Annotated in this window: 31 protein-coding genes and 2 pseudogenes; 21 read left to right on the forward strand and 12 right to left on the reverse strand. The window is 69.0% G+C overall.

Annotated features, from left to right (window positions below):
• The first annotated feature begins 222 nt into the window (after positions 1 to 222).
• From pgi to ACFXOM_RS05585, 3 genes are read left to right on the forward strand one after another with little or no spacing between them, the layout of a single operon-like run.
• The gene (gene pgi, locus ACFXOM_RS05575; protein ID WP_384935876.1) at positions 223 to 1,875 is read left to right on the forward strand and encodes a glucose-6-phosphate isomerase; all 1,653 of its coding nucleotides are present in this window, start codon (positions 223 to 225) and stop codon (positions 1,873 to 1,875) included.
• A gap of 4 nt (positions 1,876 to 1,879) precedes the next feature.
• Positions 1,880 to 2,380 (forward strand): PH domain-containing protein, encoded by a 501-nt coding sequence (locus tag ACFXOM_RS05580; protein WP_384935767.1) that lies wholly within the window; start codon positions 1,880 to 1,882, stop codon positions 2,378 to 2,380.
• On the forward strand, positions 2,377 to 3,915 hold the full coding sequence (locus ACFXOM_RS05585) for a PH domain-containing protein (protein WP_385037027.1): 1,539 nt from the start codon (positions 2,377 to 2,379) through the stop codon (positions 3,913 to 3,915). Before ACFXOM_RS05580 ends, ACFXOM_RS05585 begins: the two co-directional genes overlap by 4 nt.
• Positions 3,916 to 4,094: 179 nt before the next feature.
• Here ACFXOM_RS05585 and pgl read toward each other — a convergent pair whose 3' ends face one another.
• From pgl to tkt, 5 genes are read right to left on the reverse strand one after another with little or no spacing between them, the layout of a single operon-like run.
• Positions 4,095 to 4,877: a 6-phosphogluconolactonase gene (gene pgl, locus ACFXOM_RS05590; RefSeq protein ID WP_384935761.1), complete on the reverse strand. Its 783-nt coding sequence runs from the start codon at positions 4,875 to 4,877 to the stop codon at positions 4,095 to 4,097.
• Positions 4,874 to 5,884 carry a glucose-6-phosphate dehydrogenase assembly protein OpcA gene (gene opcA / locus ACFXOM_RS05595; RefSeq protein WP_384935759.1) on the reverse strand — a complete coding sequence of 337 codons (1,011 nt, stop codon included), beginning with the start codon at positions 5,882 to 5,884 and terminating at the stop codon, positions 4,874 to 4,876. Before opcA ends, pgl begins: the two co-directional genes overlap by 4 nt.
• Positions 5,881 to 7,413: a glucose-6-phosphate dehydrogenase gene (gene zwf / locus ACFXOM_RS05600; RefSeq protein ID WP_384935757.1), complete on the reverse strand. Its 1,533-nt coding sequence runs from the start codon at positions 7,411 to 7,413 to the stop codon at positions 5,881 to 5,883. Before zwf ends, opcA begins: the two co-directional genes overlap by 4 nt.
• A 5-nt stretch (positions 7,414 to 7,418) precedes the next feature.
• Positions 7,419 to 8,537 (reverse strand): transaldolase, encoded by a 1,119-nt coding sequence (tal, locus tag ACFXOM_RS05605; protein WP_384935754.1) that lies wholly within the window; start codon positions 8,535 to 8,537, stop codon positions 7,419 to 7,421.
• Positions 8,538 to 8,571: 34 nt separating this feature from the next.
• Positions 8,572 to 10,659 carry a transketolase gene (tkt, locus tag ACFXOM_RS05610; protein ID WP_384935751.1) on the reverse strand — a complete coding sequence of 696 codons (2,088 nt, stop codon included), beginning with the start codon at positions 10,657 to 10,659 and terminating at the stop codon, positions 8,572 to 8,574.
• Between the two features lie 390 nt (positions 10,660 to 11,049).
• Here tkt and ACFXOM_RS05615 point away from each other — a divergent pair, with 390 nt between their 5' ends.
• The 3 genes from ACFXOM_RS05615 to ACFXOM_RS05625 all read left to right on the forward strand — a co-directional run bounded on the left by ACFXOM_RS05615 (position 11,050) and on the right by ACFXOM_RS05625 (position 13,651).
• The gene (locus tag ACFXOM_RS05615; RefSeq protein ID WP_384935748.1) at positions 11,050 to 11,997 is read left to right on the forward strand and encodes a heme o synthase; all 948 of its coding nucleotides are present in this window, start codon (positions 11,050 to 11,052) and stop codon (positions 11,995 to 11,997) included.
• 24 nt (positions 11,998 to 12,021) lie between these two features.
• Positions 12,022 to 12,375, forward strand: a complete 354-nt coding sequence (locus tag ACFXOM_RS05620; RefSeq protein WP_385037030.1) for a hypothetical protein — start codon at positions 12,022 to 12,024, stop codon at positions 12,373 to 12,375.
• Between the two features lie 184 nt (positions 12,376 to 12,559).
• Positions 12,560 to 13,651 carry an amidohydrolase family protein gene (locus ACFXOM_RS05625; RefSeq protein ID WP_384935742.1) on the forward strand — a complete coding sequence of 364 codons (1,092 nt, stop codon included), beginning with the start codon at positions 12,560 to 12,562 and terminating at the stop codon, positions 13,649 to 13,651.
• Here the strand turns inward: ACFXOM_RS05625 and ACFXOM_RS05630 are convergent.
• From ACFXOM_RS05630 to ACFXOM_RS05640, 3 genes are all read right to left on the reverse strand, one after another.
• Positions 13,648 to 14,616 carry a heme A synthase gene (locus ACFXOM_RS05630; protein ID WP_385037033.1) on the reverse strand — a complete coding sequence of 323 codons (969 nt, stop codon included), beginning with the start codon at positions 14,614 to 14,616 and terminating at the stop codon, positions 13,648 to 13,650. The two genes, ACFXOM_RS05625 and ACFXOM_RS05630, sit on opposite strands and share 4 nt — an antisense overlap.
• A gap of 215 nt (positions 14,617 to 14,831) precedes the next feature.
• Positions 14,832 to 15,629: an ABC transporter permease gene (locus tag ACFXOM_RS05635; RefSeq protein ID WP_384935736.1), complete on the reverse strand. Its 798-nt coding sequence runs from the start codon at positions 15,627 to 15,629 to the stop codon at positions 14,832 to 14,834.
• Positions 15,626 to 16,552 carry an ABC transporter ATP-binding protein gene (locus ACFXOM_RS05640; RefSeq protein ID WP_384935733.1) on the reverse strand — a complete coding sequence of 309 codons (927 nt, stop codon included), beginning with the start codon at positions 16,550 to 16,552 and terminating at the stop codon, positions 15,626 to 15,628. The genes ACFXOM_RS05635 and ACFXOM_RS05640 overlap by 4 nt, the downstream gene beginning before the upstream one ends.
• A gap of 150 nt (positions 16,553 to 16,702) precedes the next feature.
• Here ACFXOM_RS05640 and ACFXOM_RS05645 point away from each other — a divergent pair, with 150 nt between their 5' ends.
• From ACFXOM_RS05645 to ACFXOM_RS05710, 14 genes are all read left to right on the forward strand, one after another.
• The gene (locus ACFXOM_RS05645) at positions 16,703 to 17,467 is read left to right on the forward strand and encodes a DUF72 domain-containing protein (protein WP_384935731.1); all 765 of its coding nucleotides are present in this window, start codon (positions 16,703 to 16,705) and stop codon (positions 17,465 to 17,467) included.
• 134 nt (positions 17,468 to 17,601) lie between these two features.
• The gene (locus ACFXOM_RS05650; protein ID WP_384935728.1) at positions 17,602 to 17,979 is read left to right on the forward strand and encodes a YidB family protein; all 378 of its coding nucleotides are present in this window, start codon (positions 17,602 to 17,604) and stop codon (positions 17,977 to 17,979) included.
• A 194-nt stretch (positions 17,980 to 18,173) separates the two neighbouring features.
• Entirely contained in the window at positions 18,174 to 19,025 is an 852-nt protein-coding gene (locus ACFXOM_RS05655) for a helix-turn-helix transcriptional regulator (protein WP_384935725.1), read from the forward strand.
• Positions 19,022 to 20,443, forward strand: coding sequence for a Fe-S cluster assembly protein SufB (gene sufB, locus ACFXOM_RS05660; protein WP_384935722.1), 1,422 nt, complete (start codon positions 19,022 to 19,024; stop codon positions 20,441 to 20,443). The genes ACFXOM_RS05655 and sufB overlap by 4 nt, the downstream gene beginning before the upstream one ends.
• Positions 20,444 to 20,507: 64 nt before the next feature.
• Entirely contained in the window at positions 20,508 to 21,704 is a 1,197-nt protein-coding gene (sufD, locus tag ACFXOM_RS05665; RefSeq protein WP_384944755.1) for a Fe-S cluster assembly protein SufD, read from the forward strand.
• Positions 21,704 to 22,021, forward strand: coding sequence for a bifunctional 3-phenylpropionate/cinnamic acid dioxygenase ferredoxin subunit (locus ACFXOM_RS05670; protein ID WP_384935716.1), 318 nt, complete (start codon positions 21,704 to 21,706; stop codon positions 22,019 to 22,021). The genes sufD and ACFXOM_RS05670 overlap by 1 nt, the downstream gene beginning before the upstream one ends.
• Positions 22,022 to 22,028: 7 nt before the next feature.
• A complete protein-coding gene (gene sufC, locus ACFXOM_RS05675) occupies positions 22,029 to 22,793 on the forward strand; it encodes a Fe-S cluster assembly ATPase SufC (protein WP_384935714.1) in 765 nt (254 codons plus the stop codon).
• Positions 22,790 to 24,058, forward strand: a complete 1,269-nt coding sequence (locus ACFXOM_RS05680; RefSeq protein WP_384935711.1) for a cysteine desulfurase — start codon at positions 22,790 to 22,792, stop codon at positions 24,056 to 24,058. The genes sufC and ACFXOM_RS05680 overlap by 4 nt, the downstream gene beginning before the upstream one ends.
• An 11-nt stretch (positions 24,059 to 24,069) precedes the next feature.
• Positions 24,070 to 24,525 carry a Fe-S cluster assembly sulfur transfer protein SufU gene (gene sufU / locus ACFXOM_RS05685; protein ID WP_384935708.1) on the forward strand — a complete coding sequence of 152 codons (456 nt, stop codon included), beginning with the start codon at positions 24,070 to 24,072 and terminating at the stop codon, positions 24,523 to 24,525.
• A gap of 119 nt (positions 24,526 to 24,644) precedes the next feature.
• Positions 24,645 to 24,935 (forward strand): metal-sulfur cluster assembly factor, encoded by a 291-nt coding sequence (locus ACFXOM_RS05690; RefSeq protein WP_384935873.1) that lies wholly within the window; start codon positions 24,645 to 24,647, stop codon positions 24,933 to 24,935.
• A 606-nt stretch (positions 24,936 to 25,541) separates the two neighbouring features.
• Positions 25,542 to 27,032, forward strand: a complete 1,491-nt coding sequence (locus ACFXOM_RS05695; RefSeq protein ID WP_384944753.1) for an FG-GAP repeat domain-containing protein — start codon at positions 25,542 to 25,544, stop codon at positions 27,030 to 27,032.
• A gap of 52 nt (positions 27,033 to 27,084) precedes the next feature.
• Entirely contained in the window at positions 27,085 to 30,732 is a 3,648-nt protein-coding gene (locus tag ACFXOM_RS05700; protein ID WP_385037036.1) for a LamG domain-containing protein, read from the forward strand.
• 108 nt (positions 30,733 to 30,840) lie between these two features.
• Positions 30,841 to 37,776 (forward strand): polymorphic toxin-type HINT domain-containing protein, encoded by a 6,936-nt coding sequence (locus tag ACFXOM_RS05705; RefSeq protein ID WP_385037039.1) that lies wholly within the window; start codon positions 30,841 to 30,843, stop codon positions 37,774 to 37,776.
• A gap of 39 nt (positions 37,777 to 37,815) precedes the next feature.
• On the forward strand, positions 37,816 to 38,316 hold the full coding sequence (locus ACFXOM_RS05710; protein WP_385037042.1) for an SUKH-4 family immunity protein: 501 nt from the start codon (positions 37,816 to 37,818) through the stop codon (positions 38,314 to 38,316).
• A 122-nt stretch (positions 38,317 to 38,438) separates the two neighbouring features.
• Here the strand turns inward: ACFXOM_RS05710 and ACFXOM_RS05715 are convergent.
• From ACFXOM_RS05715 to ACFXOM_RS05730, 4 genes and pseudogenes are all read right to left on the reverse strand, one after another.
• A pseudogene (locus tag ACFXOM_RS05715) lies at positions 38,439 to 39,736 on the reverse strand (tyrosine-type recombinase/integrase).
• A complete protein-coding gene (locus tag ACFXOM_RS05720; RefSeq protein WP_385037045.1) occupies positions 39,736 to 39,885 on the reverse strand; it encodes a helix-turn-helix domain-containing protein in 150 nt (49 codons plus the stop codon). The pseudogene ACFXOM_RS05715 and the gene ACFXOM_RS05720 overlap by 1 nt, the downstream one beginning before the upstream one ends.
• A gap of 23 nt (positions 39,886 to 39,908) precedes the next feature.
• Positions 39,909 to 40,513: pseudogene (locus tag ACFXOM_RS05725) on the reverse strand (replication initiator); the annotation flags it as partial.
• A 103-nt stretch (positions 40,514 to 40,616) separates the two neighbouring features.
• The gene (locus ACFXOM_RS05730) at positions 40,617 to 41,957 is read right to left on the reverse strand and encodes a tol-pal system YbgF family protein (protein ID WP_385037048.1); all 1,341 of its coding nucleotides are present in this window, start codon (positions 41,955 to 41,957) and stop codon (positions 40,617 to 40,619) included.
• 149 nt (positions 41,958 to 42,106) lie between these two features.
• Between ACFXOM_RS05730 and ACFXOM_RS05735 the strand changes: the two genes are divergently transcribed.
• The gene (locus ACFXOM_RS05735) at positions 42,107 to 42,334 is read left to right on the forward strand and encodes a hypothetical protein (protein WP_385037051.1); all 228 of its coding nucleotides are present in this window, start codon (positions 42,107 to 42,109) and stop codon (positions 42,332 to 42,334) included.
• The last annotated feature ends 528 nt before the right edge of the window (positions 42,335 to 42,862 follow it).

Below are 42,862 nucleotides of genomic sequence, written 5' to 3' on the forward strand. Positions count from 1 at the left end.
GTGGACCTGGATGGGCCTTGTTCTTCCCGCGTGGCCTCCTCTCCCTCCTCCCTCCCTCCCTTGGGCCCGCTGCGTCGCCCTCCCGCTTCGCGCTTCCCCCCTGCGGCCGACCGCCGGCGCACCGGCCCGCAGCGCCTCGCCTCGCACACCCGCCAGATCAATTAGGTTGGGAGAGCAGCGGGGACGCAGGCAGGCACGAGAAGAAGTGGGCTGATGTCCGAGATGAACGCAGAAGGACGCACCAGGCTCAACCGCATGCCCGAATGGGCTGCCCTGGGCAAGCACCGGGAGCAGATGGCGGACACAAACCTGCGGGAGCTGTTCGCGGATGATCCCGGTCGCGGCAGCAGGTACTCCCTCCAGGTCGGCGACCTCCACCTCGACTACTCCAAGAACCTGGTGACCGACGAGACGCTGGCACTGCTGCGTCAACTCGCTGAGGCCACCGACGTCGCAGGGCTGCGGGAGGCCATGTTCCGCGGTGAGAAGATCAACATCACCGAGAAGCGGGCCGTCCTGCACACCGCGCTCCGCGCTCCGCGCGGGGCCGTCGTCGAGGTGGACGGCGAGAACGTCGTCCCCGCGGTGCACGGGGTGCTCGACAAGATGAGCGCGTTCTCCGAGCAGGTGCGCTCCGGGGACTGGAGCGGCCACACCGGAAAGCCCATCAAGAACGTCGTCAACATCGGCATCGGAGGCTCCGACCTCGGACCGGCGATGGCGTACGAGGCGCTGCGCTCCTACACCGCACGGGACCTGACGTTCCATTTCGTCTCCAACGTGGACGGCGCGGACCTGCACGAGACGGTCAGGGCGCTCGACGCCGCGGAGACGCTGTTCATCATCGCCTCCAAGACGTTCACCACCGTCGAGACCATCACGAACGCCACCTCGGCCCGGGACTGGCTGCTGAGCCAGCTGAACGCCGGTCAGGAAGCCGTCGCCAAGCACTTCGTGGCCCTGTCGACGAACGCCGAGAAGGTCGACGAGTTCGGCATCGACACGGCGAACATGTTCGAGTTCTGGGACTGGGTCGGCGGGCGCTACTCCTACGACTCGGCCATCGGCCTCTCGTTGATGATCGCCATCGGCCCGGAACGCTTCCGCGAGATGCTCGACGGTTTCCACCTCGTCGACGAACACTTCCGCACGGCGCCCCCCACCGAGAACGTCCCGCTGCTCCTCGGGCTGCTCGGCGTCTGGTACGGGGGCTTCTTCGACGCCCAGTCCCACGCGGTGCTGCCGTACTCCCACTACCTGAGCAAGTTCACCGCCTACCTGCAGCAGTTGGACATGGAGTCCAACGGCAAGTCCGTCGACCGCGACGGCAACCGCGTCGACTGGCAGACCGGTCCGGTCGTCTGGGGCACGCCGGGCACCAACGGGCAGCACGCGTACTACCAGCTGCTGCACCAGGGGACCAAGTTCATCCCGGCCGACTTCATCGGTTTCGCCAACCCCGTCCCGGACCTGACACCCGGCCCCGCCGCCCAGCACGACCTCCTGATGGCGAACTTCTTCGCCCAGACGCAGGCGCTCGCCTTCGGCAAGACCCCTGACGAGGTGCGCGCGGAGGGCGTGGCGGAGGCACTGGTGCCGCACAAGACGTTCGTGGGCAACCACCCGACGACGACGATCCTCGCCCCCGTGCTGTCCCCGTCGGTACTCGGCCAACTGGTCGCGCTGTACGAGCACAAGGTGTTCGTTCAGGGAGCCGTCTGGAACATCGACTCCTTCGACCAGTGGGGCGTCGAACTCGGCAAGGTACTCGCCAAGCGGATCGAGCCGGTCCTGACCGAGGGGCGCGGTGGGGAGGACCTCGACGCCTCGACCGCCGCGCTGGTGGCCGCCTACCGCACCTTGCGCGGGAGGTGAGCCGGTGAGGGGGGAGGGAACCGTACGGCTGCGGCCGCCGACCAACACGCCGAACGAACGGGCCGTCCCGTGGTGGCGGCTGCAGTGCCTGCTGGGCACGCTGGTGCCGGTCCTGGCACTCGCCGTCGTCGGCGCGTTCGTCGGATCCGCCCGCGTCTGGCTGTTGTCCGCAGCCGGCGCCGTCACGATCCTCGGACTCGGCGGTACGGCCTTCCTCCCCGCCTGGTGGTACCGGATCCACCGCTGGGAAGTCACCGACGCGGCGGTGTACGTGCGTTCCGGCGCCTTCCGGCAGCAATGGCGGATCGCGCCGATGTCCCGGATCCAGACCGTGGACACCGAGCGCGGCCCGCTGGAGCAGGCCTTCCGGCTCGCCACGGTCATCGTCACCACCGCCTCTTCCAGGGGCGCGATCCGGATCGGCGGCCTCGACCACGAGCTCGCCGCGGAACTGGCCGAGCGGCTGACCCGGATCACCCAGGCCACGCCCGGGGACGCGACGTGAGCGTGCCGGGCGCTCCGGCGGAGGACTGGCGACAGCTCGACCGGCGCAGCGTGCTCGTCACGGCCGTCGTCATGGGGGCGATGGCGGGCGGGTCCGTACTGCCCGCCACCGCCGGTCTGCTCGCCAGGACGTCCTGGGCGCAGGTGGTCGGCGGGGTGCTCGCCGGAATCCTGGCACTCGGCGTGGCCGGCGCGATCGCGGACTTCGTCCGCTGGCGGCGCACCCGGTACCGCGTCGGGCCGGAGCGGGTGGAACTGCACACGGGGTTGCTGACGGTGAAGCGCCGCTCCCTGGCCCGGGAACGCATACGCAGCGTCGATCTGACGGCCGGTCCGCTGCTCCGCGTCCTCGGACTCGTCACGGTGCGGATCGGCACGGGCGAGCACACCGGCGGCGGCGAATCCACGCTGGAGCTCGACTCGGTCAGCAAGGCCGAGGGCGAGCGGCTGCGTTGGGAGCTGCTGGCCGGTAAGGCTGTGGGGGCCGACAGCAGTCACCGGGAGGACGAGATCGCCGTCCTCGACCTGCGCTGGATGCGGTACGCCCCCGCGTCGTTCGTCGCCCCGCTGCTCGCGGCAGCGGCCTTCGGTTCGGTGATGAAGATCAGCGAATGGCTGGGTGTGCAGGGCGAGGTGCTCACATGGGCCGAGGGCCGGTTCCGTGACGCACCGCTGTTCTGGGGCGTCGTCGTGCTCGGTCTCGCCGCCCTGGTCGTCGGCGTGACGGGATCCCTCGGACTCTGGGTCGAAGGGTGGTCCAACTACCGGCTGGAGCGTGAACCGGGCGGCACCCTCCAGGTCCGCCGGGGACTCCTCACGATCCGTTCGGTCACCATCGAGGAGCAGCGGCTGCGGGGGGTGGAGCTCGTCGAGCCCCTCGGGGTACGGCTGTGCGGCGCGGCGCGCGTGGACGCGATCGCCACCGGTCTGGTGAAGGGTGCCGAGGACGAGCACGTCGACCACAAGACGCTGCTGCCGGCCGTGCCGCGGGTCGTCGCGGTCGGGGTGGCCGCACAGGTACTCCGTGAGACGGGTGTGTCACCCACGAGTGTGTCCTTGACCCCGCATCCGCGCGCGGCCCGCACCCGGCGGCTGCGCTGGGCACTGGCCGCGGCGCTGGTGCCACCGGTCACCCTGACCGTGGCGGGTGTGCTGCTGACCGAGGCGCTCGTGAGCCGCGTGCTGCTCTGGGCCTCGGCGGCCTCGGCGGCCGTGCTGCTCCCCCTCGCCGTGCTGCTGGCGCTTGATGCGTACCGGGGTCTCGGCCACGGTGTCCAAGGGGGATATCTGGTGGCCCGCTCGGGGACCGTGCGCCGCGGAACGGTCGCACTGCAGCGCGCCGGCGTCATCGGTTGGACGTTGCAGCAGAGCTGGTTCCAACGCCGAGCCGGTCTGCTCACGCTGACCGCGACGACGGCCGCCGGGAACGGGGCGTACTCGGTGTACGACGCCGATGAGGAGGAAGGCCTGGACTTCGCCTCGCGCGCGGTGCCGGGGCTGCTGGAACCGTTCCTCGATCGCGCACCGCATCCGTGACGGCCCGGTGGGCGCCGCCCTGGGCGGCCGGGTGACCGCAACAGCGGGTCTGCGCCGGCCCCCGCGACCTCGACGGGACTCGCCGTGTGGGCCGAGAGGCCGGGCCCGACCCGGAATCCGGATCGGGCCCGGAAGGGACCGCAGACCGCACGGACCAGAAGCCCGCTACGTCTCCTCGCTCAGGGCGACGCCGGCGGGTACAGGTTCCGGGGCAGCTGGGACGCCGCCGCCGAGTCCAGCAACCACAGCGTCCGTGACCGGCCGTAGGCACCTGCCGCCGGAGCCTGGATCTCTCCCGCGCCCGAGAGGGCGATCCGCGCCGCGTTCGCCTTGTCCTCACCCGCTGCCAGCAGCCACACCTCACGTGCCGCCCGGATCGCCGGGAGCGTCAACGAGATGCGCGTCGGCGGAGGCTTCGGCGAGCCGTGGACACCCACGACGGTGCGCTCGGTCTCGCGTACCGCCGGATGCTCGGGGAACAGGGACGCGACGTGGGTGTCGGGGCCGACCCCCAGCATCAGCACGTCGAACGTCGGTACGTCGCCGTGATCCTCGGGACCCGCCGCGGCGGCCAGCTCCTCCGCGTACGCCGCTGCGGCCGCGTCCGCGTCGTTGCCGTACGGTCCGTCCGACGCGGGCATCGGATGCACCCGGGAAGCAGTCAGCGGCACCGAGGCCAGCAGCGCCTCCCTCGCCTGGGTGTCGTTGCGCTCCGGGTCGCCCTCGGGGACGAAGCGCTCGTCACCCCACCAGAGGTCCAGCCGCGACCAGTCGATGGCGTCCCGGGCGGGTGCGGCGGCGAGCGCGGCCATCAGCCCGTTGCCGTTGCGCCCACCGGTGAGGACCACCGACGCGGAGCCGCGCGCGGCTTGGGCGTCAACGATCTTCGTGATCAGCCGGGCCGCGGCGGCGCGCGCCATCAGCTCCTTGTCGCGGTGGACGACGAGCTGCGGGGCGCTCATTTCGCACTCGCCTTCCTGGCCGGGGCCTTCGCCGCTACCTTCTTCTGCGCGCCTGGTGCGGCCTCCGCGGCCGCCGACACGTCGTTCAGCCGGTCCACTCCGAACCGCAGCGCCGCGGCGAATATGTCGTCCGGGTCCAGTCGCCGCAGCTCCTCCGCGATCAGCTCGGGCGTGTCACGCCGCTTCAGGGCCACCCCGCGGTCCGGCTGACCCTGGATGGAGAGCGTCGCCAGTGACCCGTCGGCCCGGTCCAGCACGATCGGGCCCTGCTTCGTCTCCAGCCGTACGGCCGTGAGCCCCGGGCCCGCCGACACCGAGCGCTTGACCGGCACGTCGAGCCGGTCGGCCAGCCACATGGCGAGCAGTTCACAGCTCGGGTTGAACTCCTCGCCCTCCACCTCGGCCGCCGTGACCTGCCAGGGAGCCTGGTCCAGCGCCGCCGCCAGCATCGAGCGCCACGGGGTGATCCGGGTCCAGGCCAGATCCGTGTCGCCCGGCGTGTAGGCCTCGGCGCGGGCCGCGAGCTCGGCGATCGGCCGCTCACAGGCGTACGTGTCGGTGACCCGGCGTTGGGCCAGTGCGCCCAGCGGGTCGGAGGCCGGGTCCACCGGCGCGTGCACCGGCCACCACGCCACGACGGGAGCGTCCGGCAGCAGCAGCGGCAGCACCACCGACTGGGCGTGGTCGGCGACCTCGCCGTACAGCCGCAGCACGACCGTCTCGCCGGTGCTGCCGGCGTCCGCGCCGACCCGGACCTCGGCGTCGAGGCGTGCCTTGGCCTTGTCGCGCGGTGAGCGCGAGACGCGCTTGATGACCACGAGTGTGCGCGAAGGGTGCTCGCGGGAGGCGTCGTTGGCGGCCTTCAGCGCGTCGTAGGCGTTCTCCTCGTCCGTGACGATGACGAGCGTGAGGACCATACCGACGGCAGGGGTGCCGATCGCCCGCCGCCCCTGGACCAGAGCCTTGTTGATCTTTCCGGACGTGGTGTCCGTAAGGTCGATCTTCATGGCCGACGCCAGCTCCGTCCGTCTCGTGCGAGCATTTCGTCCGCCTCGGCAGGACCCCATGTTCCGGCCGGGTACTGCGCGGGCCTGCCGTGCTTGTCCCAGAACTCCTCGATCGGGTCGAGGATCCTCCAGGACAGCTCGACCTCCTCGACGCGCGGGAAGAGGTTGGAGTCACCGAGCAGGACGTCGAGGATGAGCCGCTCGTACGCCTCGGGACTGGACTCCGTGAAGGACTCGCCGTAGGCGAAGTCCATGGAGACGTCGCGGACCTCCATCGAGGTGCCCGGTACCTTCGAACCGAACCGCAGGGTCACGCCCTCGTCCGGCTGTACCCGGATCACCAGGGCGTTCTGCCCCAGCTCCTGGGTGGCCGTGCGGTCGAAGGGGGAGTGCGGGGCGCGCTGGAAGACGACCGCGATCTCGGTGACGCGGCGGCCGAGCCGCTTGCCGGTGCGCAGGTAGAACGGGACGCCCGCCCAGCGGCGGTTGTCGATCTCCAGCTTTATCGCCGCGTAGGTGTCGGTCTTGGACTTGGGGTTGGTGCCCTCCTCCTCGAGGTACCCGACGACCTTCTCGCCGCCCTGCCAGCCGGCGGTGTACTGCGCGCGGACCGTGCCGGCGGCCAGGTTCCTGGGCAGCTTCACGGCGCCCAACACCTTGGTCTTCTCCGCGGCCAGCGCGTCCGCGTCGAAGGAGGCGGGCTCCTCCATGGCGGTCAGCGCGAGCAGTTGCAGGAGGTGGTTCTGGATCACGTCGCGTGCGGCGCCGATGCCGTCGTAGTAGCCGGCCCGGCCGCCGATGCCGATGTCCTCGGCCATGGTGATCTGCACGTGATCGACGTACGACCGGTTCCAGAGCGGCTCGAACAGCGTGTTCGCGAAGCGCAGCGCCAGGATGTTCTGGACGGTCTCCTTGCCGAGGTAGTGGTCGATCCGGAACACCTGGTCCGGGTCGAACACCTCGTGGACGATCGAGTTGAGCTCCTGGGCCGAGGCCAGGTCGTGACCGAAGGGCTTCTCGATGACGGCGCGCCGCCAGGAGCCGTCCTTCTGTTCGGCCAGGCCGTGCTTCTTGAGCTGCTGGACGACCTTGGGGAAGAACTTCGGTGGCACCGACAGGTAGAAGGCGAAGTTCCCTCCGGTGCCCTGTACCTGGTCGAGGTCGGCGATGGTCTTCTTCAGGGTTTCGAACGCGTCGTCGTCGTCGAAGTCGCCCGAAACGAAGCGCATCCCCTGGATGAGCTGCTGCCAGACCTCCTCGCGGAAGGGTGTGCGCGCGTGCTGCTTGACGGCGTCGTGCACCACCTGGGTGAAGTCCTCGTCCTGCCACTCGCGGCGGGCGAAGCCCACGAGCGAGAAGCCCGGCGGCAACAGCCCCCGGTTGGCGAGGTCGTAAACGGCAGGCATCAGCTTCTTGCGTGACAAATCGCCCGTGACGCCGAAGATCACCAGGCCCGACGGCCCCGCGATGCGCGGGAGCCGTCGGTCCGCGGCGTCACGGAGCGGATTCGCTCCGTGTGCGGGAGTCAAAGTGGTCAGCCCTCCGAGGGAGCGAGGCGCTCGAGCTCCGCCTCCGTCGACTTGAGCAGGTCGTTCCAGGACGCTTCGAACTTCTCGACGCCCTCGTCCTCCAGCAGCTGCACCACGTCGTCGTAGGCGATCCCGAGCTTCTCCACGGCGGCGAGCTCGGCACGTGCCTGCTCGTAGGTTCCGCGCACGGTGTCGCCGGTGATCCGCCCGTGGTCGGCCACCGCGTTGAGCGTGGCTTCCGGCATGGTGTTCACGGTGCCCGGGGCGACCAGGTCGTCCACGTACAGCGTGTCCTTGTACGCCGGGTCCTTCACGCCCGTCGAGGCCCACAACGGGCGCTGCTTGTTGGCCTGGGCCTTGTCCAGCGCGGCCCAGCGCTCCGAGCCGAAGACCTCTTCGTAGGCCTCGTAGGCGAGGCGTGCGTTGGCGAGGGCCGCCTTGCCGCGCAGGCCCTTCGCCTCGTCCGTGCCGAGCGCGTCCAGCCGCTTGTCGATCTCGGTGTCCACGCGGGACACGAAGAACGACGCCACCGAACGAATCTTCGACAGGTCGAGGCCCGCGGCCTTCGCCTTCTCCAGACCTGCCAGGTACGCGTCCATGACCTCGCGGTAGCGCTCCAGCGAGAAGATCAGCGTGACGTTGACGCTGATACCGAGGCCGATGACCTCGGTGATCGCCGGGAGGCCCGCCTTGGTGGCCGGGATCTTGATGAAGGTGTTCGGCCGGTCCACCAGCCAGGCGAGCTGCTTGGCCTCGGCGATGGTCGCGGCGGTGTGGTGGGCCAGGCGCGGGTCGACCTCGATCGACACCCGGCCGTCCTGACCGCCGGTGCGGTCGTAGACCGGACGCAGCACGTCGGCGGCGTCTCGGACGTCCGCCGTAGTGATCATGCGCAGGGCTTCCTCGACGGTCACCTTGCGCGCGGCGAGGTCGGTGAGCTGCTGCTCGTAGCCGTCACCGCCCGAGATGGCCTTCTGGAAGATCGACGGGTTGGTGGTGACGCCCACGACGTGCTGCTGGTCGATCAGCTCGGCGAGGTTGCCGGACGTGATCCGCTTGCGGGACAGGTCGTCGAGCCAGATCGCGACGCCTTCGTCGGAGAGGCGCTTGAGTGCGTCTGTCATGAGAGTTGCATCTCCTACTAGTCGTATACCGGCGTCAGCGCGCGGCGGCTTCGATCGATTCCCGGGCGGCGGCGGCCACGGCCTCGGCGGTGAAGCCGAACTCGCGGAACAGCACCTTGCCGTCGGCCGAGGCACCGAAGTGCTCCAGCGAGACGATGCGGCCCGCCTCGCCCACGAAGCGGTGCCACGTCAGGGCGATGCCGGCCTCGACCGCCACGCGTGCCCTCACCGACGGCGGGAGCACCGTGTCCCGGTACCCCTGGTCCTGTTCCATGAACCACTCCACGGACGGCATCGACACGACCCGCGTGGGAATGCCGTCGGCCTGGAGCTGCTCGCGCGCCTCCACGGCCAGGTGCACCTCCGAGCCGGTACCGATGAGCACGACCTGGGCTTCGCCGCCCTCGGCCTCGAAGAGCACGTAACCGCCCTTCGCCGCGTTCTCGTCGGGCTCGTACGTCGGCACGCCCTGGCGGGTCAGTGCCAGACCGTGAGGGGTGCCCACACCGAACTTCTTCGTGTAGCGCTTGAGGATCTCTGCCCAGGCGATCGCGGTCTCGTTGGCGTCGGCCGGGCGGACGATGGTCAGTCCCGGGATGGCGCGCAGCGAGGCCAGGTGCTCCACCGGCTGGTGGGTCGGGCCGTCCTCGCCGAGACCGATCGAGTCGTGCGTCCACACGTACGTCACCGGCAGGTGCATCAGCGCGGAGAGGCGGACGGCGTTGCGCATGTAGTCGGAGAACACGAGGAACGTGCCTCCGTAGATACGGGTGTTGCCGTGCAGCGCGATGCCGTTCATCACCGCGGCCATCGCGTGCTCGCGGATGCCGTAGTGGATCGTGCGGCCGTACGGGTCGGCCTCCGGCAGCGGATTGCCCTCGGGCAGGAACGAAGACGACTTGTCGATCGTGGTGTTGTTCGAGCCCGCCAGGTCGGCGGAGCCGCCCCACAGCTCGGGGACGACCGCGCCCAGCGCCTGCAGGACCTTTCCGGATGCGGCGCGGGTGGCGACGCTCTTGCCGACCTCGAACTCGGGCAGCTTCTCTTCCCAGCCCGCCGGCAGTTCGGCGGCGCGGATGCGGTCGAACTCGGCCGCGCGCTCGGGGTTGGCGGTGCGCCAGGCGGCGAAGCCCTTCTCCCACTCGGCCCGGGCGTCGCGACCGCGGTCGAGGGCGCCGCGGGTGTGCGCGATGACCTCGTCGGAGACCTCGAAGTGCTTCTCCGGGTCGAAGCCGAGGACGCGCTTGGTCGCCGCGACCTCCTCCTCGCCGAGCGCCGAGCCGTGGGACGCCTCGGTGTTCTGCGCGTTCGGCGCCGGCCAGGCGATGATCGAGCGGGCCGCGATGAAGGAGGGGCGCTCGGTCTCCTCCCGGGCCGCCTTCAGTGCGTCGTACAGGCCGACCGGGTCGAGGTCGCCGCTCGGCAGCTGCTCGACGCGCTGCACGTGCCAACCGTAGGACTCGTAGCGCTTCAGCGTGTCCTCGGAGACGGCGGTCTCGGTGTCGCCCTCGATGGAGATGTGGTTGTCGTCCCACAGCAGCACGAGGTTGCCGAGCTTCTGGTGGCCGGCCAGCGAGGACGCCTCGTGCGAGATGCCCTCCTGCAGGCAGCCGTCGCCCGCGATCGCGTAGACGGTGTGGTCGAACGGTGAGGTGCCGGGCGCCGCGTCCGGGTCGAACAGGCCGCGTTCGTAGCGGGCTGCCATGGCCATGCCCACCGCGTTGGCGACGCCCTGGCCGAGTGGGCCGGTGGTGGTCTCGACGCCCACGGTGTGGCCGTACTCCGGGTGGCCCGGGGTCTTGGACCCCCAGGTGCGGAAGGCCTTCAGGTCGTCCAGCTCCAGGCCGTAGCCGGCGAGGTAGAGCTGGATGTAGAGGGTCAGGCTGGAGTGCCCGGCGGAGAGGACGAACCGGTCGCGACCGGTCCAGTCCGCGTCGGCGGGGTCGTGCCGCATCAGCTTCTGGAAGAGGACGTATGCGGCGGGGGCCAGGCTCATGGCCGTACCCGGATGGCCGTTGCCGACCTTCTGTACGGCGTCAGCGGCGAGGACGCGGACGGTGTCCACGGCCCTCTGGTCCAATGCGGTCCACTCGAGGTCTGTGGTGGTCGGCTTGGTGCTCACCCTGGGTCAGGGCTCCTCTCCACATGTTCGGGTCCCGGTGACGTACGGATGTACCGGGCGTTGTCGAGCCTACCCTCGCAGGAACGTGCGTCCTTTCGGCTGTCCGTCTCTGCCACCGGACACATCAACAAGCGTGCAGGCGCCCGCTCGACTGTGCCCGTCGTCAGTGCTCCAACGGGGGTTCTCGTCGGTGTTCCTGCCGGTGATTACGCACGGCGTCGCGGCACCGCTCAACACGACCCCACCCCCGCGAAGATCGGCCTGCGGCCAACGTCTAGAGTGGCGTGGTACGCGCAAGCCCTCATCGGGGATTCTTCACGCCTTCGCAGCCCTTCCGGCATGGGAGGCGCCCCTAAGGAGCTTGCTGGGATTTCTCTGTCAGGGGTGTGCGTGACGGCCGTCGAGTCCCGACCCGCAGGGGTCGTCTTGACTCCCAGCCCAGGGGGCCATCGGCCATTCGGGGCCCGCGTCAAGGCATTCGTGGCGCTCACGAAGCCGCGGATCATCGAGCTGCTGCTGATCACCACGGTACCCGTGATGTTCCTCGCGGCGCAGGGCGTGCCCGACCTGTGGCTGGTCGTCGCCACCTGCATCGGCGGCTACCTCTCCGCGGGAGGTGCCAACGCCCTCAACATGTACATCGACCGGGACATCGACGCGCTCATGGACCGCACCTCCCAGCGCCCCCTGGTCACCGGCGTACTCACACCGCGTGAGGGCCTGGTCTTCGGTCTCACCCTGGCCGCGGTCTCCACGCTGTGGTTCGGACTGCTCGTCAACTGGCTGTCCGCCGCCCTCTCCCTCGGCGCACTGCTGTTCTACGTCGTCGTCTACACGATGCTGCTGAAGCGGCGTACGGCGCAGAACATCGTCTGGGGCGGGATCGCCGGTTGCATGCCGGTGCTCATCGGCTGGTCAGCGGTCACCAACTCGATGTCCTGGGCCGCCGTCATCCTCTTCCTCGTCATCTTCTTCTGGACTCCGCCGCACTACTGGCCGCTGTCGATGAAGGTGAAGGAGGACTACGCGCGCGTCGGCGTCCCGATGCTCCCGGTCGTCGCGTCGAACAAGGTCGTCGCGCGCCAGATCGTCGTCTACAGCTGGGTGATGGTCGCCGTCTCCCTGCTGCTGACGCCGCTCGGCTACACCGGCTGGTTCTACACGGCGGTCGCGCTGGTGACCGGTGGCTGGTGGCTCTGGGAGGCGCACGCACTGCAGGGTCGGGCCAAGGCCGGTGTCACGGGCGGCAGGCTCAAGGAAATGCGGCTGTTCCACTGGTCCATCACCTACGTCTCGCTGCTCTTCGTCGCAGTGGCCGTGGACCCCTTCCTCCGATAACTACCGGCGAGTAGCATTCCGGGTATGGCAGATACCCAGCAGGTCGACGAGACCCAGCCCCAGCACGACGTCCGCGCCGAGCGGAAGGCGGCGAAGCTCGCCAAGCAGATCGGCGCCTTCGCCAAGGCGCACGGCGGCGCCGAGGGCCAGCTCGCGTACATCGGGCAGATGGGCACGCGCATCGTGCTCGTCGGGGAGGACGGCGGCTGGGGCGACCTCGTCGCGCCGACCCACGCGATCGCCGTCAGCGCCGCGGAGAAGTCCGGTCTCACGATGCACGAGGCGTTCGACGGGGACTTCGCCCTGAAGGTGCGCACCGGCCCCTACGAGTGGACCCGCATGGCCGGCATCCAGGTCGGCGGTCCGTCGAACGGCTGAGAGCGGCGCGCACCGGCACGGTGCGTCGAGCACCTTCCGCCGGTGGAGCGGCTCTCGCACGCCCACGTGCGCCCGCCGCGGCGCTGGGCGTCCGGCGTCTTGCCTGTGCCGTACCGGGCAACACCTTGCACGGGGCTCACCCGTTAGGACGGGTGGAACCACGTCCAGCGCTGGGAGCCCCGGGATGATCGATACGCCGTTCTTGGTGGATCAGTACTGCCACGGCGTCCTCCGCACGGAGCTGGGCCTCGGCACCTTCGAGAGCCACCTGGGCAGGACGTCCGGCCCGCCCGCGCCCGGTACCACCTTCTTCGACACCCAGACGGGTTTCGCCGTACGGCGCTGGTGCCCCCCTCTGCTCGGCCTGGAACCGCACTGCCCGCCCGCCCGCTACCTGGCCCGGCGCAGGGAACTGGGCGTACTGGAATCCGGCCGGCGGCTACTCAGGGCCACCGGCATCTCCACCTACCTGGTGGACACCGGGCTCCCCGGCGACCTCACGGGAGTACCGGAGATCGCCGCGGCGGGCGCGGCCGACGCACACGAGATCGTCCGGCTCGAACTACTCGCCCAGCAGGTCGCCGACACCTCGGGAACGGTGGACGGCTTCCTCGCCAATCTCGCCGAAGCCGTCCACGGCGCGGCCGGATCAGCCGTTGCCTTCACCTCGGTCGCCGGCGTGCGGCACGGCACCGCGCTCGTGCCCGAACCGCCCGGCCCCGGCGAGGTGCGGGGCGCCACGGGGCGGTGGCTGGCCGACCGTCAGGTCGGCGGCCGGCTCGACGACCCCGTCCTGCTGAGGCACCTGCTCTGGATCGCCGTCGCCTCGGGCCGTCCGCTGCAGCTCCACGTCGGGGTCGGCGACCCGCTGCTGCTCACCGACTTCGCCGCGGCGACAACGGGCCTCGGCACCGATCTCGTCCTGCTGCACGGCTACCCGTACCACCGGCACGCCGCCCATCTGGCGAGTGTCTTCCCGCACGTGTACGCGGACGTCGGCCCGGCGCTCGCCCACACCGGAGCCGGGGCCGCCTCCGTCCTCGCCGAGGTGCTGGAAATCGCGCCGTTCGGCAAGCTGCTCTTTTCCAGTGGCGCGCGGGGCCTGCCGGAACTGCACGTCGTCGGTGCGCGGATCTTCCGGGAAGCACTCGGTCGCGTCGTCGGCGGCTGGGTGGCCGATGGCGCCTGGTGCCGTTCCGATGCCCAGCGGGTCGCCGGAATGATCGCTTCGGGCAACGCGCACCGCGTGTACGGTCTCGCCGGTCCCGCCGGTTAGACCGCCTGGAGCTCCGGATCCGACGACTCGCGCGCGCCGGCGGGCGCGAGCGGCCGCTCCCGCAGGCTGAGCGCCACCCGCAGCACCGCGATCCACATCAACGAGGAGCCGAGCATGTGGGCGGCGACCAGCACCTCGGGAACACCGGCGAAGAACTGCACGTATCCGAGGGCGCCCTGGGCGAGCAGCACGACCAGCAGTTCACGGGCCCGGGCCCTGGTGTCGTCGGGGGCGTCCACCACCCGCAGCGCCAGCCACACCGCCACGGCGAGCGCACACACCAACCACGCCAAGGCCGCGTGCACGTGTGCCGCGTTCACCCAGTCGAACGGCATCCGCGGTACGTCGCTGCTGTCCCCCGCGTGCTTGCCGGAGCCCGTCACCGTCGTGCCCGCGGCGACGAGCAGCGCCGCGGCGACCGTGAGGACCCAGGAGAGCTTCCGTACCGGACGGGGCACCCGGGGCCGCTGCTCGCCGTCGCCCTCGCCCGACCGGATCCACGTGATCGTGGCCACGGTCAGCAGCGCGTTGGCGGCCAGGAAGTGCCCCGCGACGGTCCACGGGTTGAGGCCCGCCCACACCGTGATGCCGCCGATGACGGCATTGTTCATCACGACCCAGAACTGGGCCCAGCCGAGTCGGGTCAGCCCGCGCCGCCACGGTTTGGTCGACCGTGCGGCGATGATCGCCCAGCCCACTGCGGCCGACAGGACGTACGTCAGCATCCGGTTGCCGAACTCGATGGCACCGTGGATGCCCTGCTCGGGCGTGGCGAAGAGGCTGTCGTCCGTGCACTTGGGCCAGGTGTCGCAGCCGAGACCGGAGCCGGTCAGTCGTACCGCGCCACCGGTGACGATGATGACCACGCTCATCACGACGGCGGAGAGCGCGGCGCGCCGGACCGTCCGAGGGGACGGCGTCCAACGCTGGGCGATGAAGGCGAGGGGGGTCAGCACGGCGACCATCGTAGGCGCCCGCTTGTGCAAGCTTTCACGAGGGGGGCGAGAGGGGCGAGCCGGGCGGGGCGGACCACCCCCGTGGACTCCCTCACACGGGCCGCTCGCAGCCCTCCCGGGCACCCGCCCCCGGGCCCAGAGCCTGCCCGGAAGCGACGCCTCCGGTGGGGCGGCAGGGGCGGCGCCGCGGTCGGCGTGCCCGCCGCGCCCCCGGCCGGGGCCCGTCACTCCCAGCGGAAGAACCTCGCCGCCGCTCCCAGCCCGAGAACCGCCCATCCGGCCAGGATCCCGACGTCGCCCCAGGGCATCGCCGCGCCGTGCCGGAGCACCTCCCGCAGTCCGTCGGAGAGTGCCGAGATCGGCAGCAGGCCGAGCACCGACTGGGCCGTGTCCGGGAACTTGTCCAGCGGGACGACGACCCCGCCGCCCACCAGCAGGAGCAGGAAGACCAGATTGGCCGCGGCGAGCGTCGCCTCGGCCCGCAGCGTCCCCGCCATCAGCAGGCCCAGCCCGGAGAAGGCGGCCGTGCCGAGGACGAGGAGCACGAGGACCGGGAACGGCCCGCCCCGGGGCGACCAGCCCAGACCGAAGGCGATCAGCGTCAGCAGGGCGATCTGCAGTACTTCGGTGGCGAGCACGGAGAGCGTCTTGGCCGTCATCAACGCCCAGCGCGGCAGCGGCGAGGCGCCGAGCCGCTTCAGCACGCCGTAGCGGCGCTCGAAGCCGGTCGCGATGGCCTGGCCGGTGAAGGCGGTCGACATCACAGCGAGGGCCAGGACACCGGGCGTCAGGAAGTCGACCGCGCGACCGGCACCCGTGTCGACGATGTCGACCGTCGAGAAGAGCGCGAGCAGCAGCGAAGGGATGATCACGGTCAGCAGCAACTGCTCTCCGTTGCGGAGCAGCATCTTCGTCTCCAGCGACGCCTGCGCCGCGATCATCCGGCCGACGGGCGCGGCACCCGGCCGCGGCCCGTACGCCCCCGACCCCGTCGCGATGTCCGTGGTTACTTCCGCGGTCATGCCCGCAGCTCCTTCCCCGTCAGCTCCAGGAAGACGTCCTCCAGGGTGTGGCGCTCGACCGAGATGCCGTCCGGCATCACGCCGTGCTGCGCACACCAGGAGGTGACGGTGGCGAGCAGCTGCGGGTCGACCGTGCCGGTGATCCGGTACGCCCCCGGCGTCAGCTCCGCGGCGGCCGTGCCGTCCGGCAGCGCCTTCAGCAGGGAGCCGAGATCGAGGCCGGGGCGGCCCGTGAAGCGCAGGGTGTTCTCGGCGCCGCCGCGGCAGAGTCGCTCGGGGCTGCCCTGGGCGACGACACGACCCGCGTCGATGATGGCGACGTCGTCGGAGAGCTCCTCCGCCTCGTCCATGAAGTGGGTGGTGAGCACGACGGTCACACCGTCCGCGCGCAGCTCGCGCACCAGGTCCCAGGTCGACCTGCGGGCCTGCGGGTCGAGCCCGGCGGTCGGCTCGTCGAGGAAGACCAGCTCCGGTCGGCCGACGACGGCCATCGCGAGGGCGAGCCGCTGCTGCTGTCCGCCGGACAGCCGCCGAAAGGGCGTACGGCCGCAGGAGCCGAGGCCGAGGCGCTCGATCAGGGCGTCCACGCCGAGTGGGTGGGCGTGCAGCTTGGCCATGTGACGGAGCATCTCGTCGGCGCGGGCGCCCGAGTAGACACCGCCGGACTGGAGCATCACGCCCATCCGGGGCCGCAGTCGTGCGGCGTCGGCGACCGGATCGAGGCCCAGGACCCGGACGGTGCCGGCATCGGCCCGGCGATACCCCTCGCACGTCTCGACGGTGGTGGTCTTCCCGGCGCCGTTCGGGCCGAGGACGGCGGTCACCGTACCGGCGCGGACGTCGAGGTCGAGCCCGTCCACCGCGGTCTTGGCTCCGTACCGCTTGACCAGGCCCCGTACCCGGACGACGGACTCGTTGTTCATGCGGGGAAGTCTAAGGAGCCGCGGAGGGGTCCCGGGCGGCCGGGTCCGGAACTCGCCACGACCGGGGACGGCGGTCGGGGGTGCGCGGGGGCTCACGCGTACGCCTCCGCCGGACGGGTGAGCCCCGGGGCCACGGGGAAGGACCACTCCATGCCCGTGCTCATCGGCACCTCCGGGTGGCAGTACCGGGAGTGGCGCGGCGTGCTCTATCCCGTAGGGCTGCCGCAGCGACTCTGGCTGGAGGAGTACGGACGGAGCTTCGCCACCGTCGAGAGCAACAACGCCTTCTACCGGCTTCCCGAGAAGAGGACCTTCTCCGACTGGCGCGACCGGACCCCGGAGGGGTTCGTCATGGCGGTGAAGGCGAGCCGCTACCTCACGCACATCAAGCGGTTGCACGACCCGCAGGAGCCGGTCCGCCGGCTGATGGAGCACGCCGAGGGCCTCGGGGAGCGGCTGGGGCCGGTGCTCCTGCAGCTGCCGCCCACCCTCCGCTGCGCCCCGGGAGACCTGGACACCGCGCTCGGCTGCTTCCCGCCCGGGGTGCGGGTGGCCGTCGAGCCCCGGCACGCGTCCTGGTGGACCGAGGAGGTCCGGGACGTGCTGGAACGCCACCGCGCGGCCTTGTGCTGGGCGGACCGGCGGTCGCGGCCGCTGACGCCGTTGTGGCGCACAGCCGACTGGGGTTACGTGCGGTTCCACGAGGGGCGTGCTCAGCCGTGGCCGGCGTACGGACGCAAGGCGCTCGCCTCCTGGGCGGGACGCATCGCCGAGGCGTGGCCGGACCGGGCGGACGTCTTCGCCTTCTTCAACAACGATCCGGGCGGGGCCGCCGTCCGGGACGCCACCGCCTTCGCGCGCCTCGCGCACTCCCGCGGGCGGACCGTGACCCGCACCCCCGGGGAGCGGTCCTGATGCCAGGTGCCCGGCCACGTGTGGGTGAACCGTGCGGTCCGGCGGACCGTACCACCGTGCCCGGGGTAGTCCTTGGGGCACGCCGGGCGGACGGCCCGCACGGCGGTGGGAACCCTCCGGGAAGGGCGGTAGCCATGGCGGACAACGACCTCGAACGCCGGCTCGGCGGACTGCTGGGCGGCGCGGAGCCCGGGGCGGTCACCATGCTCGCCACTCTGTTCGGCGAGGTCGGGGACAGCGGGCAGGGCGGTGGCAACGAGCTCCAAGGGCTGGTGAACGAGCTGACCGAGGGGGGTCTGGCCGACGCGGTGCGATCGTGGATCGGGACGGGGGAGAACGCGTCCGTCAGCGGTCCGCAGATCGCGCAGGCGCTGCCCTACCAGGTCCTCGACCGGGTCGCCCAGCAGGCCGGGGTCTCCCCGGAGCAGGCGGCCGACCGGCTCGCCGCCGCCCTCCCCCGGGTGGTCGACGAGCTGACTCCGCAGGGCGAGGTCCCCGAGGGGCTGCTGTAGCCGTCCGGCGACACGCGGTCCGCCGGCCGTGACCTTCGCTCCGCGAGGTCTTCGGTCGGCCCCGCGGGCACACACAAAGCGCCGGTCACAGGCTCGCGGGACCGTGGGCGAACCCCCGGTGGCCGCCGCGGGGTCATTGCGCATCGATCCCGTGAACGATCATTTCCGCAGGTCAGGTTAGGTTTCCCTAAGTGATGCACGGCACCGTTCGGTCGCCAGGGTGCGGCTTGTCACTCTCTCGGGAATTACGCAACAATGGCGTTGTGAAAAACGGCGAGGGTAGGCGGGAGACGCCTCAGGAGGACGCCGCGACCGGGGAGCGTTCGACGCGCAACCGGGTCGCGCGATCCATCCTGGACCACGGGCCCTCGACCGTCGCCGACCTCGCCGGCCGCCTCGGGCTCACACAGGCGGCCGTCCGTCGTCACCTCGACGCCCTCGTTTCCGACGACGTCGTCGTCGCCCGCGAACAGCGGGTGTACGGAGCACGCACCCGTGGTCGGCCCGCCAAGGTGTTCGCCCTGACCGACTGCGGGCGGGACGCCTTCGACCAGTCGTACGACGTCCTCGCGGTGGACGCCCTCCGCTGGATCGAGGAGCACGCCGGCGGGGAAGCCGCCGTCGCGGCGTTCGCCCGGAACCGGATCGAGGCCCAGGCCGGGGCGTACCGCGAGGCCGTGGAGGCCGCGGACCCCGAGGAGCGCACCGAGGCCCTGGCCAAGGCGTTGACCGCCGACGGGTACGCTGCCACGGCGCGTAATGCACCGGTCGGCGAGCAGCTGTGCCAGCACCACTGCCCCGTCGCCCACGTGGCCGAGCGGTACCCGCAGCTGTGCGAGGCGGAGACCGAGTTCTTCTCCCGCCTGCTCGGGACCCACGTGCAGCGCCTGGCCACGATCGCCCACGGCGACGGGGTGTGCACGACCTTCATCCCGAAGGGCGGCCACCGGCCCGGCGACGTGGCCCGCGAGACCAGCACCATCCAGAAGTCCGAACAGACCAGTTCACCAGCATCTGCAAGCAAGGCCGGGAGGAACCCCGCATGACTCTCCCCACGGAGACTGCCCACCCTGAACTCGAGGGTCTGGGCAAGTACGAATACGGCTGGGCCGACTCCGACGCCGCGGGCGCCTCCGCCAAGCGCGGTCTCTCGGAGGACGTCGTCCGCGACATCTCCGCGAAGAAGTCCGAGCCCGAGTGGATGCTGAAGCTGCGTCTGAAGGGCCTGAAGCTGTTCGACAGGAAGCCCATGCCGAACTGGGGCTCCGACCTGTCCGGCATCGACTTCGACAACATCAAGTACTTCGTGCGGTCCACCGAGAGGCAGGCGGAGTCCTGGGAGGACCTGCCGGAGGACATCAAGAACACGTACGACAAGCTCGGCATCCCGGAGGCGGAGAAGCAGCGCCTGGTCGCCGGTGTCGCCGCCCAGTACGAGTCCGAGGTCGTCTACCACCAGATCCGCGAGGACCTGGAGGCCCAGGGCGTCATCTTCCTCGACACCGACACCGCGCTGAAGGAGCACCCGGAGCTCTTCCAGGAGTACTTCGGCACGGTCATCCCGGTCGGTGACAACAAGTTCGCCTCGCTCAACACCGCGGTGTGGTCCGGCGGCTCCTTCATCTACGTGCCGAAGGGCGTGCACGTCGACATCCCGCTGCAGGCCTACTTCCGGATCAACACCGAGAACATGGGCCAGTTCGAGCGGACGCTGATCATCGTCGACGAGGACGCCTACGTCCACTACGTCGAGGGCTGCACCGCCCCGATCTACTCCTCGGACTCCCTGCACAGCGCCGTCGTCGAGATCATCGTCAAGAAGGGCGCCCGCTGCCGCTACACGACCATCCAGAACTGGTCGAACAACGTCTACAACCTGGTCACCAAGCGCGCCGTGGCCTACGAGGGCGCGACCATGGAGTGGGTCGACGGCAACATCGGCTCCAAGGTCACGATGAAGTACCCGGCCGTCTACCTCATGGGCGAGCACGCCAAGGGCGAGACGCTCTCCATCGCCTTCGCGGGCGAGGGCCAGCACCAGGACGCCGGCGCCAAGATGGTCCACATGGCGCCGAACACCTCGTCGAACATCGTCTCCAAGTCGGTGGCCCGCGGCGGCGGCCGCACGTCCTACCGCGGTCTGATCGAGATCGGTGAGGGAGCTCCGGGCGCGAAGTCCAACGTGCTGTGCGACGCGCTGCTCGTCGACACGATCTCCCGCTCCGACACCTACCCGTACGTGGACGTCCGCGAGGACGACGTCTCCATGGGCCACGAGGCCACCGTCTCCAAGGTCTCCGAGGACCAGCTCTTCTACCTGATGAGCCGCGGTCTCTCCGAGGACGAGGCGATGGCGATGATCGTGCGCGGCTTCGTCGAGCCGATCGCCAAGGAGCTGCCCATGGAGTACGCGCTGGAGCTCAACCGGCTGATCGAGCTGCAGATGGAAGGGGCCGTCGGCTAGCACGGCCGGACGCCCGACACGCAGCTGCACACTTTTGACCGAGGAAGAGAGCACAACGACAGCCATGGCTGAGGCTCAGAACATTCCGGCGGGCTCCACCACCGCCGGGTCGATCGCGGTGGCCGCCGAGTCCACCGTCGCCACGCGCATGAGCGCGCCCCCGTCCTACGACGTGGCGGACTTCCCCGTCCCGCACGGACGTGAGGAGGAGTGGCGGTTCACCCCGCTGGACCGCCTCGCCGGGTTGCACGACGGATCCGCCGTCGCCACCGCCGGCGGTGTGACCGTCGAAGTCACGGCTCCGGAGGGCGTCACCGTGGAGACGGTCGGCCGGGAAGACACCCGGCTCGGCAAGGCCGGCTCTCCGGTGGACCGGGTCGCCGCCCAGGCCTACTCCTCCTTCGAGAAGGCCACGGTCGTCACGGTCCCCAAGGAGGCCGTGCTCACCGAGCCCATCCGGATCTCCGTGCACGGGGAGTCCCCGGAGGGGCAGCTCGCCACGGCCTTCGGGCACCAGCACATCGAGCTCGGAGCCTTCGCCGAGGCCGTCGTCGTCATCGACCACACCGGTGATGCCGCCCTCGCCGCGAACGTCGACTACGTCCTCGGGGACGGTGCCAAGCTGACCGTCGTCGCCGTCCAGGACTGGGACGACAAGGCCGTCCACATCGCCCAGCACAACGCACTGGTCGGCCGGGACGCCTCGTTCAAGTCCGTCGTGGTCACCTTCGGCGGCGACGTCGTACGGCTGCACCCGCGCGTGTCGTACGCGGGCACCGGCGGGGAGGCCGAGCTCTTCGGGCTGTACTTCACCGACGCCGGCCAGCACCAGGAGCACCGCCTCCTCGTCACCCACAACACCCCGCACTGCAAGTCGAACGTCGTCTACAAGGGCGCGCTCCAGGGCGACGACGCGCACGCCGTGTGGATCGGCGACGTGCTGATCGAGGCCAAGGCCGAAGGCACCGACACCTACGAGATGAACCGCAACCTGGTCCTCACGGACGGCGCGCGGGTCGACTCGGTGCCCAACCTGGAGATCGAGACGGGCGAGATCGTCGGTGCCGGTCACGCTTCCGCCACCGGCCGCTTCGACGACGAGCAGCTCTTCTACCTCATGGCACGCGGAATCCCGGAGGCAGAGGCCCGCCGACTGGTCGTCCGCGGCTTCTTCGCCGAGCTGGTCCAGCAGATCGGTCTGTCCGACGTCGAGGAGCGCCTCATCGCCAAGATCGAGGCGGAGCTGGAGGCGTCCGTCTGATGGCCTTTGTTCGAGCATGCGGGCTGAGCGAGCTGGAGGAGGACACCCCGAAGAGGGTGGAACTCGACGGCACGCCGGTCTCCGTCGTCCGCACCGGAGGCGAGGTGTTCGCGATCAATGACATCTGTTCGCACGCCAACGTCTCGCTCTCCGAGGGCGAGGTGGAGGACTGCCAGATCGAGTGCTGGCTGCACGGTTCCAGCTTCGACCTCCGCACCGGCAAGCCCTCCGGCCTGCCCGCGACGCGCCCCGTTCCCGTATACCCCGTAAAGATCGAAGGGGACGATGTGCTCGTCTCCGTCACCCAGGAGTCCTGAGTCACCCATGGCAACGCTTGAAATCCGCGACCTGCACGTCTCCGTCGAGGCCGAGAACGGCCCCCGCGAGATCCTCAAGGGCGTCGACCTGACCGTGAAGCAGGGGGAGACCCACGCCATCATGGGTCCCAACGGTTCCGGCAAGTCGACCCTCGCCTACTCCCTCGCGGGACACCCCAAGTACACGATCACCGGTGGTTCCGTGACCCTGGACGGCGAGGACGTCCTGGAGATGTCCGTCGACGAGCGCGCCCGCGCCGGCATGTTCCTCGCCATGCAGTACCCCGTCGAGGTCCCGGGAGTCTCGGTCTCGAACTTCCTGCGCACCTCCGCCACCGCGATCCGCGGCGAGGCACCCAAGCTGCGCACCTGGGTGAAGGAGGTCAAGGAGACGATGGGGCAGCTCCAGATGGACCCCGCCTTCGCCGAGCGCAACGTCAACGAGGGCTTCTCCGGCGGTGAGAAGAAGCGCCACGAGATCCTGCAGCTGGAGCTCCTCAAGCCGAAGATCGCGATCCTCGACGAGACCGACTCCGGCCTGGACGTCGACGCGCTCCGCGTCGTGTCCGAGGGCGTCAACCGGGTCCGCGAGACCGGCGAGGTCGGCACCCTGCTGATCACGCACTACACGCGGATCCTCCGCTACATCAAGCCCGACCACGTCCACGTGTTCGCGAACGGGCGGATCGCCGAGTCCGGCGGCCCCGAGCTCGCCGACAAGCTGGAGGCCGAGGGCTACGAGGCCTACGTGAAGGGTGGCGTATCCGCGTGACCCCTCCCCGCCAGGGGCTCCCCGGCCTCCTCGACACCGAGGCGCTCCGCAAGGACTTCCCGATCCTCGACCGCGTCCTGCACGACGGCAAGAAGCTCGTCTACCTGGACAACGCGGCGACCTCCCAGACGCCGCGCCAGGTACTCGACGTGATCAGCGAGTACTACGAGCAGCACAACGCCAACGTCCACCGTGGCGTGCACGTGCTCGCCGAAGAGGCCACGGCGCTGTACGAGGGTGCCCGCGACAAGGTCGCCGCCTTCATCAACGCGCCGAGCCGCGACGAGGTGATCTTCACCAAGAACGCCTCGGAGTCGCTCAACCTCGTGGCGAACATGCTGGGCTGGGCCGACGAGCCCTACCGCGTGGACCACGAGACCGAGATAGTCATCACGGAGATGGAGCACCACTCCAACATCGTCCCGTGGCAGCTGCTGGCGCAGCGCACCGGCGCGAAGCTGAAGTGGTTCGGACTCACCGACGACGGCCGTCTCGACCTCTCCAACATCGACGAGATCATCACCGAGAAGACCAAGGTCGTCTCGTTCGTGCTGGTCTCCAACATCCTGGGCACGCTCAATCCGGTCGAGCAGATCGTGCGCCGCGCCCAGGAGGTCGGTGCGCTCGTGCTCGTCGACGCCTCGCAGGCCGCCCCGCACATGCCGCTGGACGTCCAGGCACTGGGCGCCGACTTCGTGGCCTTCACCGGACACAAGATGTGCGGCCCGACCGGTATCGGCGTGCTGTGGGGCCGCCAGGAGCTGCTGGAGGACCTCCCGCCGTTCCTGGGCGGTGGCGAGATGATCGAGACCGTCTCGATGCACTCGTCCACGTACGCACCCGCGCCGCACAAGTTCGAGGCGGGTACGCCCCCGATCGCCCAGGCCGTCGGCCTCGGTGCGGCCGTGGACTACCTCGGCTCGATCGGCATGGACAGGATCGCGCAGCACGAGCACGCGATCACCGAGTACGCGGTGCAGCGCCTCCAGGAGGTGCCCGACCTGCGGATCATCGGCCCCGTCACGGCCGAGGACCGTGGGGCCGCGATCTCCTTCGTGCTCGGTGACATCCACCCGCACGACGTGGGCCAGGTGCTCGACGAACAGGGCATCGCCGTCCGGGTCGGCCACCACTGCGCGCGACCGGTCTGCCTGCGGTACGGAATTCCTGCGACCACGCGGGCGTCGTTCTACTTGTACTCCACGCCGGGCGAGGTGGATGCGCTGATCGACGGCCTGGAGCACGTCCGCAACTTCTTCGGATGAGGGACTGACGCGTGAAGCTTGATTCGATGTACCAGGACGTCATCCTGGACCACTACAAGCACCCGCACGGGCGGGGCTTGCGGGACGGCGACGCAGAGGTGCACCACGTCAATCCGACCTGCGGCGACGAGATCACGCTCCGAGTGAAGTACGACGGCTCCCGCATCGAGGACGTCTCGTACGAGGGCCAGGGCTGTTCCATCAGCCAGGCATCCGCCTCCGTGCTGAACGAGCTGCTTGTCGGCAAGGAGCTCGCCGAGGCGCAGAAGATCCAGGCCACGTTCCTGGAGCTGATGCAGTCGAAGGGCCAGATCGAGCCCGATGACGCGATGGAGGAGGTGCTGGAGGACGCCGTCGCGTTCGCCGGCGTCTCGAAGTATCCCGCGCGGGTGAAGTGCGCCCTGCTGAGCTGGATGGCGTGGAAGGACGCGACGGCCCAGGCGCTGTCCGAAGGGAAGACCGCATGAGTGAGAACGCCGAGACCACGGCGAACGCCGAGGGCACGACGGAGCAGGCGTGGCCGGACGAGAACACCTTCTCGTCCCCGCCCGCCGGACCGGCGGGTTCGAAGGCATCCGAAGAAGAGATCCGCGAGGCGCTGTACGACGTCGTCGACCCCGAGCTGGGCATCGACGTCGTCAACCTGGGGCTGATCTACGGCATCCACGTCGACGACTCCAACATCGCGACCCTCGACATGACGCTGACATCGGCAGCCTGCCCGCTGACGGATGTCATCGAGGACCAGGCCAAGTCGGCGACCGACGGCCTCGTGAACGAGTTGAAGATCAACTGGGTGTGGATGCCGCCGTGGGGCCCCGACAAGATCACGGACGACGGCCGTGAGCAGCTGAGGGCGCTCGGTTTCAACGTCTGACACCGCACGTCGGGACGTCGCCGACGTCGCGTCGAACGGCCGTGCCCGCCGGGTATTCCGGCAGGCACGGCCGTCGTGCGTTCGGCGGGAAGGAGCCCGGGGCCGCCGCACGGGGCTCGGCCGGGGCTTAGGTTCCAGGCGCTGACGACGATCTTGGCGCACGCCCAGTCGGGGTTCCTGGCGCACCATCCACGGGCTGGCCAACTCGGCAATGAGCGCATCGAGTCGCTGCCGCGAGATGCCCGTGCAGATGCGACGCGAGAGGGCCGCCCGGGCCAGGAACCGCTTCAGAGCCGTCCCAACCCGTACGGCACTGCTCACGTTCCAGCCCAGCAGGCACCGCTGTCGTGCACAGCACCGTAAGCGGATCCACGTCGGCCCCGGAGCGGGGAGGCTGGCAGAGTTCGACTGGTATGTCTGCGACGAGTGGGACGTGTGATGAAAATGTAACGATGGCATTTTCCTTTATGTCGGACATCTCCTCTTGATTCTATGTCGGCTCTGGGTAAGAGTCGTCGCACTTTGACCAAGTGACCAGGGGTGGGGAACAACAGAATGATGGGGGAGTTGAGTGCCTGGCGGCGAAAGGCCGCCGGGTTCGCAGCAATGGCATTTCTGCTGTTGGGTACGGGGATCGGGACTCCGCAGCAGGCATCCGCGGCGGCAGGATGCGTGGGTGGGGTCGACAGCGACTTCAATGGGGACGGTCTGCGGGATGTCGTCATCGCCGACCCGATGGCGACGGTGTCGGGCAAGGCGAGGGCCGGTCTGATCCATGTGGTCCTCGGGGGCGGCAAGGGCACCGTCGAGGTATCTCAGGACACGGCCAATGTCTCCGACGTTGCGGAGGCCGGCGACCAGTTCGGCTTCTCTTTCGCGGTCTACGACGCAGACAAGGACGGCTGCAGCGATCTCGCTGTAGGCGTCCCGTACGAGGACGTGTACAACGTTCCTGACGCCGGCCTGGTGCAGGTGCTCTACGGCTCCACCGTCGGCATCGGCCAGGGCAAGTCCGACATCGGCTTCCGGCAGGGCACGGATGGGCTGATGAAGGAGGCCTACGAGCCGGAGGACTGGGTCGGCTACTCGGTTGCCACGACCGTCTCGGCCACGGGCATCCCGTACCTGATCATCGGTGTCCCGGGCGAGGACGTGGACGGGAAGGTCGACAGCGGGCTCGTCACCTGTGTGTACGGCGCAGGCTTGTCGGTGGTTTCCGTCGACGAGCAGTCGACCGGGGTGTGGGAGGACCGCGAGGCCTACGACCAGTTCGGTGCCTCCCTCGCTGCCAGTGGCAATCTCTTCGTTGTCGGTGTCCCCGGTGAATCCATCGACACGGACCGCGCGGCCGGAGCGGTCGTGGCCTTCCGCGCGTCGATCAACTCCGACGGCATCCCCAGTCCTGAGTTCGGCATGGGGCAGAGCCGCACCGATGGCGCCGAGTCGTCGGCCGAATCCGGTGACCGTTACGGCACGTCGATCGCCATCGCTCCCTACCGCCCGTCCGGTGCGGCGTCGGCCACCGACTTCCTGCTCGCCGTCGGCGCTCCGAGCGAGGATCTGGGCGGTGCCGTGGACGCGGGAGCCGTACTCACTTACCACGTCACCGCGACGGGTGCTGTCACGCTGCTCAACTGGATCGACCAGGACACGGCGGGTGTCGAAGGCGCCGCCGAGGCCGGCGACTTCTTCGGGCAGCGACTCACCGCCGTGAACACCACGCCGAGTGCCGTGGGCTCCGCTTCGACCATGCGTCTTGCCGTCGGTGTCCCGGGCGAGGAGTCGGCCGGCGGCAGGCGGGACGTGGGCGGTGTTCAGGTTTTCCCGATGCTGGGCGCACCCGGCACGGGCGACGTGTGGCTCGAGCCTGGCGCGGGCATTCCGGCCACGGCCGGAGAACAACTGCTCACCGGCATCAGCCTCGGCGGCACGCGCACCTCGTTCTTCGTCGGCATGCCGTACGGCCCGGCCGGTGGCCACGCCGTGTACGGCTTCCCCTGGGGCACCTCCTCGGGTGAGGGGCCGACTCAGACCTGGAAGCCCGGTGAGGGTGGTATCCCGGCAGGCGACGGTGCGTTCGGCACCGCCGTCGGATGACCCGGCCGCGCGGTTCCGAGGAAGAGACGTGAACAAAAGAGGAAGTGACAACGTGTCAACCCGGATACGTCGCAGCTCGCTGCTGAGCGCGGCGGCAGCGGTCGTCACGGCGAGTGCGGTCATCGCCGCGGGGGCGGCGAAAGGGCCGTCGCACGCGCAGTTGCCCGAGAGCCGGACGGCCGCCACGGCGAGTCCTGCCGAGGAAGGCCCCGCCGCAACGGAGACCGAGGCCCGCGCAGTCGCCCGAAAGAGCGGGGAACGCGTCGAGGTCGCCGGCCTGCGCACCGAGCGCCGGGAGGTCTTCGCCGAGCCGGACGGCACCTTCACCGCCCGGGAGTACACCGATCCCGTGCGCACTGTGCGTGGCGGCAAGTGGGTCCCCATCGACCCCACCTTGGTCAAGCGGGCGGACGGGACCGTCGTCCCGAAGGCGACCACCGTCGGCCTGTCCTTCTCGTCCGGGGAGGCGGGCAAACCCTTCGTCACGCTGCAGCGGGCCGGCAGGGAGTTGTCGCTGACCTGGCCGTACGGCAAGCTGGCGGACCCGGTGGTCGAGGGGAACAGCGCCACCTACACCGACGCGCTACCCGGCGTGGACCTCACCGTGCGGGCCGAGGCCGACGGCTTCGGCCATCTGCTGGTCGTCAAGACCCCCGAGGCTGCAGCCAACCCCAATCTGGCCAGGATCGACCTCGGCCTCAAGACCGAGGGCCTCACGATCAAGGAGGAAGCCTCGGGCGCGCTGCGGGCCGAGGACGCCGCTGTCGGCGGTACCGTCTTCGAGGCGGGCACGCCGGTGATGTGGGACTCGGCCGCGGTCGAGGAGCAGTCGGCCAATCCGACGGGCGCCAAGGCTGCAGCGAGGGCCCTCACGGTGAGTGCCGGCGATGCCCCCACGCCTGCTCCGGCCTCCGAGCCTGCTCTGGCGGGTCCCGGCGGTGGCGGCCGTACGGCCCCGCTCGGCATCGAGGTCGGCAAGGGCAAGCTCACTCTCGTGCCGGACCGCGCGATGCTGACCTCGAACGACACGGTCTTCCCCGTCGTTATCGACCCGATCCAGCGGACCACGTCCCGCACTGCCTGGACAGCCGTGATGTCCGGGAAGCCGACCACGGCGGAGTGGAAGTACTCCGACAGCGCCGGCGTGGGCAGGTGCCCGACGGACTACAACCCGGTGTCCTGCAACGGGGTCGGCGTGCGGCGGGTGCTGTTCACCATGCCGATGTCGTTCTACAAGAACAAGCAGATCCTGAGCTCGACCTTCTCCGCCCGGGTCGCCCACATCTACAGTGCGAAGCCGACTGCCGAGCCGATCCGCCTCTACCGCATCGGTGGTGCCAACTACTCCATCAACTCGTCGAGCAACTGGTCCAACACCAGCGGCCACTGGGACGCCCGGCTGGAGACCGTCGACAAGGCGATCTCACCCACGTCCTGCTCCAGTCAGGCCAATCTCCACTTCGAGAGCGGTGCCACGGGGGCCCTGACGAACCAGGTCAGGAGCGCGGCCAACGGCGGCTGGTCGTCCATGACACTCGGCCTGCGCGCCGATGACGAGAGCCGTTTCGCGGAGTGGAAGCGGATCTGTGGCAACGCCTACCTCTCCGTGAGCTACAACACCCTGCCGTTGCCGATCCAGGCCGGTTGGATGTCGCAGAACCCTGGTGGTGCCTGCAAGACGGGATCCTCACGTCCCTACAGCGAGGTTCCGCCGGTCATCTCGACCGAGGCGCGCGACCCCGACCACGGTGGCGCACAGACCGACAAGGTCAAGGTCGAGTTCAAGGTCGAGTGGACAGATGGCGTCGGAAAGGCGCAGTCGTACACCACAAACACCTCCTACCTCTCGCCCATTGCGGGAACCAAATTCATCCACCAGGTCAAATCCACCATCCCGCAGAACACGGTGGTCTCCTGGAGCGCCCGGGCCTACGACGGTGACGGCTGGGGCCCCTCGTCCCCGAAGTGCGAGTTCATCTACGACGCAACCCTGCCCGGGCGCCCGAACGTGCTCTCGGAGGAGTACCCGTCCGACACCGTCTACCACCACGGAGTCGGCACGTACGGCACCTTCACCTTCACACCCAACCCGAACGACTCCATACCCGACACGGACGTGGTGAAGTACCGCTACGCCTTCGATGCGACCGCCTCGCCGGCGATCACGGTAGCGGCTACTAGAGCCGGCGGTCCCGCCTCGGTGAATTGGATGCCGACGAGGGAGGGACTGCACTGGCTCGAGGTCGTCGCCGTCGACAAGGCGGAGAACCCGAGCACCGTCCAGCGCTACGAGTTCCGCGTCTCCGAGGGCAAGCCGGTCACCGGCCAGTGGAACCTCGCCGACGAAGCCGGCAGCACGGAGGCGCACGACGAGAGCGGGGTCTACTCCGCGACAACGGGCGGCGGCGTGACCTTCGGCGTCGAGGGTCCCGGCGGAAAGGCCGATGCTGCGGCGCACTTCGACGGCACCGCCGGGGCCTACCTCGACACCGAGGAGACCGTCATCGACTCGGCGAAGGGCTTCAGTGTCAGCGCCTGGGTGCGCCCGGCCGAGCTGACCCGGGACATGACGGTCATCAGCCAGGACGGCACGGGTGAGCCCGGTTTCACCCTCGGCTACGACTCCGTCCTCAAGGCCTGGTCGTTCTCGATCCCCGTGACGGACGTGGACACCATCGGCGCGTGGAAGGCCGTGTCCACCGGAGTGCAGGTGGTGCCGAACCAGTGGGTGCTGCTGACCGGCATCTACGACGCCCAGAAGACCGAACTGCAGCTCTTCGTCAACCAGACGCTCAAGGGCACGGCCCAGCGCCCGTCCGTCTGGAAGTCCTACGGCTCGCTGCAGATCGGCCGCTCCACGGCGAAGACCGGCTACCAGAACCACTTCACCGGGGACCTCGCCGAGGTCCGGGTCTTCGACCGGGTGCTGCCCCAGGCGCAGATCGCAGAGCTGATGACGGTCAAACCTGAGCGCAAGGGGTATTGGCAGCTGGATGCCGCGACCGATGGAGTATCGCCCGAGACGGGCAGGATGGTCGACGGGAAGACGGTCTTCGGGCCGTCGTTGAACCTCGCGGGGAACGCCTCCATCTACCACCAGGACTGTCCGGACCCCCTGCTGTGCGAGCAGCCGTCACCTCTGGTGGGCGCAGGGCACCTGGCCCTCGACGGCGATGGCGACTACGCCAGCACCGCGACTGCCCCGATCACCGGTGCCAGCAGCTTCACTGTGACGGCCCGTGCTCAGCTCACCTCGCTCGACCCGGAGAAGTCGCAGACCGTCCTCTCCTTGCCGGGCAAGAACGCCAACCGGTTCGCGGTCCGCTACCGGGCCGGTGAAACCGGCGGCAACTGGGAGCTGGCCGTGGCCAAGACCGACACCGCGGGTGCGGACACGGCCACGTTCATCGATGACCAGGCGCTGCCCGACACGGGTGGTTCCGGTCAACATCTGGCCGTCGTCTACGACGCCTTCGCCAACGAGATCCGCCTGTACGTCAACGGCCAACTGGCGAGCTCGGCGCGCGGTGTCGACGGCACTCTATGGGGTGCCGACGGTGGTCTCCAGGTGGGTCGTTCGGCCCTCGGTGACAGCGAGTTCTTCGCCGGCTCCATCGACGAGGTCCGCGCTTACAACGGCGCAGCCGACCTGGTCAAGGTCGGCTTGATGGCCACCCTACAGGCCGAGCCGGAGCTCTAGGCCCGGACTGTTCAGTCCCCACCAGCGCTGTGCCGGCCCGTCATGGGCCGGCGCAGCCTGGTCGTTCTTCCGATCTTCCTCAGTATCCGTATCCCATGGAGCTGCGTGATGTCTCGTCGCGGCCGATTGCTCAATCGGCGCATACCCAAACGTCTCTTTGTCACCACCGTTCTCGGACTGTCGCTCGCGCTGTCGTCCTCCACCGTCCAGGCGCTGTCGTTCGCCGATGAGACGGGGCGGAGCAGGCCCGGTGTCCAGGACTTCGGCGATCCCATCGAGGGAGGCACCGCCAAGGCGAAACCCCGGCCGGCGGACCCCGCCCGCAAGGCAGCCGTGACCCGGCTGGGCAAGACCGTATGGCCCCGCACCGGAAGCGCCGAGGTGCTGGTGGGCTCACCCGGGGCGAGGTCCCAGGGCACGGTGAACTCCGGCGGCCTGCCGGTCAGCGTGACCCTGCCGGGTACGACGGCCAAGACCGCGCTCAGGAACGCGTCCAAGGCGCCTTCGACGGCCCCCGGCAAGGTCAAGGTCGACGTCCTCGACCCCAAGCGTGCGGCCCGGCTCGGGGTCGGGGCGCTGATCCGGGTGCAGCGCGCAGATGATGGCGAAAGCACCGCGAAGGTTCGCCTGAACGTCGGTTACACGGCGTTTGCCGAGGGCTACGGTGGCGACTACGGCAGACGTCTCCGTCTTGTCGAGTTGCCGGCCTGCGCCGTGATCGCCGAGCCGGGCAGCAAGGCCTGCCCGCAGCTTCCTCGGCCGCTGCCCACCGCGAACAACGCCGAGACGCGCACCGTCTCGGCCGACGTCAGTGCAGTCCCGGCCGACACCGGCATGTCCACCATGGCCGTACAGGGCGGCTCTCTCGTCGCCCTGGCCGCGGGAGACTCCTCGTCCCAGGGAGACTACGGCGCCACTCCGCTGGCACCGTCCGCGAAGTGGACGGTCTCCAACTCGTCCGGCGGGTTCTCGTGGAACTATCCCCTGCGCACACCGCCGACGCCCGGCGGCCTGACGCCGACCATCGGCTTCGCGTACTCCTCGCAGTCGACCGACGGCCGTACCTCCGACACCAACAACCAGGGCTCCTGGATCGGTGAGGGCTTCTCGTACGAGCCGGGCTACATCGAGCGCCGCTACAAGGCCTGTTCGGACGACGGCCACAAGGACTCCGCCGAACAGTGCTGGGCCTTCGACAACGCCACCGTCCTGCTGAACGGGATGTCGACCGAGCTTGTCAAGGACGACAAGACCGGCAAGTGGCACCTGGGCAGTGACGACGGCGCCAAGGTGGAGAAGACCACCGGCGCGGTCAACGGTGACAACGACGGCGAGTACTGGAAGATCACCACGACTGACGGCACCCAGTACTTCTTCGGTCTCAACCGCCTGCCCGGCTGGGCCAACGGCAACGAGGAAACGAAGTCGACGTGGACCCTGCCGGTCTTCGGCGACGACTCCGGTGAGCCCTGCTACAACGCCACGTTCACCAGCGCGCACTGCAACCAGGCCTGGCGCTGGAGCCTCGACTACGTCGTGGACACCCACGGCAACGCGATGTCCTACTTCTACACGCCGGAGACCAACTGGTACGCGCTGAACGGCAAGACGGACGTCAATGGCACCGCATACCACCGGGGCGGCTACCTGAAGCGAGTCGACTACGGTCAGCGCGCCGGCCAGGTCTATGCCGCGAAGGCCCCGGCACGCGTCGTGTTCACCACCGCCGAACGATGTCTGCCCACCGACACGTTCACTTGCTCAACCGCGGACTTCAAGAAGGCGAACGCCGCGTACTGGCCTGACGTCCCGATGGACCGCTACTGCGCAGCGGACACCAAGTGCACGTCGTCTCAGGTCGCCGCGTCCTTCTGGACCAGCAAGCGGCTGACAGGCGTCACCACACAGATCCGCAAGGATGCCACGGAGTACCAGGACGTGGACGCTTGGACGTTCACGCACCTGTTCACCGACAACGGTGACTCGTCCAAGACGCTCTGGCTGTCGAAGATCGACCACGAGGGCCGTGTCGGCACCACCGCCAAGATGCCCACGCTGGAGCTCTACGGCATCCAGCTGGCGAACCGGGTCGATGCGGTCGGCGACAACATCGCCCCGTTCCACCGGTTCCGCCTGTCGGCGGTGCTGAGCGAGACCGGCGCTCAGCTGGACGTCAACTACGCGCCGGCGGAATGCACCAAGTCCGCGCTGCCCACGCCCGGTGAGTCGACCAAGCGCTGCTACCCGGTGAAGTGGGCCCCGCCCGGCTACATCGACCCCATCACCGACTGGTTCCACAAGTACGTCGTCGCGGAGGTCGTGGAGACCGACCGCACGGGCGGCGGCGAAAAGCTGGTGACGCGCTACGACTACCAGGGCCCCGCCGCATGGCGGAAGGCCGAGCCGGACGGCATCACCGAGGAGAAGTACCTCACCTGGGGCGGCTGGCAGGGCTACGGCAAGGTCAGGGTGACCAGCGGCAGCTCCGAGAACCAGACCACCCGGATCGACTACACCTACCTCCAGGGGATGGACGGGGACAAGCTCCCCAATGGTTCCGCCCGGTCCGCGGAGGTCACCGACTCCGAAGGCGGCAAGTACACCGACCACAAGGAGTTCACCGGCCACGAACTGGAGGCCGCGACCTACGACGGCACCAAGCTCGTCTCCAAGGTGATCAACACACCGTCCCGGTGGTTCACCGCCACCGACACGAACACGTGGGGCACCAACCACGCCTCGATCGTCAAGACGACCAAGGTCCGCGGATTCACCGTCACCGAGGGGGGTGACGGCCGCCGTGAGACGGAGACGAACACCGAGTACGAGACAGCGAACGGCACCGGTCGCGTCATCGCGACCGAGGATCTGGGCGACCTGTCCACCCCTGCGGACGACCAGTGCACCCGCACCGAGTACGCGGACAACACGAGCGCGAACATCCTCGACACCCCTTCCCGCGTCGAGACGGTCGCCGTCACGTGCAAGGCCACTCCCGACCGCCGGACGCAGGTCCTCACGGACGAGCGCACCTCGTACGACGGCGGGGCATTCGGCGCGCCGCCCACGAAGGGCGACGCGACCAGGACCGAGCGACTGAAGTCCCACGACGGCACCACGCCGCAGTACCAGATCACGGGTACGACGACGTACGACGCCTTCGGACGGCCGCTTTCCCAGAAGGACGGCGTCCAGGCAGAGACCAAGACGGCGTACACGGACGTCAACGGCCTGATCTCGCGGGCCAAGGTGACCAACGCCCTGGGCCACGTCACCACCACGGACTACCACCCTGCCTGGGGCCAGTCGACCGGACAGACCGACCCCAACGGCAAGCGCACCGACCTCGCCCACGACGGACTCGGCCGTCTGGTCTCCGTCTGGCTCCCGGACCGCGCCAAGTCGCAGACCCCGAGCATCAAGTACAGCTATCTGATCCGCCGGGACGACGTCGCCGCGGTCAAGACCGAGAAGATCCAGATCGACGGTTCGTACGGCACGGAATACGAGCTGTACGACGGTCTGCTGCGGCCCCGCCAGAAGCAGACCGAAGGCCCGAACGGCACGAGGATGGTGGCCGACACCTTCTATGACGGCACGGGCAAGGTGCGGAGCACCAACGCGACGTACAACGCCGCAGGCGCCCCGTCGGACAAGCTCCTGCTCGTCCACAACGGCGAAGTGGGATCCCAGGCCCGCTACGAGTACGACGGCCTGGGCCGCACGACGGCCGAGATCTTCGCCGTCTCCGGCGTCGAGCAGTGGCGTACCAAGTACGTCCACGGCGGAGACCGCACCCACATCGACCCGCCCGTCGGCGGTACTCCGACGACCACGCTGACCAACGCCCGGGGCGAGACCACCGAACTGTGGCACTACAAGTCGGCGGACCTGGTCCTCACGGGGCCGCCGGCCGAGCACGACACCACGAAGTACGCCTACACCCCGGCCGGCCAGCTGGAACGGCTCACCGATGCCCAGGGCAACGTCTGGACGTACACCTACGACCAGCGCGGCCGGCGGACGGAGAGCGTGGACCCCGATTCCGGGAAGGTGACGACGCAGTACGACGACGCCGACAGGCCGGTGGCATCGACGGACGCCCGCAAGAACACCGTCAGCACCGTCTACGACAAGCTGGGACGCGTTCTCACCACCTGGGACGGCGCCGCGACGACGGGCACCAAGCTCACCGAGCGGCGCTATGACAAGGCCGGATGGCTCGGCCAGGAGTGGGCGTCGCTGCGCTACGTCAACGGGACGGAGTATTTCGGCACCGTCGTCCAGAGCGTGGACCACTTCTACCGCCCCCTGAAGACCGCCTATGCGGTTCCCGCGTCCCAGAAGGAACTCGCCGGCACATACGTCTACACCAGCACGTACAACCGTGACGGCACCCTGCAGAGCAGCGGCATGCCAGCGGCGGGGGGCCTGGCCGCCGAGGCGCTGGTCTACGGCTACGACGAACTCCAGCGCTCGAAGACCATGACGAGCGCCACGTCGTCGTACGTCACCGACACGGTGTGGTCGAACACCAGTCAGTTGCTCCAGTTGGAGCTGTCGAACGGCGGCAAGAAGAACTGGCAGACGTTCGCCTACGAGAAGGGCACCGACCGGCTGACCCGGTCCCTGGTCGACGTTCAGGGCTCCGCCACGGGACCGGTGAAGGAGTCGAACTACTCCTACGACCAGATCGGCAACGTGCTGTCGGTCGCGGACACCGCGGGTGCGGGCACTCCGGACCTCCAGTGCTTCGCCTACGACTACCAGTACCGGATGACCGAGGCGTGGACGCCGTCCACCACCGACTCCGCGGCTGCGGCATCCGGCACCGAGGGGAGCCAGGCCCCTGTCGAGGGCTCGTCCCCGTCGGCCTGTGGTGCTGCCGCCGGAGGTTCGGCGCTCGGCGGATCGGCACCGTACTGGCGCTCCTACACCTTCGACGCAGTCGGCAACCGGCTGTCGGAGACCGTCCACGACAGCGGCCTAAACGCCAAGAAGGACGTCAAGCGCACCTTCAGCTACAACGCGGGCACACACCAGGTTTCCAAGGTCACCGAGACCACCCCGACCGGCGACCGGCAGTACACCTACGGATACGACCCGTCCGGCAACACCACCAAGCGGACGATCGGCGGCAGCACCCAGACGCTCGACTACGACGCGCAGGGCAAGGTGATCAAGAACAGCCGACCTGACGACGTCACCACCCCGGAGAACGAGGCGTCGGAGACGACGTTCCTCTACGGTCCGGACGGCGCACGAGTGATGCGCAAGGACCCGACCGGGACGACCGTCTATCTGCCGGGTATGGAGCTGCGCCTCGACGCCGGCACCACCACGGCCAAGGCGACCCGCTACTACTCGTATGCCGGGCAGACCGTCGCCGTCCGCACGACCGACAACAAGCTGTCGTTCGTCGCATCGGACCACCACGGCACGGGCGAGCTGGCCATCGACGCCGCGACCGGAGCGGTCACCCAGCGGCGCTTCGACCCGTACGGCAACCCGCGAGGCGCCGAGCCGGGCGAAGGCGCCTGGCCAGGAGAGAAGGGCTTCGTCGGGGGCACGATCGACGCCTCGACGGGGCTGACGACCATCGGGGCCCGCGAGTACGACGCCTTCCTCGGCAAGTTCATCTCGCCGGACCCGGTGGTCGACCACAACGACCCGCAGCAGCTGAACGCGTACGCCTACGCCCACAACCGCCCGGTCTCCGCGAGCGACCCGACGGGACTCTACGACCCAGACGAGCGGGCCTACTGCCAGAAGCACCCGAGCAGTTGCTCGAGCGGCAAGGTCAAGCCCACGCAGACCCCTGCGCAGACAGCCGTCAATGACGCTACCGACAACCTGAACAGGGCTCAGAACAACCTCAGCGGCGCCAAGCAGCAGATCAAGCGCGCGGTCAAGGCGATCACCAAGATCGTCATGGACGAACTCGGGATCACCGCAGCTCTGGACTGCTTCTCCAGCGGTGACCTCGGTTCGTGCGGCGAAACGGCACTGAACATCGCCGGAAGCTTTGCGGGTGGCCTGGCCGGCAAGTTCCTGGCGAAATACGGCCTGCCGTGGAAGTGGAACAAGGCCTATCGGCTGATCAAACGGGTCACCGGTCTGGTCGGGGACCTGATCGACGGCGCCAAGAAGTTGTGGGATGCGTCCAAGACCGTCGACAAGGCCAAGGGGGCTCTGGCGGCGGCGAAGGCCAGGCTCGGTAAGAGCGGCTGCCACAGTTTCCTGCCCGGCACGAAGGTGCTTCTCGCCAATGGCAAGAAGAAGAGCATCGAGGACGTCAGGCTCGGTGACAAGATCACCACGACCGATCCGTCGACGGGCAAGAAGGTCACCCGCACGGTCGTCGGCACGATCGTCACCAAGGACGACAAGCACTTCGTCGACCTGACGGTCACGACGGCCAAGGGTGCCCGGGCCTCGCTGGTCTCGACCGTCACCCACCCGTTCTGGGTCGAGAACGAGCGGCGCTTCATCGAGGCCGCCGACCTCAAGCCGGGAATGGTCCTGCGCACGCCCGAAGGCGAAGCCGTTCCGGTGACGGACCTACGGTTCTTCAGCGAGCGCAGGCAGACGCACGACCTCACTGTCGAGGACGTCCACGCGTACTATGTGCTGGCGGGGGCCACGCCGGTCCTCGTTCACAACTGCCAGGTTGATTACGGGAGCACGGATCTCAGCCAGGCAGTAATCCAGGAGCGCCTGAAGCTCGGAAACAAGGCCAACAACTTCGCTGCGGCCCGCTACACGGATTCGTCAGGTGCGGAGCAGGTAATGGTTGCCTTCTCCTCCAAGGGGCGAGGCAATCACGCTGAGCAGAAGCTGATTCGAGCAATCGGGAAGGATAACATTTCCGAGATCTATTCGGAGTTGCAGCCCTGCCGGAATTCGTGCGCTCCGGCAGTTGCGGGAATCAGAACTACATGGTCCTGGAATTGGACCACTTCCGCAGAGGGTGCGATCTCTCGCAAGAGTCAGCTAGCGGCCGTGCGCGGAGTGTTTGCTGACGCCCTCTCTGGGAACTGGTAGCCTGCGCGAAGTCATCAATGTCCGCCACTTTGGCCGTAATTGAACCTGGATCTGCAAATGTCACCGAAACTCACGTACCCCATCCAGTCCCTGGAGGGCCTGCGCAACGACCCGGCTCGGCGGTTCTTGGGCGATGTCGGGCTCCCGGCCGACAACCTACTGTTCGGATTTGCGGAGCCCCTCGCTCGGCAAGTCGAGGCGGATGGTGGTGAGCGAAAGTTCATCCGGGTTGGCGAGGGTGGGGATGATGAGGAGTTTTGCGTAGATATTGACACAGGGGAGGTTGTCTGCGTCAATCTGGCGGATGCCAGCATCTGGCACGTGAGTGATTCGCCGGAGAAATTCCTCGCATGTCTCGAAGAGTTCATGTCTCGCTACCCGTACGGGGAAGGCGAATCTGAACTTGAGGAGAGAGAGGCCATGGCGAACGCTTTGAAGGAAGCACTTATCGCGATCGACGCCACCGTCTTCGATGAGGACCCGGGGTATTGGTACACAATCCTCGGCGATGTGGCTATCGGTGACTACAGTGATGAGTGACGCTGTGCCTTGAGGTGCCGATTCTCTCGCGAAGCAAGGTGCGCAGTAGCAAATTTGAAGCCCCGTCAGGTGTGTCCTGACGGGGCTTCTGCGTGGGGTGACGGCAGTACTTGACGGCAACGTCAGTGGACGGTGGCTGCGCACCGTGGCGGATCGTCGCCGTCGTCGCGGGTCGACTTGTCGTGGGCAGGGCCGTCAAGGGCACTGCTGAGGGTGTCGATGGCGTCGCGCTGGAGGCGGAGTCGGACGTGGGCGTAGACGGTGGCGGTGACGCCGATGTGGGCGTGGCCGAGGAGCTCCTTGATCACGACGAGTTCGACGCCTTGTTCCAGGAGCAGGGTGGCGGTCGAGTGTCGGAGGTCGTGGAAGCGGATGCGGCGGAGGCCGGCCTTGCGGAGGAGCGTGGCGCGGGTGAGGTTAGTCGGGTCGAGCAATGCGCCCTGCACAGTGGTGAAGACGTGCCCGTTGGGCTGCCAAGTGGTGCCTGCTGCCTCGCGCTCACTCTGCTGCTGTTCGTGGTGGTGTTTCAGTGACCGGACGCAGCGGGCGGGGAGAGCGATGCGTCGTTCGGAGGCCCGCGTCTTGGTGGGCAGCGTGGTGAGCCCGCCTTCGCTGGTGCGCTGGAGTGTGCGGCGGATGGCGGCGGTGCCCGAACCGAGGTCGAGGTCTTCCCAGCGCAGGCCGAGGAGTTCGCCCTTGCGGACTCCAGTGTGGAGGGCGAGTTCGAACAGCGCGTGCAGCCGATGCCCCCGGGTGGCCGTCAGGAGTCGGCGGGCTTCGTCCGTGGTGAGGGGTTCGAAGCGTCGGGGCCGGGGCGTGCCAGTGCGGACGTTGCGGGCGACGTTGCGCGGGATCTCCTCCTCACGCACGGCGTGCTCCAGGGCGGACTTGAGCACGGAATGGACGTAGCCCAGTGTCAGCGGGGAGAGCACCTTGTGGCAGCACTGGCCGGCGGCACAGCATCGGGGCTGATCACGGACAGCATCGATGCCGCGGGTGCAGCACTGGCAGGTGGTGCGGAGCTGGTTGAGCCAGGTGCGGACGTCCTTGGCGGTGAGCTTGGCGAGCTTCTTCTTGCCCAGGCCGGGGACGAGGTACTGGTTGACGCAGGCGGTGTAACGGGTGTTGGTGTTCTCGCGGAGCTGATGGACGGCGACCGCCTCCAGCCAGTACGTCAGGTACGCGGCCACGCTGCCCTGCGCGGAGGGGACGGGGAGGCCGCCGTTGCTGGTGGCGATCTTCTCGGTGAGCTTGGCCAGGGCGTCTTTCCGGGTGGCGCCGTAAACGCGGACGCGCTTGCGGGTGTTGCCGGGGGCGAGGACGTATCCAGCCGCTTCCCAGCGTCCGTCCTTGCGCTGGTAGACGGTCCCGTCGCCGTTCGCACGCGGCGGGAGGCGGGGGTGTCGCGGGGCGTGGTCATCAGGCGGCTTCCTGGTCGAGGCGGGTGCGGATGAAGTCGGTGAGGGCGTGGGTGGGGATGCGGCGGGCGCGGCCGAGGGTGATCGAGGCGAGCTGCTGGGTCCGGAGCAGGTCGTAGACGGCTGAACGGCCGATTTGGAGGAGGGCCATGACCTGGGGCACTGTCAGCAGTTCCTGCGATGTGCTCGGCGGCCGAGGGTGGTGGAGTAGCTGCGGGACTTGGTGGAGAAGTGGCCGCGGAAGCCGAGCATGTGCGCCCACTTCCAGAGCTTGAGGTGGGCGAACTCCGGCAGCTTTCCCAGCTCCCAGCAAGTGCGGATCATCCGTCGCACATGCTGGGCGACGGCGAGCCGGGACAGCGGCAGAGTCTGCCCGGTGCCGCCGCACGCGGTGCACGGGAGCGGCGTCCCATGGGGCAGCACGGTGGCGCCGCGTCCCTGGCAGGGGCGGCAGAACAGGGCGCGGTCGAGGGTGCCGGAGGCGTCGGCGGACTTGGTGGCGTACTTCGCCACGTAGGCGGCCACGGCATGATCGGTGAATTCGGCGTCAGCGCCGAAGGCGGCGATCTCGCGTACGTCGAGCGGTTCGCCCCAGGCGAGTTCGCGTTCCCCGATCGCGTCCGAGTCGACCGTGATGCGGACCCGGGCGGCGGCGGCGCCTACGGCGTCGGTGGCGTACGTCGGCGGGGGCTGGGAGCTGCCGTCCGGGCCGTCTAGCCGGACGGCGGCGTGGGAGTGGACCAGGCGCGCTGCTGGTACTCGGTGACCGCTGCCCCGCTGGGACTGGTGCGGGGTTGCTGGAAGCACACGTGGCGGGTGATCTCTCGGCGCACTCGCCGTCGTGGCTGACTTTCTGTGGCTGAGCTTGAAGGCGGGACGGGATCAGGTGACCAGCGACGGTGGCGCGAGCGTCCGCGCTCGGTCGTACAGGTCGCGGGCCGTCGCGTTCTTCAGATGAGGGCGCAAGAGACCGAGCATTGCCTTCACGCGTTCGTCGGCGCGGCCGGACTGCACCTTGGTGTAGTCGTCGAGGGCCTGGTGCCAGGTGGCGCAGGCCGCTTCCAGGTGGCCGAGTTCCAGCTGCCGCTCTGCCAACAGTCCGCGGCGGTGTACTCGTGTGCGCTGGTACGTGCTGGGGCGGAGCCGGTCCGCTTGTTGCATGGCTTCGACGGCTCCGGCTTTGTCGCCGAGTTCGTAACGTACCTGGCTGATGTGGTAGTTGAGCGAAGAAGGGTCGTACGAGCCGAACGCCTTGCCTCGTGACTCGGCGCGGTCCATGGCCGCCTCGGCCTCCCGGATGTAGCGCAACGCGCGCGTACGGTCGCCGGTCTGGGCGGCGGCGTGCGCCTGCTGGCCGACGAGGAAGGCCAGCATCCGAGGGCCGGCTTTCGGGGAGGCGGCGGCAGCGGCGTCGGCCAGCTCCATGGCCTTTGCCCCGTGGCGGAGGTCGACCGCCTGGACGCTCATGCCTCGCAGGGTGGTGCAGTACGTCAGGTGGTCCTTGGCTGCGCCCGCCAGCTCCAGGGCCTTGACGTAGTAGCGCTGTGCGAGACCGTGCAGCCCTTCGTCCACGGCCATGTAGCCGGTCAGGTAGAGCAGGTCCGAGGCGGCGGACAGCATCGCCTTGCGTACGGCCTCGGGTGTGTCGGCGCGCAGGTAGGAGGCCACGGTGTTGACCATGAACGAGGCCGCCATGGGGCGTGCGTGACGACCGCCGAACTCGTCGTCCAGTTCCGAAACACGCTCGGTCATGGCGATGACCATGTCCACTTCGTTCATACCGATGCGACTCGTGCGGCCAGACTGAATGGCATCGGCACGCCCGACTACATCAGGCCAGCCGGGAATGGTGGCGGCCACGGAGAACAGGCCGGCACCCAGGACGCTGCGGCGGGACGGGTCCATATCCAGCCTCCCCAGGTCGATCACCCCTTCCACGGTATCCGCAGCCGCGGAGGAGCGATTGCGTGGAACGGGCAGCCCGGCCTCGGCATGGGTGACGGGGCGGCCGAGGTGGCGGGAGAGAGCTTCGAGGATGCATCCGCGCACCGCACCCCGAGGGACGGTGCCGCCCAGCCAGTGGCTCACCGCCGACTCGTCGTAACGCAGAGGGATCCCGGTCTCCGTACCGACGCGGTTCACCGCCCGTGCGAACTGGCGGTGAGTCCAGCGGCTCTCGGCGAGCAGGCGCCCGAGCGCCGCGTTCGGGTCACGCTTGGCCATGCCCTCAACTCCCCGTGACCTTGGGAACTTTCAAGGCTTTCAAGTCCTGGTGCTGCGGCAACGGTACCGCTGAGCGTGGTGGTGAGGTTGCGTAGAGACAGCAGGCAACGGCGAGTCCTTGCCGCAGCCGTCGTCTGAAGGGCTGAGGGATGAGAAGCGAAGCACGGGCCCGTCTGGCTCGGATGACCGAGGAGCGGGGCATGGACGGGGTGTCGAGGATCGACTCCTACGAGGGCGCGGACCTGCCGCCGGGTTCGAACCGGTTCTCGCCGTGTCTCTGCCCGCAGCACGGCAGTGCCACGCCCGAGTACGGCGCGGAGAAGCTGAGCGTCGCAGTACGCGAGGCCAACCAGCGCAGCCGCGGAGAGCGGCTGTGAACCGGTTAGCCGAAGCCGTCGGCCGCTACGTCGGACCACTCCTGATCATCATCATCTCGGGATCGGCCGGCTTCGTCCTGGGCGTCGCCGCCGCATCCACCCCCACCTGACTCCTCCCCGTCACGCATCCAGGCTCCCCACCTGTGATGAGGGAGGGCCCGCCGCCGGAGGCGGTGGGCACCCCGTCCGGCTGCCTTCTTCGCAAGGGTCCGGCAGCCGGACGGGTCCAACTCCGCAGCATCCGCCGCGGAGTCCACTGACAACCGTAAGGGAGAAAGCGATGAACGTGGACGAGCTGTTCACCGGCGACCTGACCACCGGCGTCCCGGCCGTCGAAGCCGCGCTGCTCGACAAGATGCCGGGCGGCGGCGACAACAACGGCGACCACTGCAGCAAGTGATCCAGGGCTGACGCCAGGCGGGGGGGGGGGGGGGGGGGGGCCCCCCCCCCCCCCCCCCCCCGAAAAAAAACAAAAAGTAGGGTCCTGATGTCGCCGCTGCGGGCTCCTAAGAGCAAAATGGAAGTGCC

This window comes from Streptomyces sp. NPDC059169 (genome assembly GCF_042755225.1).
In the GTDB taxonomy this organism is placed as follows: domain Bacteria; phylum Actinomycetota; class Actinomycetes; order Streptomycetales; family Streptomycetaceae; genus Streptomyces.

Excerpts from the sequence above, each read along its gene's own strand:
- pgi (WP_384935876.1), top strand. The coding sequence starts at position 223 with ATGAACGCAGAAGGACGCACCAGGCTCAACCGCATGCCCGAATGGGCT.
- pgl (WP_384935761.1), bottom strand. The coding sequence starts at position 4,877 with ATGAGCGCCCCGCAGCTCGTCGTCCACCGCGACAAGGAGCTGATGGCG.
- opcA (WP_384935759.1), bottom strand. The coding sequence starts at position 5,884 with ATGAAGATCGACCTTACGGACACCACGTCCGGAAAGATCAACAAGGCT.
- tal (WP_384935754.1), bottom strand. The coding sequence starts at position 8,537 with ATGACAGACGCACTCAAGCGCCTCTCCGACGAAGGCGTCGCGATCTGG.
- ACFXOM_RS05620 (WP_385037030.1), top strand. The coding sequence starts at position 12,022 with ATGGCAGATACCCAGCAGGTCGACGAGACCCAGCCCCAGCACGACGTC.
- ACFXOM_RS05625 (WP_384935742.1), top strand. The coding sequence starts at position 12,560 with ATGATCGATACGCCGTTCTTGGTGGATCAGTACTGCCACGGCGTCCTC.
- ACFXOM_RS05630 (WP_385037033.1), bottom strand. The coding sequence starts at position 14,616 with ATGGTCGCCGTGCTGACCCCCCTCGCCTTCATCGCCCAGCGTTGGACG.
- ACFXOM_RS05635 (WP_384935736.1), bottom strand. The coding sequence starts at position 15,629 with ATGACCGCGGAAGTAACCACGGACATCGCGACGGGGTCGGGGGCGTAC.
- ACFXOM_RS05640 (WP_384935733.1), bottom strand. The coding sequence starts at position 16,552 with ATGAACAACGAGTCCGTCGTCCGGGTACGGGGCCTGGTCAAGCGGTAC.
- ACFXOM_RS05645 (WP_384935731.1), top strand. The coding sequence starts at position 16,703 with ATGCCCGTGCTCATCGGCACCTCCGGGTGGCAGTACCGGGAGTGGCGC.
- ACFXOM_RS05650 (WP_384935728.1), top strand. The coding sequence starts at position 17,602 with ATGGCGGACAACGACCTCGAACGCCGGCTCGGCGGACTGCTGGGCGGC.
- ACFXOM_RS05655 (WP_384935725.1), top strand. The coding sequence starts at position 18,174 with ATGCACGGCACCGTTCGGTCGCCAGGGTGCGGCTTGTCACTCTCTCGG.
- sufB (WP_384935722.1), top strand. The coding sequence starts at position 19,022 with ATGACTCTCCCCACGGAGACTGCCCACCCTGAACTCGAGGGTCTGGGC.
- sufD (WP_384944755.1), top strand. The coding sequence starts at position 20,508 with ATGGCTGAGGCTCAGAACATTCCGGCGGGCTCCACCACCGCCGGGTCG.
- ACFXOM_RS05670 (WP_384935716.1), top strand. The coding sequence starts at position 21,704 with ATGGCCTTTGTTCGAGCATGCGGGCTGAGCGAGCTGGAGGAGGACACC.
- sufC (WP_384935714.1), top strand. The coding sequence starts at position 22,029 with ATGGCAACGCTTGAAATCCGCGACCTGCACGTCTCCGTCGAGGCCGAG.
- ACFXOM_RS05695 (WP_384944753.1), top strand. The coding sequence starts at position 25,542 with ATGGCATTTCTGCTGTTGGGTACGGGGATCGGGACTCCGCAGCAGGCA.
- ACFXOM_RS05705 (WP_385037039.1), top strand. The coding sequence starts at position 30,841 with ATGTCTCGTCGCGGCCGATTGCTCAATCGGCGCATACCCAAACGTCTC.
- ACFXOM_RS05720 (WP_385037045.1), bottom strand. The coding sequence starts at position 39,885 with ATGGCCCTCCTCCAAATCGGCCGTTCAGCCGTCTACGACCTGCTCCGG.
- ACFXOM_RS05730 (WP_385037048.1), bottom strand. The coding sequence starts at position 41,957 with ATGGCCAAGCGTGACCCGAACGCGGCGCTCGGGCGCCTGCTCGCCGAG.
- ACFXOM_RS05735 (WP_385037051.1), top strand. The coding sequence starts at position 42,107 with ATGAGAAGCGAAGCACGGGCCCGTCTGGCTCGGATGACCGAGGAGCGG.